Source organism: Aquicella lusitana, from assembly GCF_902459475.1.
GTDB classification, from domain to species: domain Bacteria; phylum Pseudomonadota; class Gammaproteobacteria; order DSM-16500; family DSM-16500; genus Aquicella; species Aquicella lusitana.
The window spans coordinates 1-57,671 of sequence record NZ_LR699115.1; the positions used below are offsets into that span (position 1 = coordinate 1).

At 43.7% G+C, this 57,671-nt stretch carries 55 protein-coding genes (1 of these 55 running past the window's edge); 34 read left to right on the top strand and 21 right to left on the bottom strand.

Annotated elements, in window-relative coordinates:
- The 4 genes from AQUSIP_RS10030 to ltrA all read left to right on the top strand — a co-directional run.
- A partial coding sequence (locus AQUSIP_RS10030; protein ID WP_148326095.1) for a ParA family protein occupies window positions 1-687 on the top strand: 687 nt, incomplete at its 5' end.
- Window positions 684-1,697: a ParB/RepB/Spo0J family partition protein gene (locus tag AQUSIP_RS10035; protein WP_114834291.1), complete on the top strand. Its 1,014-nt coding sequence runs from the start codon at window positions 684-686 to the stop codon at window positions 1,695-1,697. The genes AQUSIP_RS10030 and AQUSIP_RS10035, both read left to right, overlap by 4 nt.
- A 17-nt stretch (window positions 1,698-1,714) precedes the next feature.
- Complete coding sequence (locus AQUSIP_RS10040) at window positions 1,715-2,059, top strand: hypothetical protein (RefSeq protein ID WP_147277484.1); 345 nt, start codon at window positions 1,715-1,717, stop codon at window positions 2,057-2,059.
- 766 nt (window positions 2,060-2,825) lie between these two features.
- The gene (ltrA, locus tag AQUSIP_RS10045) at window positions 2,826-4,079 is read left to right on the top strand and encodes a group II intron reverse transcriptase/maturase (protein WP_114835532.1); all 1,254 of its coding nucleotides are present in this window, start codon (window positions 2,826-2,828) and stop codon (window positions 4,077-4,079) included.
- A gap of 190 nt (window positions 4,080-4,269) precedes the next feature.
- Here ltrA and AQUSIP_RS10050 read toward each other — a convergent pair whose 3' ends face one another.
- The 3 genes from AQUSIP_RS10050 to AQUSIP_RS10060 all read right to left on the bottom strand — a co-directional run bounded on the left by AQUSIP_RS10050 (window position 4,270) and on the right by AQUSIP_RS10060 (window position 6,211).
- A complete protein-coding gene (locus AQUSIP_RS10050; RefSeq protein WP_114835522.1) occupies window positions 4,270-5,034 on the bottom strand; it encodes a carboxypeptidase regulatory-like domain-containing protein in 765 nt (254 codons plus the stop codon).
- Window positions 5,035-5,112: 78 nt separating this feature from the next.
- Window positions 5,113-5,313 carry a DUF2905 domain-containing protein gene (locus AQUSIP_RS10055; RefSeq protein ID WP_114835523.1) on the bottom strand — a complete coding sequence of 67 codons (201 nt, stop codon included), beginning with the start codon at window positions 5,311-5,313 and terminating at the stop codon, window positions 5,113-5,115.
- 58 nt (window positions 5,314-5,371) lie between these two features.
- Window positions 5,372-6,211 carry a DUF2799 domain-containing protein gene (locus AQUSIP_RS10060; protein WP_114835524.1) on the bottom strand — a complete coding sequence of 280 codons (840 nt, stop codon included), beginning with the start codon at window positions 6,209-6,211 and terminating at the stop codon, window positions 5,372-5,374.
- Between the two features lie 93 nt (window positions 6,212-6,304).
- Here AQUSIP_RS10060 and AQUSIP_RS10065 point away from each other — a divergent pair, with 93 nt between their 5' ends.
- Window positions 6,305-7,504: a Bcr/CflA family efflux MFS transporter gene (locus tag AQUSIP_RS10065; RefSeq protein ID WP_114835525.1), complete on the top strand. Its 1,200-nt coding sequence runs from the start codon at window positions 6,305-6,307 to the stop codon at window positions 7,502-7,504.
- A 26-nt stretch (window positions 7,505-7,530) separates the two neighbouring features.
- Here the strand turns inward: AQUSIP_RS10065 and AQUSIP_RS10070 are convergent, their stop codons facing one another.
- Window positions 7,531-7,917: a response regulator gene (locus AQUSIP_RS10070; protein WP_114835526.1), complete on the bottom strand. Its 387-nt coding sequence runs from the start codon at window positions 7,915-7,917 to the stop codon at window positions 7,531-7,533.
- Window positions 7,918-8,038: 121 nt separating this feature from the next.
- Here AQUSIP_RS10070 and AQUSIP_RS10075 point away from each other — a divergent pair, with 121 nt between their 5' ends.
- On the top strand, window positions 8,039-9,085 hold the full coding sequence (locus tag AQUSIP_RS10075; RefSeq protein ID WP_114835537.1) for an IS481 family transposase: 1,047 nt from the start codon (window positions 8,039-8,041) through the stop codon (window positions 9,083-9,085).
- A 32-nt stretch (window positions 9,086-9,117) separates the two neighbouring features.
- On the opposite strand, the gene AQUSIP_RS10080 is transcribed toward AQUSIP_RS10075, so the two are convergent.
- Window positions 9,118-9,360: a response regulator gene (locus tag AQUSIP_RS10080; RefSeq protein WP_114835463.1), complete on the bottom strand. Its 243-nt coding sequence runs from the start codon at window positions 9,358-9,360 to the stop codon at window positions 9,118-9,120.
- A gap of 165 nt (window positions 9,361-9,525) precedes the next feature.
- On the opposite strand from AQUSIP_RS10080, the gene cpdA reads away from it, so the two are divergent.
- Entirely contained in the window at window positions 9,526-10,323 is a 798-nt protein-coding gene (gene cpdA, locus AQUSIP_RS10085) for a 3',5'-cyclic-AMP phosphodiesterase (RefSeq protein ID WP_114835464.1), read from the top strand.
- On the opposite strand, the gene AQUSIP_RS10090 is transcribed toward cpdA, so the two are convergent.
- The 4 genes from AQUSIP_RS10090 to AQUSIP_RS10105 form a co-directional block, all read right to left on the bottom strand.
- Entirely contained in the window at window positions 10,320-11,852 is a 1,533-nt protein-coding gene (locus tag AQUSIP_RS10090; protein WP_114835465.1) for a DHA2 family efflux MFS transporter permease subunit, read from the bottom strand. The two genes, cpdA and AQUSIP_RS10090, sit on opposite strands and share 4 nt — an antisense overlap.
- On the bottom strand, window positions 11,849-12,751 hold the full coding sequence (locus AQUSIP_RS10095; RefSeq protein WP_114835466.1) for an HlyD family secretion protein: 903 nt from the start codon (window positions 12,749-12,751) through the stop codon (window positions 11,849-11,851). Before AQUSIP_RS10095 ends, AQUSIP_RS10090 begins: the two co-directional genes overlap by 4 nt.
- 77 nt (window positions 12,752-12,828) lie before the next feature.
- Window positions 12,829-13,194, bottom strand: coding sequence for a DUF1634 domain-containing protein (locus tag AQUSIP_RS10100; RefSeq protein ID WP_114835467.1), 366 nt, complete (start codon window positions 13,192-13,194; stop codon window positions 12,829-12,831).
- Window positions 13,195-14,031 (bottom strand): sulfite exporter TauE/SafE family protein, encoded by an 837-nt coding sequence (locus AQUSIP_RS10105; protein WP_114835468.1) that lies wholly within the window; start codon window positions 14,029-14,031, stop codon window positions 13,195-13,197. It abuts the gene before it with no gap.
- Window positions 14,032-14,184: 153 nt separating this feature from the next.
- Here AQUSIP_RS10105 and AQUSIP_RS10110 point away from each other — a divergent pair, with 153 nt between their 5' ends.
- The 3 genes from AQUSIP_RS10110 (at window position 14,185) to AQUSIP_RS10120 (ending at window position 19,344) form a co-directional block, all read left to right on the top strand.
- Window positions 14,185-14,907: a L,D-transpeptidase gene (locus AQUSIP_RS10110; protein WP_114835469.1), complete on the top strand. Its 723-nt coding sequence runs from the start codon at window positions 14,185-14,187 to the stop codon at window positions 14,905-14,907.
- 217 nt (window positions 14,908-15,124) lie between these two features.
- The gene (locus AQUSIP_RS10115) at window positions 15,125-16,222 is read left to right on the top strand and encodes an efflux RND transporter periplasmic adaptor subunit (RefSeq protein WP_114835470.1); all 1,098 of its coding nucleotides are present in this window, start codon (window positions 15,125-15,127) and stop codon (window positions 16,220-16,222) included.
- 47 nt (window positions 16,223-16,269) lie between these two features.
- The gene (locus tag AQUSIP_RS10120) at window positions 16,270-19,344 is read left to right on the top strand and encodes an efflux RND transporter permease subunit (protein ID WP_114835471.1); all 3,075 of its coding nucleotides are present in this window, start codon (window positions 16,270-16,272) and stop codon (window positions 19,342-19,344) included.
- Window positions 19,345-19,462: 118 nt separating this feature from the next.
- Here AQUSIP_RS10120 and AQUSIP_RS10125 read toward each other — a convergent pair whose 3' ends face one another.
- The 5 genes from AQUSIP_RS10125 to phbB all read right to left on the bottom strand — a co-directional run bounded on the left by AQUSIP_RS10125 (window position 19,463) and on the right by phbB (window position 24,367).
- Window positions 19,463-20,590, bottom strand: a complete 1,128-nt coding sequence (locus tag AQUSIP_RS10125; protein ID WP_232058605.1) for an IS4 family transposase — start codon at window positions 20,588-20,590, stop codon at window positions 19,463-19,465.
- Between the two features lie 222 nt (window positions 20,591-20,812).
- Window positions 20,813-22,573, bottom strand: coding sequence for a PHA/PHB synthase family protein (locus tag AQUSIP_RS10130; RefSeq protein WP_114835306.1), 1,761 nt, complete (start codon window positions 22,571-22,573; stop codon window positions 20,813-20,815).
- 61 nt (window positions 22,574-22,634) lie between these two features.
- The gene (locus AQUSIP_RS10135) at window positions 22,635-23,027 is read right to left on the bottom strand and encodes a phasin family protein (RefSeq protein ID WP_170131878.1); all 393 of its coding nucleotides are present in this window, start codon (window positions 23,025-23,027) and stop codon (window positions 22,635-22,637) included.
- A gap of 126 nt (window positions 23,028-23,153) precedes the next feature.
- Complete coding sequence (phaR, locus tag AQUSIP_RS10140) at window positions 23,154-23,612, bottom strand: polyhydroxyalkanoate synthesis repressor PhaR (protein ID WP_114835304.1); 459 nt, start codon at window positions 23,610-23,612, stop codon at window positions 23,154-23,156.
- Window positions 23,613-23,620: 8 nt separating this feature from the next.
- Window positions 23,621-24,367 carry an acetoacetyl-CoA reductase gene (gene phbB, locus AQUSIP_RS10145; RefSeq protein WP_114835303.1) on the bottom strand — a complete coding sequence of 249 codons (747 nt, stop codon included), beginning with the start codon at window positions 24,365-24,367 and terminating at the stop codon, window positions 23,621-23,623.
- Between the two features lie 117 nt (window positions 24,368-24,484).
- Between phbB and pdhA the strand changes: the two genes are divergently transcribed.
- Genes pdhA through AQUSIP_RS10160 form a run of 3 tightly spaced genes read left to right on the top strand, consistent with a single transcriptional unit; the run spans window position 24,485 to window position 27,664 of the window.
- Window positions 24,485-25,561 carry a pyruvate dehydrogenase (acetyl-transferring) E1 component subunit alpha gene (gene pdhA / locus AQUSIP_RS10150; RefSeq protein WP_114835302.1) on the top strand — a complete coding sequence of 359 codons (1,077 nt, stop codon included), beginning with the start codon at window positions 24,485-24,487 and terminating at the stop codon, window positions 25,559-25,561.
- Window positions 25,554-26,534 carry an alpha-ketoacid dehydrogenase subunit beta gene (locus AQUSIP_RS10155; RefSeq protein ID WP_114835301.1) on the top strand — a complete coding sequence of 327 codons (981 nt, stop codon included), beginning with the start codon at window positions 25,554-25,556 and terminating at the stop codon, window positions 26,532-26,534. Before pdhA ends, AQUSIP_RS10155 begins: the two co-directional genes overlap by 8 nt.
- Window positions 26,531-27,664 carry a dihydrolipoamide acetyltransferase family protein gene (locus AQUSIP_RS10160; RefSeq protein ID WP_114835300.1) on the top strand — a complete coding sequence of 378 codons (1,134 nt, stop codon included), beginning with the start codon at window positions 26,531-26,533 and terminating at the stop codon, window positions 27,662-27,664. The genes AQUSIP_RS10155 and AQUSIP_RS10160 overlap by 4 nt, the downstream gene beginning before the upstream one ends.
- Before the next feature lie 65 nt (window positions 27,665-27,729).
- Here the strand turns inward: AQUSIP_RS10160 and AQUSIP_RS10165 are convergent, their stop codons facing one another.
- Window positions 27,730-28,356, bottom strand: coding sequence for a hypothetical protein (locus AQUSIP_RS10165; protein WP_114835299.1), 627 nt, complete (start codon window positions 28,354-28,356; stop codon window positions 27,730-27,732).
- Between the two features lie 258 nt (window positions 28,357-28,614).
- Here AQUSIP_RS10165 and AQUSIP_RS10170 point away from each other — a divergent pair, with 258 nt between their 5' ends.
- The gene (locus tag AQUSIP_RS10170) at window positions 28,615-30,576 is read left to right on the top strand and encodes a putative bifunctional diguanylate cyclase/phosphodiesterase (RefSeq protein WP_114835298.1); all 1,962 of its coding nucleotides are present in this window, start codon (window positions 28,615-28,617) and stop codon (window positions 30,574-30,576) included.
- 18 nt (window positions 30,577-30,594) lie between these two features.
- Here AQUSIP_RS10170 and AQUSIP_RS10175 read toward each other — a convergent pair whose 3' ends face one another.
- Window positions 30,595-32,631, bottom strand: coding sequence for an AMP-binding protein (locus AQUSIP_RS10175; RefSeq protein ID WP_114835297.1), 2,037 nt, complete (start codon window positions 32,629-32,631; stop codon window positions 30,595-30,597).
- A gap of 78 nt (window positions 32,632-32,709) precedes the next feature.
- On the opposite strand from AQUSIP_RS10175, the gene queC reads away from it, so the two are divergent.
- Entirely contained in the window at window positions 32,710-33,390 is a 681-nt protein-coding gene (queC, locus tag AQUSIP_RS10180) for a 7-cyano-7-deazaguanine synthase QueC (protein WP_114835296.1), read from the top strand.
- A gap of 58 nt (window positions 33,391-33,448) precedes the next feature.
- On the opposite strand, the gene AQUSIP_RS10185 is transcribed toward queC, so the two are convergent.
- Window positions 33,449-33,715 (bottom strand): helix-turn-helix domain-containing protein, encoded by a 267-nt coding sequence (locus AQUSIP_RS10185; RefSeq protein WP_114835295.1) that lies wholly within the window; start codon window positions 33,713-33,715, stop codon window positions 33,449-33,451.
- A gap of 117 nt (window positions 33,716-33,832) precedes the next feature.
- The gene (locus tag AQUSIP_RS10190; RefSeq protein ID WP_114835294.1) at window positions 33,833-34,423 is read right to left on the bottom strand and encodes a hypothetical protein; all 591 of its coding nucleotides are present in this window, start codon (window positions 34,421-34,423) and stop codon (window positions 33,833-33,835) included.
- Between the two features lie 347 nt (window positions 34,424-34,770).
- Here AQUSIP_RS10190 and AQUSIP_RS10195 point away from each other — a divergent pair, with 347 nt between their 5' ends.
- The 6 genes from AQUSIP_RS10195 (at window position 34,771) to AQUSIP_RS10220 (ending at window position 41,024) form a co-directional block, all read left to right on the top strand.
- Window positions 34,771-35,280, top strand: a complete 510-nt coding sequence (locus AQUSIP_RS10195) for a ProQ/FINO family protein (protein ID WP_114835293.1) — start codon at window positions 34,771-34,773, stop codon at window positions 35,278-35,280.
- A 75-nt stretch (window positions 35,281-35,355) separates the two neighbouring features.
- Window positions 35,356-36,954: an APC family permease gene (locus AQUSIP_RS10200; protein WP_114835292.1), complete on the top strand. Its 1,599-nt coding sequence runs from the start codon at window positions 35,356-35,358 to the stop codon at window positions 36,952-36,954.
- Between the two features lie 100 nt (window positions 36,955-37,054).
- Window positions 37,055-38,206, top strand: coding sequence for a hypothetical protein (locus AQUSIP_RS10205; RefSeq protein WP_114835291.1), 1,152 nt, complete (start codon window positions 37,055-37,057; stop codon window positions 38,204-38,206).
- A gap of 194 nt (window positions 38,207-38,400) precedes the next feature.
- Window positions 38,401-39,189, top strand: a complete 789-nt coding sequence (locus AQUSIP_RS10210) for an enoyl-CoA hydratase/isomerase family protein (protein WP_114835290.1) — start codon at window positions 38,401-38,403, stop codon at window positions 39,187-39,189.
- Window positions 39,190-39,191: 2 nt separating this feature from the next.
- Window positions 39,192-40,256 carry an enoyl-CoA hydratase/isomerase family protein gene (locus AQUSIP_RS10215; protein ID WP_114835289.1) on the top strand — a complete coding sequence of 355 codons (1,065 nt, stop codon included), beginning with the start codon at window positions 39,192-39,194 and terminating at the stop codon, window positions 40,254-40,256.
- Between the two features lie 219 nt (window positions 40,257-40,475).
- Window positions 40,476-41,024 (top strand): HPF/RaiA family ribosome-associated protein, encoded by a 549-nt coding sequence (locus AQUSIP_RS10220; protein WP_114835288.1) that lies wholly within the window; start codon window positions 40,476-40,478, stop codon window positions 41,022-41,024.
- Between the two features lie 75 nt (window positions 41,025-41,099).
- On the opposite strand, the gene AQUSIP_RS10225 is transcribed toward AQUSIP_RS10220, so the two are convergent.
- On the bottom strand, window positions 41,100-41,312 hold the full coding sequence (locus AQUSIP_RS10225) for a hypothetical protein (RefSeq protein ID WP_114835287.1): 213 nt from the start codon (window positions 41,310-41,312) through the stop codon (window positions 41,100-41,102).
- A 239-nt stretch (window positions 41,313-41,551) separates the two neighbouring features.
- Between AQUSIP_RS10225 and AQUSIP_RS10230 the strand changes: the two genes are divergently transcribed.
- From AQUSIP_RS10230 to acs, 4 genes are all read left to right on the top strand, one after another.
- A complete protein-coding gene (locus tag AQUSIP_RS10230; RefSeq protein WP_114835286.1) occupies window positions 41,552-42,208 on the top strand; it encodes a CADD family putative folate metabolism protein in 657 nt (218 codons plus the stop codon).
- Window positions 42,209-42,261: 53 nt separating this feature from the next.
- Window positions 42,262-42,486, top strand: a complete 225-nt coding sequence (locus AQUSIP_RS10235) for a hypothetical protein (RefSeq protein ID WP_114835285.1) — start codon at window positions 42,262-42,264, stop codon at window positions 42,484-42,486.
- Window positions 42,476-44,071 (top strand): GGDEF domain-containing response regulator, encoded by a 1,596-nt coding sequence (locus tag AQUSIP_RS10240; RefSeq protein ID WP_170131877.1) that lies wholly within the window; start codon window positions 42,476-42,478, stop codon window positions 44,069-44,071. Before AQUSIP_RS10235 ends, AQUSIP_RS10240 begins: the two co-directional genes overlap by 11 nt.
- A 237-nt stretch (window positions 44,072-44,308) precedes the next feature.
- Window positions 44,309-46,249 carry an acetate--CoA ligase gene (gene acs / locus AQUSIP_RS10245; protein ID WP_114835283.1) on the top strand — a complete coding sequence of 647 codons (1,941 nt, stop codon included), beginning with the start codon at window positions 44,309-44,311 and terminating at the stop codon, window positions 46,247-46,249.
- Between the two features lie 122 nt (window positions 46,250-46,371).
- Here the strand turns inward: acs and AQUSIP_RS10250 are convergent, their stop codons facing one another.
- Window positions 46,372-47,499: an IS4 family transposase gene (locus AQUSIP_RS10250; protein ID WP_232058605.1), complete on the bottom strand. Its 1,128-nt coding sequence runs from the start codon at window positions 47,497-47,499 to the stop codon at window positions 46,372-46,374.
- Between the two features lie 458 nt (window positions 47,500-47,957).
- On the opposite strand from AQUSIP_RS10250, the gene AQUSIP_RS10255 reads away from it, so the two are divergent.
- From AQUSIP_RS10255 to AQUSIP_RS10295, 9 genes are all read left to right on the top strand, one after another.
- Window positions 47,958-48,434, top strand: a complete 477-nt coding sequence (locus tag AQUSIP_RS10255) for a GNAT family N-acetyltransferase (RefSeq protein WP_114834602.1) — start codon at window positions 47,958-47,960, stop codon at window positions 48,432-48,434.
- Window positions 48,435-48,572: 138 nt separating this feature from the next.
- Window positions 48,573-49,244 carry a hypothetical protein gene (locus AQUSIP_RS10260; RefSeq protein ID WP_114834603.1) on the top strand — a complete coding sequence of 224 codons (672 nt, stop codon included), beginning with the start codon at window positions 48,573-48,575 and terminating at the stop codon, window positions 49,242-49,244.
- A 200-nt stretch (window positions 49,245-49,444) separates the two neighbouring features.
- The gene (locus AQUSIP_RS10265) at window positions 49,445-50,791 is read left to right on the top strand and encodes a bifunctional GrpB family protein/GNAT family N-acetyltransferase (protein ID WP_114834604.1); all 1,347 of its coding nucleotides are present in this window, start codon (window positions 49,445-49,447) and stop codon (window positions 50,789-50,791) included.
- Between the two features lie 15 nt (window positions 50,792-50,806).
- Window positions 50,807-51,403 (top strand): GNAT family N-acetyltransferase, encoded by a 597-nt coding sequence (locus AQUSIP_RS10270; protein WP_114834605.1) that lies wholly within the window; start codon window positions 50,807-50,809, stop codon window positions 51,401-51,403.
- Window positions 51,404-51,406: 3 nt separating this feature from the next.
- A complete protein-coding gene (locus AQUSIP_RS10275; RefSeq protein WP_114834606.1) occupies window positions 51,407-52,120 on the top strand; it encodes a glutamine amidotransferase-related protein in 714 nt (237 codons plus the stop codon).
- 30 nt (window positions 52,121-52,150) lie between these two features.
- Window positions 52,151-53,338, top strand: coding sequence for a serine hydrolase (locus tag AQUSIP_RS10280; protein WP_114834607.1), 1,188 nt, complete (start codon window positions 52,151-52,153; stop codon window positions 53,336-53,338).
- Window positions 53,339-53,615: 277 nt separating this feature from the next.
- The gene (locus AQUSIP_RS10285; protein ID WP_114834608.1) at window positions 53,616-55,490 is read left to right on the top strand and encodes an amidase; all 1,875 of its coding nucleotides are present in this window, start codon (window positions 53,616-53,618) and stop codon (window positions 55,488-55,490) included.
- On the top strand, window positions 55,491-56,159 hold the full coding sequence (locus AQUSIP_RS10290; protein ID WP_114834609.1) for a hypothetical protein: 669 nt from the start codon (window positions 55,491-55,493) through the stop codon (window positions 56,157-56,159).
- An 18-nt stretch (window positions 56,160-56,177) separates the two neighbouring features.
- Entirely contained in the window at window positions 56,178-57,467 is a 1,290-nt protein-coding gene (locus AQUSIP_RS10295; RefSeq protein WP_172621982.1) for a M20/M25/M40 family metallo-hydrolase, read from the top strand.
- Window positions 57,468-57,571: 104 nt separating this feature from the next.
- Here the strand turns inward: AQUSIP_RS10295 and AQUSIP_RS10300 are convergent, their stop codons facing one another.
- On the bottom strand, window positions 57,572-57,671 hold the end of the coding sequence (locus AQUSIP_RS10300; protein WP_114834610.1) for an MATE family efflux transporter. The gene runs 1,283 nt beyond the window's last position; only the last 100 of its 1,383 coding nucleotides appear in the window; the start codon falls outside the window, past its right edge; the stop codon is at window positions 57,572-57,574.

A 57,671-nucleotide genomic window follows, 5' to 3' on the forward strand; every position in this document is an offset into this window, starting at 1 on the left:
CTGATGCCGCCTATCCATCCTGATTATGATCCCGGTGATCCTGATGATCATGAATGGGATGGTAGAAGCAGTATTGCTGAAATTTTTTATGGCCAAGGTGTTGTTCCTTACCCAACGTATGTTGAAAAATTAGACATAGCTCCAGGTCATGCTGAAAAATTGCTCGCCGCTGAATCTGTGCGACGTTCCGAAGTGGTGGATAAAGTGCATAAGCAGCTTGCAAGCTTTCTCAATTCGCCGGATGTGCAAGCTGCCTACGATGTTGTAGTTATTGACACTGCGCCTTCCAAAGGGCCGCTCACGATCAGCGTTATCAAAGCAGCTACGCACATCGTTATTCCTTCTGTTATGGAAGAGCAGCCTGTGCAGGGAATTTATGGCATGCTGCAGCTTTGGATGCAGGAATCGCTGACGCGTGAAAAAAGTCGTCCATTACAATTAATCGGGATTTTACCCAACATGTTCAAGCAAACGCGCTTGCATAAGGATATTTTAAAGAGCCTGCAAGACAACCCGGCGATTGGAAAATATGTATTGCCTGTCAAATTTTCCCAGCGCATTGTTTTTGCTGAAGTAGATGCAGCGGATTCTAATCCCCGTTCGATTTTTGATTTTCAAGAGCAGCACGTCGCAAAAGCAGAAGCCATGGAAGTATGTAGTCATATTGCTGAGAGGATATTCGCATGAGCAAAAAAAAACGATTTGGTATTTCAGAAGCACTGACACGGGGTTTGAGCGAAACCATTCACGTTGTAGAAAATAACTCCGGGATTTTCCGTAATGTTGTTTTACCCCTTTCCCGTATTGAGCTCGACCCAGATAACCCCCGCAAGCTTGCCATTGATATATCGGATGTACGGCAAGGAATACGTCCGGACGACCCACTTTATCAGCGCAAGCAGGAAGAATTGGAAAAATTAAAGGAACTTGCTCATACCATTAAAGCAAGCGGTGTTATTAATCCTGTAGTTGTTTACAAGCGAGGTGAATATTATCGCATTGTTGCAGGTGAGCGACGCTGCTTGGCTTCTCTCCTGGCTAGTAAGCAGGAAATTGAAGCCCGCGTTTTTAATGAAAAGCCTCGTGGTTTTGAACTCAAATTACTGCAATGGGTAGAAAACACAGCTCGCGAAGATTTAACACTTGATGAACGTTTGGGGAATGTGAGGGAGATTATTCGAGAGTACCAAAATCAATATGGTCAGACCGAGGTGAATGCAAGTTTATTAAAGAATATCACAGGGCTCTCCCTTTCTCAGACGACTTACTATCTGAGCGCTTTAAATGCTCCCGCCGATGTGCAAGCACATATTCAGAACGGTAATATTCGCAACCTGGATAAAGCGGCGCTCATCGCTAGTGTTGCATCTCCGGATGTGCGTAAGGCTGCTATCGAGGCATGTGTAAATGGTTCAAGTTTGAAAGCGCTTCGTAGTATGATTAACCAGCAAAAAGGGTTTAACAAACATCCTAAAGTTTCTCAGGCATCCAAGCGTGGGCGATCAACCCGTAAAATCAATATGGGTTCGACTTTAAGCACGGATGTGATTAAAACAATTGTGGATAGTGTTATCCATCATAAAAAAATGGATATCTATGCAACACGATTTTCTGAGATTGACTGGATGGATTTACGGCAAGTCACTAAAGCTTTTCGTCAGTTAATTGAAATATTGGAAGTTGAGACGGCGCTATGATAACGCAAAACAAAGTTATGACATCAATCAAATTACAAAAGAACCTTCATCGTCGCTTACAGCAGCGTATTATTGAGGACGGCTATGGGATGCGTGGTAAAAGCAAATGGATTATTGAGTCCATTGAATCACTTTTAACGCTCGCAGATTATCCTACGCTGGTGGATATTGCAGATGACATGGATCAATTAAGTGATATTGTGAGCATACGCATTCCTGATCATCTCATGCGGCGTATTGATCAAGCTGTGATTCGGGTACGCAAACAGTATCCTACTATTGAGGGTGTAAAAAGCAATTTGATCCGGGCCAGCATTATCCAGCGACTGTTGCGGGAATCCACTTCGGTCACCGAAGTTTAACCTATCTTATTGAATAATAGTAATTTAATTTAAAATTAAATCTGCCTTTAAGGGACTCCCACAAGCGTCACACATAGGTGACGCTTGTGGGATAGAATCCCTCTTCTGAATACGTTGCCAAACTGATTAATCAGAAACTGAAGTAAGTCATATCACAAAAACAGGCTTTTTCAAGAAGATCCATATTAATTAATTGATTTGTATAATAAAAAAATGTTCTATGTGAAAGTGCGCCGCAGCTGCATAGGAGTGAATAACTTCGAACTTAAAAGCTGCATTTGAGATGGAGGAAGGCCCTCCGAAGCCGACTTGCAGGAGTAGGCTTTAAACAACCCTAAGCGGCATGGATCAAAAGTCCTTGTCGTGAGCGTTAGGGAAAAGGCTGCATTTAGCAGTCATGTGCGAAACAGCAAGGCGAACGGAAGTGAACCACTGCTGACGTATCGAAATAGAACTCGGATGGCATCAAAACTAAGGTGTTTTCACAACCTTAGGATAAGTTCATCGGAAACCTGTCTACTGGGTGAACGGTGTCCGGTATGGAGGTGGCGCGAGGCTGTTTCAGGCTTAAATGCGGAACTGCGGGAACCTGCGGTTTGATGATAAGGGAGAAGTCCAAGGAATAAAACCCTAGGATGAGAGTACCAATGCAAATCACAGGGGCGGATTAGTCTGTAGTAGTGCAGATACAACTGTAATGGTTGTGGAACGAAGAGACTAAGTTATTCCGCTTTATTGATCAGTCAACCAGAAATGGGAGGAGCTTTTGGATAAAGCAAAATCATTTGATATTCCTAAACAACTTGTTTTTGGTGCCTATCAACAGGTGGCTAAAAATGCTGGGTCAGCTGGGGTAGATGAAATTTCGATCAAAATGTTCCATGAGGAACATAAGCAGCATTTATACAAACTGTGGAATCGGATGTCATCAGGAAGTTACTTTCCACCGCCAGTTAAAACCGTTCTAATTCCTAAGAAATCAGGAGGAGAACGGCCACTTGGTATTCCGACTGTTGCTGACCGTATTGCACAAACTGTGGTAAAAAGAATACTTGAACCCCAGTTAGAACCGCATTTCGATGAAGATTCTTACGGGTACCGTCCCAAGAAATCAGCACTGGATGCGGTTGCTACAGCAAGGCAGCGATGCTGGAAGTATCAGTGGGTCATTGACCTTGATATAAAAGGGTTCTTTGACAGTATTGACCATGGGCTTTTGATGCGCGCCGTTGAGAAACACACGTCGTGCCGATGGGCATTGCTGTACATTAAGCGGTGGCTAACCGCAGATAGTCAGCAGCCAGATGGTACGCGGGTTATGCGAATACAAGGTACGCCTCAAGGGGGAGTAATTAGCCCGTTGCTGGCAAATTTGTTTCTACATTATGCATTCGATAAATGGATGAGAAAAGCTTATCCAAATATATGCTTTGAGCGGTATGCGGATGACATTCTTGTGCATTGCCGAACAAAAGCAGAAGCGGAAACAATACTCAAGGCCATTTCAGAACGATTAGCTGAATGTAAATTATCAACTAATCGTGAGAAAACAAAGATTGTTTACTGTGGCTTGTCAGAGGCTTATGACGATTATCCTCATAGAAAATTTGATTTCTTGGGGTACACCTTTCGACATAGGTTAACACGGTCAAAAATTGGCAAGCAATTTGTAGGCTTTGTTCCAGCAATTAGCAATAGTGCTAAGAAGAGCCTTCGTCAAGTGATAAAACGCTGGCGAATACATCGACGCACCTATGAAACGATAGAGAGTCTTGCAAAATGGATCAATCCCTACCTTCGTGGATGGGTCAATTATTATGGAAAATTCTATCGATCAGAGATGCAATCGCCCCTTTTGCAGGTAGAGCACTATTTAAAGCGCTGGTGTAAAAACAAGTTTAGAGGCAAGTGTCACAAAGCCTCAATGGATCAAGCGCTCAAATATCTCGGACAGGTAAGGAAATATAAACCACACTTATTCGAGCATTGGCGCTATGGTTGGGGATCACCTTTGGTTTGAATAACAAGAGCCGTATGAATCGAGAGGTTCACGTACGGTTCTGTGAGGGACTGCGGGTGCAATTCCCGCGGTCTACTCGACCACTCTGGTGATGGTCGCTAAGGCAGGCGATAGAATGAAGGATATAGCGAAGTCGAAAAAATCCCATGCAGCATCGCTTAAAGAAAAGTGATGCTGCATGCCCATACAATTACTTCAATGCCATGGGGCCCCGTGGCGGGCTGATATTGATAAAGGCGCCTTTGCGGCAGAGGAACTGCGCTTCAGTAAATACCACGCCTGATTTAACCGCTGAAATGGTATAAGGTTCATCACGTGGCGGCAGGTTGAAAAAGGCGACACCGCCGTCTTCGGATGTTTCAGTGAGCCCTTTTGTGAACGGATTGGTTTTATCCTTTAATGGACCAGGAACGTTCTTAAAAATATCGAAATAAAATGGCGTTTCATTTACGTAGGGTGTCAGTGTTACTTTTGCGCCCGCTTCGCCCTGCGGAATGTCATCTAAGGTCTTGTGATAGGCAATGATCGTAGAGGTGACATGGCAACTGTTTTCGTCAATTTTAGCACCGACAATGCCAGCGAGAAGATAATAAGTTTCAATGGAGGGTATCTGAAAAGTAATATTATCATAAGGCCCGGTCAGTCCTGCAGGGGGTACAATCACAGTTCCTGATTGTGTGGTTTTATAGCCGAATTTTTCGAAAACAAGCGTAATAGATTTACCTACAGGATATTGGATAGGGCCAAAATGACCCTGTTTGTCGGTTTTAATTTTCTCACCTGTTTCCAGAATGGTGATAGTGGCATCGGAAAGCGGTGTGCCTAATATAAACGACCTTGCAAAGCCCGAAACGGGTGCAGTGCCGTTATTGGCAGCAAACACATCCAAGCTGGAGGATAAACATGCGGCAGCCAGCAGGGCGTTTGGAATGACCTTTTTTGCATTGATGGGCATCTTGAAATTCCTTTTTAAGTTAGAGTGGTAAAACCGCAAAAACTATAACTGATGATAATGAGCGAGAACAATACGAATTTATTTACGAAGGAACCAAAGTAATATCGACAAGAGGATACTTAGGAGGAGGCAGGTGATGATCGGGAAATAAAAGGTCATGTTTTCCCGTTTTATGACGATGTCGCCTGGTAAATGGCCTAAGCCCAGGCGTTGTATCCACGGTAAAAAAATACCGACCAGAATGAAAATAATCCCAATAAGAATAAGTATTTTTTGCATGACAATCCTTGTTGGCCGCACCCGCATGATAGCGGATGCGGCGTGTTTATCCAAACGTTTATCTCATGACCTGGAGCTTGAATAATTCAGATTCCAAATGCTGTTTTTCCCTGACCATGGCGTTGACATGGTCAAGTGCTTGAGCTGCTTCCGGTGATTTATTGCGCCCCAGTTTATAATAGCCCGCGTGCGTGCTTTCCAACGAATAACGAAACACTTTGGAAGAAATACGATCGTTGAGTTCATTGATCCTGCTTTGCACGCTGCCCTGGCGCTGGCCAATGGCTTGTCCACGGTCGTATTCCGATTTAAAAGCGACATAGAGAGCAGGAACACACATTTCGGGATAGGGTTGATTGGATTTACCTAGGGCAAATGCATTTTCAGGTTGATTGCAGAATTGTTCTTTGCCTGTAGACCAGCCCGCATTGAACTTGGCACGCAAGGTTGGCGGGCAAACGTCTGGAAGCATCTTGCCCTGGCGCGCAAAAAGCATGCCGTTTTCATAGGTGCAAAATGATTGCAAGCCTTTTTGCCGGCCTGAATTGTAAGCGCCCAGATTTAACTTTACCCCTGCCTGGGCACAAATAGGCATACGGCTAAAAATATCATTTTCCGGTTTTCCCGCCAAACCATCGGTATAGCCCAAATTGTAATCCGGCGTGCAATATCGTTTTGCGCCTTGACGCCATCCAGTGAGATAACGGTCATTTTTGACCGGAATACCGTATTGTGAGCAGTCTTGTGCTGCTCGGGATAAATCCCGTGGTGGTTTTCCTGCTATACCATCATTAAATCCTTCATTTTGCCAATTGATGGTTAAACACTGTTCTTGCGATAAATGTGTTGCACAGCCTGACAATGCTGCGATAATCGGAATCAAGAGTAGACGTTTCATGATGATTTACCTAAAAATTAAGAAATGCAATTATGACAAAATAAAAATAAAACGCAATGATATTGATCAAATTTTGATCTTTATGGAAAAATCATGCATCAGCGCCCTGTGACACTTATTTTCCCTTTGTTGCTTGTTTTTTATGAGATAGCGACCTATCTCTCGAACGATATGTATTTGCCTGCTTTGCCTGCCATGATGAAGGATTTGGGTTTAACTGCCCAGCATGCCCAATTTACTCTCACTACCTGGTTTATAGGATCAGCAAGTATGCCAATGCTGGTGGGCGCACTGGCTGACCGCTGGGGACGAAAACCGATACTCCTTGCGGGTGGAGTGATTTACATTCTTTCCACGGTCATTTGCGCCATGACAACCAGTGTTTCCGTGTTGCTGTTTGCACGATTCATTCAGGGCGGGATGGTTCCTTTTATGATGGTGCCAGGCTACGCCGTCATTCACGAGTCCTACGAACAAAAGGATGCGGTACGTCTGCTCGCCCTCATGGGCAGTATTTCTGTACTGGCGCCTGCATTAGGACCACTTTTGGGCAGCATTGTCCTTTATTTTCTGAATTGGGAATGGATCTTTTGGCTGATTGCGCTTTGGGCATTAGTAGCTATTTTGCTTCTCAGCAAATGGATGCCTGAAACACTGCCTGCTGAAAAACGTGAACCGATCCATTTGAGTTTGCTGTTTAAGAAATATGGGCAATTATGCACGAATAAACGATTCATGTTGCTGATGTGCGTATTGGGTTTTATATTCGCCGGATTTATTGCCTGGATTACAGCAGGACCCTTGCTGATAATTGACAGTTTTCATTATAGTGCCGTGACATTTGGTCTGATCCAGGCAGGTGTGTTTGCTGTTTACATCTTTGCTAATCGTTGGGTAAAACACTTACTCGAAAAAATAGGTATGGGTTCGCTTATTTTGGCAGGATTGTTTGTTACCCTAAGCGGTGGCGTATTCATGCTTCTGTTCGCGTTGATTTTTCCATTCTCACTATATGCATTTATCATGAGCATGATGATCTATTCATTTGGCTCCGGGCTTTGTTTTGCGCCGCTTAATCGGCTGGTCATCGAAGCAAGCGAGGTGACCATGGGTGTGCGCGTTTCATTTTTTACCGTAATGTTGACGAGTTTCGCAGCTTTGGGCAGTGGCATGGCCAGCCTATTTTTTGACGGTTCGCTTTTATCATTGGCCTTGCTGATTAGTACAGTGATCGTGCTGGCAGGTTTTTTTCGCTGGTTGACGAGAAGCAAAACAGCGATGTCAATGACATAGCGGATAGGTTGTTCCAAGAGGGGTTTCTATTTTAATTTTTTTTCTGCATCGATTTCTTCCTGATGACTTGGCTTCTGATCAGGGCTTTCTTGTGTATTAGAATTTGAAAATAAGGTTGACCCTGATTGAGCCAGCGGTTGCTTGGTTCTTTTCCTGGTTTCAGTTTCTACTTCGCTGTGTGTTTCCTGTGGTGCCATTTTTAGTAATGAATGCTGAATGAGCAGATTTTTTAACTCATCAGGCTTTAGGGGTTTCTCTACAACTGCGTTGGCACCAGGAAAGGGTATGGTGCGACCGGCTTCGTCTTTAAAAGTATCAGACCAGGTAATGATAAAATTTTTATCGTGGATAGCATGTTCCTTTTCGAACTCGCGGATGGATGCGGTTGCTTCTGATCCGCGCCGTTCAGGCATGATGTCATCCATTAAATGCATTAGTTCCGATCTAATCTGACACTTGCTACTTGAAAAAAGTAAGGTTACCCGTTTTGATAGTTATGTCGAGTAAAAATCAAAACATTAAAGAGGTAACCTTATGTACGAGTGTACGCAAAAAATCATTAAAAACAAGGTCGGTCTGTTAAATTTGGCAGAAGAGCTAGGGAATGTATCAAGAGCCTGCAAGGTAATGGGCTTCTCCAGAGATACGTTTTATCGTTATAAATCAGCAGTTGAGCAAGGAGGCATTGAGACCTTGTTCGACAAGAGCAGACGGCAGCCAAACATCAAGAACCGCACCGATGAAGCTACAGAGAATGCTGTATTGGACTATGCCATTGAGTACCCCGCGCATGGTCAATTAAGAGTCAGTAATGAGCTTAGGAAAAGAGGTGTTTTTGTTTCTCCTAGCGGTGTTCGTTGCATCTGGCTAAGGCATGATTTGGCATCATTTAAACAGCGTCTAACCGCACTGGAAAAGAAATCTGCCGAGGAGAACTTAATTCTAACTGAAGCACAACTGGCCGCGCTAGAACGCAAAAAAGACGATGATATGGCCTGCGGTGAAATTGAAACAGCACATCCTGGCTATCTTGGTTCACAAGATACCTTTTATGTTGGCAATCTCAAGGGTGTTGGGCGCATTTATCAGCAAACATTTGTTGATACCTACTCCAAAGTGGCTCATTGCAAGCTATATACCACAAAAACACCGATTACATCTGCTGACCTGTTAAATGATCGTGTGTTGCCATTCTTTGAAGAACAAGGCTTGGGCTTGCTGCGCGTATTAACGGATCGTGGCACTGAGTTTTGCGGCAAGGTAGAGCAACACGATTACGAGTTGTATTTGGCGCTCAATGATATTGAGCACACCAAAACGAAAGCTCAATCACCCCAGACCAATGGCATCTGTGAACGCTTTCATAGGACGATTCTGAATGAGTTTTATCAGGTTGCTTTCCGAAAGAAAGTTTACACAACTATTGACGAGTTGCAAAAAGATCTGGATGATTGGCTCGGTTATTACAACAATGAACGCACACATCAGGGTAAAATGTGTTGTGGCCGAACTCCGATGGCGACATTGATTGATGGTAAAAGAATCTGGAAGGAAAAAGTTGATAATCTCAACTTGAACTGACAGTAAAACCGTAACTGAAAAACGGGTAACTGTCAGATCAAGTCGGAACTTTTACACATTAAAATAAAATGAAATTTTTTATATTTATTACCTTCTTTTCCATCTGGTATGACTTGTTCGAAAGCTTTAAACCCATTATCCACCACAGTGATCTTTGCGCCGGTTCCAGCAAACAGTTTTTCAATCACAGCCCGAGCAAGCTTCTGGTTAATTAAATTATCTTCTGCAATAAGAATTTCTATTTGATCGTCGGGCGCCATTCTTTTCTTTTGCATTTTCCACTCCTCAGGTCTTTATAGCTATTATAGTTTAAATTTCCTCTCCTAAGCACAGAAATTCCCAACGTATTCAAAAATAATGCTAATCTTTACAAAGAGCGATATCTGATTTGTTTTTATACTGCTAAAAGCTATTATTAATATTAAGAGAAGGGATATTATATGGCCCAGGCTGCGTTTAATATTATTCAGATCAGCGACACACACTTATTTGCTGATAGTGAAGGAATACTTCTGGGTGTTAAAACACAAGCCAGCTTTAAAGCAGTCGTGGATCTTGTGCAGCGCGAAGCCGGCAAAATAGATCTGATTCTTCTTTCGGGCGATTTATCGCAGGATGGTTCTAAAGAGGCTTACATTCGTCTGGCGAATTTTCTCAAATCGGTTAATGTACCTATTTATTGCGTACCGGGAAATCATGATAATGTCAAAGTAATGGCCCATGTTTATCCTTATGAGACCATTTCTAACCATCGTCACATCATACTAAAAAACTGGCATATTATTTTACTCAATTCACAAAAGCCCGGTGCCGTGGAAGGTTATCTTGATCCATCGCAATTAAATTACTTACAACATTGCCTGCAAACCTATCCGGAACATCAAGCTCTTATTGTATTTCACCATCAGCCTGTGCCAGTGGGGAGCAGATGGCTGGATAACTTGGGGCTTACAAATGCAGATGCGTTCTGGCGGATTATTTCATCCTATCCCAATGTGAACACCGTGTTTTTTGGCCATGTGCATCAGGAATTTGAACAAGTGGTCAATAAAGTTCATTGCTATGCTGCTCCCTCTACCTGTATTCAATTCAAGCGAAATAAAGATGATTTCGGGCTTGAAAGGTTGCCGCCAGGCTATCGATGGATAAAATTATTTGAGGACGGCCATCTGGAAACAGGCGTGAAACGTACAGCGGAATATGTGGGTGTGTTTGAAGAGCACGCAAAAGGTTATTAGTGCATCATCTCTGCCAAATTTGTTGGTTTCCTGCCTTTTTTAAACAGCATGACCAGTGGAATCATCAATATAAAACACCACATAATGAACGCAAATACATTTACAAACGAAACCATGGCCGCTTGCCGGTATAATTCCTGACTCAACAGAGCGGCACTTTTTGCTTGGGCTGAGGTGAGGTGCAGGGGATTCAGATAACTCTGCAGAGCGGAATTATAGGGATGAAGAGCGCCACCTAATTGGTTCCAAAAAAGCTGGGTACGGCGAGTAAATAGAGTAATGGCGATGGAAATTCCAATCGATCCGCCAATAGTGCGTAATAAATTGTAGAGTCCCGCTGCCTCGGTTCGTAAATGTGGTGAGAGGGTCGAGTAGGCGATAGTTGAAAGGGGCACAAAAACCATCCCTAGTCCAAATCCTTGTAAGAACATGGGCCACATGATCCAGGCGGTATTGATATACAAAGAATAGTGAGTTGATAACCACATGCCAGCAATACTGACCAGAATGCCTGCCGTAATGAGTAAGCGTGAATCGACTTTGGTAATCAGTTTGCCTACTATCATCATGCTAATCATGCCGCTAATACCACGCGGTGCCAACATCAGGCCGGCTGTTAAAGCCGGATAATTGAGTAAGCCTTCCATCATGAGAGGCTGTATCACAATCATACCGTAAAGCCCAAGACTAAAGATGGCTAACAGGATGCTCGACAAGGTAAAGTTTCGGTCTTTAAAAATACGCACGTCAAAAACAGGGGGTTTATCCGATTTTAAGTTATGGAGCAAAAAGCCCAGAAAAGCGGTAATCATAATATAGGTCACCGCACAAATGCTGGTGGATCCAAACCAGTCATCCTGGTTACCACGATCAAGTACATATTGCAGGCCGCCAATGGCAATCGAAATAAGCGCAAGGCCGGTCCAATCCATGCGGCGCTGCTGTTTGGGTGTGTCAGGGAGGACATTGGACAATAGCAGTGTGAAGATACCGACTGGAATATTGACATAGAACGTCCAGCGCCAACTGGAGATATCAATCAGGTAACCGCCCAGCGTAGGTCCTAAAATGGGTCCCACCATGACGCCTATTCCCCAGATAGCCATGGCCTTGCCTCGTTCTTCTGGCGGAAAAATATCTGCGAGAATGGCCTGAGATAAAGGAATCAAGCCTGCGCCAAAGAGACCTTGCAACAAGCGAAAAGTAACAATTTCACTGAGCGTTACGGAGGCGCCGCATAAGGCGGAGGCGATGGTAAAGGCCGCAATGCAGCAGATAAGATATTTTTTTCTTCCCATTCGATCGGACAAATAACCTGTCAGCGGCATGCAAATAGCTGTTGCCACAATGTAACTGGTGAGGGTCCAGGCAATTTCATCCGATGAAGCGCCGAGCGAACCTTGCATGTGCGGCAAGGCCACATTCACAATGGTGCTATCGATCACTTCCATCAGTGTAGCCATCATAACTACGATTGTGATGAGCCAGCGATCAAGCGCGGTAATAGATTTATACAGGGGCAGTGTCATGTGGATTTTGTTTTATCCTGCCAGTAGCGCTGTAAATTAATTGTCACGGTAGAAGAAGCGCCGATGCGCAGCGGAAAGTGAGCATCAGGATTTAATACGCGCACACGCACAGGAATGCGTTGCGTCACTTTCACCCAGTTACCCGTCGCATTTTGCGGCGGTAATAAAGAAAAAGCAGAGCCTGCGCCATTGCTTATGCTTTCAACGACACCTTCAAAACGATGATGAGGGTACATGTCGGTGATTATAAAAGCAGTTTGACCGGGCTTAATCGCCTCCATTTCTGTTTCTTTAAAATTCGCATCTACCCAGAATTCTTCATTACTTACCAGAGCAAACAAGGGTTGATAGGCAGAGATGATGTCGCCAATGCGCAGGCTAAGGTTGGTGACCCATCCGTTGGTAGCCGCGGTGACGCGGGTATATTGCAAATTCAGATTGGCCTGTGCGAGACGTGTTTTTGCTTGTTCAACCTTTGCAATGGCGGCTTTGTAATTGGCGGTGGCATTGTCACCCTCTTGCGGCGACAAAAATTTCCGATTAACCAGATCTGATACCCGCTTTTCTGTCATAGTTGCTTTATCCAACTCTGCCGTGGCAAGAGCGAGTTCTGCATTGGCTGCATCGACGGCAAGCTGATAGGGTTCAGGGTCAATGGTGAATAAGGGATCGCCTTTCTTCACGTATTGGTTATCTTTGACATAAAGCTCGATGACTTTACCGGCGATGCGCGGCGAAATTTGCACGACATTGGCATTGACATAGGCATTATCCGTACTGATATGGTAATTGCCATAAATTCGCATCCCTAACCAGGCGGCAAGACTTAAGCCAAAAAAGGCAAGAATCACCGTATATTTGAAATTTTTTGACTGGGTCAATCGTTGTAGCAGTGACATGGATTACTCCGGGCTAGTATGGGCTTATATGTTAGTGGCAATTTCGTAATTATCAAGGAATTTAGACGTGGTTGCGATCAGTTGCGCCAGAATAGACTGTATACAAGAATAAATAAAATAAAGATACTGAAAGAAACAAACCAGTAATCGCGTATGAGGGCATAAAACCAGGTGAGGAGGGCGACACGTAACACCTGGGTTGCAACGAGCAGCAATAAACCCAGTTCAATAATACGAAGGGGTGTAAAGGACAGGGTACCTAAAAGAATTTCTTTTACACTTGTTTGATAAGTCACCGATTGCAATAATTCCATCTGCATATTTTCACCGCCGTGGTGCAGCAAGTAGACAAGGCCGCCAATGATGACGAGACTGGCCGAAATAAAAATTCCTGATAGTAGAATAATGCCCAGGATTTCTTGTATTTTTGATGTGGAATCCATTTAAACAGCTCCTGTCAGGGCTTTGTAAAGCATCTGTAGCCCAATAAGGCAGATGACGATGCTGAAAACAATACGTAAGATGCGATTCTGAATTTTTGGTAATATTTTTGCGCCTGAAAATGAACCCACGATAACGCCGATCATTACCGGAAAAGTAATGGCAGGGTCAATATAACCATGTGAAAAATAAATGCCGGCGCTCACGGCGGCAGTGATGCCGATCATAAAGTTACTTGTAGTGGTTGCCACCTTATAAGGTAATCGCAGCGACTGATCCATGGCGAGTACTTTGAGTGCACCTGATCCAATACCGAGCAAACCCGAGATCATGCCAGCAATGCCCATAATAAATAAAGCGAGCGGTACATTCTGTACGTGATAAGGCGTCATCTGATTCTTGAACGGATAGGTGCTGTCCAGTTTTAAAGCGGTGGCCCACGGATGGGAAGTCGTATAGGTCTCATGTTCTTCTCTGCGTTTCATGGTGAGATATGCAGAGAAGAACATGATTAAACTGAATAAAACGGCAAGAAAAGTTTTTGATACAACGGCAATGAGTAATGCGCCTATCAGTGCACCCACAACGGCGGTTGATTCTAGAAAAATGCCTACGCGCAGATTTGTATATCCCTCACGCATATAGGCCGCGGCTGCACCAGAAGAAGTCGCAATGACGGAAATGAGCGATGCGCCCATTGCATAGTGAATGTTGATGTGAAATAGCAACACCATCACGGGAATGACTACTACGCCACCACCCAAGCCGGTTAGCGCCCCCAGCAAACCTGCCAGAAATGAGAAAAACAGCAACAGAACAGAAAAGGTCAAGATCGTCAAAAAATGAACTCCCTATCAGGCATGCCTTTTCCTTTTTTCTTATTATTAAATATATTAAATCGATATTAGCAATAAAAGGAAAGGGTAACAGTAAAAAAAACCCAAGATGGGGTAAAATAATAATTAGCGTAAGAAAAAGCAACGGAGTGCCGTATGCGAATGAAGAGGATCTTGGCCATATTGATCATCACCGCATTAGCATTGCCTTCTTTTTCTGCTTATAGCAAATCGCCGCGTCAATGGTGCAAATCAACAGGGTTTGAATGCCTCCGCATAAAGCGTGGCGAATCCTGGCAGACACTGTTCCCAGACGAGCGAGAACGCGATATTGTTATGCGTATTAATAGAACAAATGTCCGGCTCTATCCTGGTATGGTCATTGCAGTTCCCGAAGACCTTGCTTATTCCGATCTTCTGGATTATGCCCCCTTCCCCCGATTCATTGACCCTCCTGATGAAAAACTGATCGTGGTGGACCCTGCCAAGTTTGCCTGGGGTGCCTATGACAATGATGGAACACTTATTCATTGGGGGCCGGCTACGGGGGGCGCCAGTTGGTGCGACGATATTCAGGATTCATGTCGTACAAAATCTGGCCGTTTTCGCGTTTATTCCTTGGGGAGCAGTAGTTGTGTTTCGTCAAAATTTCCTATCCCCGAGGGCGGCGCACCTATGCCTTACTGTATGTTTTTTAACGGTGGTCAGGCTTTGCACGGCTCACCTGGTGGTGTAATTCCAGGGAACGTAAGTCATGGCTGCGTGCGTCTATTTGTGCAGGATGCCGAATGGCTCCGTTATGATTTTGTTGAGCCACCTGTTGCATCCAACGACTATCGCGGAACAAAAGTCATTGTTCTGCCTTATAGCACATCTTAAAACTCATCAGGTATGCGATGATTTTCATTTCTTAAATTAATCTTAGATAGTTGAGGTGAAATCTCGATTTGCTAGCCAGCGCAGTGCGCATGCACTAAGATATCAGAATGAAATAAGCGGCAAATTTGCTAACGCGAAAATGGGAGAGTGTTTGAATGACTGTGTCGTTCGATTTTGTCATATCAGCCTGTTGGCATGACACAGTTAAATAAAAATTATGAAACAGAAACTTACTTATATTTATATTGCTGCCGGATTGATTTTTTTACTCCTCATTTACTATTTTTTCTTTACAGGACATGAAAAACAGCAGACAGAGGTAAATGTGTCTGTCAGTCCTGTGATACAAAAAGATGTTGAAGTGAATATTCAAACGATTGGTACAGTGCAGGCTTATGCCACTGTAGATATCAAATCGATGGTGACGGGGCCGCTGCTTAAGACGGGATTTAAGGAAGGCGATGTAGTCGAGGAAAATCAGTTATTGTTCCAGATCGATCCCCGCCAATTTGCTGCGTCATTAAATCAGGCGAAGGCGACACTGGCACGGGATCAGGCGACGCTTGCTAACGCTGAGTTACAGGTGAAGCGTAATGCGCCGCTGCTTAAAAGGGGATTCGTTGCAAGGCAGGATTATGACACACTGCTTGCCAATGCGAAGTCGGCGGCTGCGACAGTGAAAGCAGACGAAGCCGCTGTTGAAAATGCACAACTGCAGTTAGACTACACTACGGTTCGGGCTCCTATTCCAGGCAAAACAGGCAATATTCTGCTTAAACCGGGCAGTGTGATTAAAGCAAATGACACAACGCCGCTTGTTACCATTAATCAAATCAATCCTATTTATGTTTCCTTCGCTGTGCCGCAAAATAAATTGCCCGCATTGCAAAAAAGATTGCAAAGCGGCCCGCTCCAGGTTAAGACCATTCTGAATGATGGACATATCGAAAGAGGCGAGGTTACGTTTGTTGATAATACGGTTGATACCACAACCGGTACCATTCAATTGAAAGCAACATTCGCAAACGAAAACCGACGTCTTTGGCCTGGGCAATATGTAACAGTTGATTTGCCCATTGAACATTTGCAAAACGCGTTGCTGGTACCCTCTCTTGCGTTGCTAACAGGACAAAAAGGATTTTATGTGTATGTTATTGACGCGTCATCGATTGCGCATATTCGCGCGGTGACACCCGGATCTACGGTTAATAATCAGACGATCATTGAACACGGATTAAAAAAAGGTGAAAAAGTGGTAACGGCAGGACAATTAAGACTGAAAGAGGGTACGCCCGTTAAATTTACAACGCCATAAAATAATCCTAAAGGGCAACAAAACAGAAGAAGGTTGAAAGCGTCTGCATGAACATTAGCGAAATTTTTATAAAACGGCCTGTTATGACCACGCTATTGATGCTGGCATTGCTTTTTTTCGGGCTTTTTGCTTATCGTGCTCTGCCCGTCAGCGATCTTCCGGATGTGGATTTCCCTACCATTGTCGTGTCTGCTAGCTTGCCGGGTGCAAGTCCTGAAACGATGGCAAGTGCTGTGGCGACACCGCTTGAGCGGAATTTTTCAACGATCGCAGGGCTCGACAACATGAGCTCAGTCAGCAGTCTTGGCCTGACTCAGATTACCTTGCAATTCAATTTGGATCGCAGCATCGATAGCGCAGCGTTGGATGTGCAGTCAGCCATTACCGCAGCCACAGGTCAGCTGCCATCCAATATGCCGGATCCGCCGACCTTTCGTAAAATCAATCCTTCTGCTGCACCTATTTTATATCTTGCATTAAGCTCCGATACACTGCCTTTATCGGATGTTAACCGCTATGCGCAAACAATTCTGGCGCAGCGCATTTCCATGATTAATGGCGTTGCGCAAGTGAGCGTGTACGGTTCACAAAAATATGCAGTGCGGATTCAGGTCAACCCGGACAAACTGTTTTATCATAATCTGGGACTAGACCAGGTAGTCGCAGCAGTACAGCAAAATAATGTTAATTTGCCGACAGGCAATATGAATGGTTCAAAGCAGTCTTATTTTATCAATGTCAATGGTCAGCTCCTGAATGCGGACGCTTACAAATCCATGCCCATCACTTATATCAATGGCGCGCCATTGCGGTTGCAAGAAGTCGCTTCTATTCTGGACAGTGTTGAAAATAATAAAGTCGCGAGCTGGCATAACAACAAGCGCGCTGTCGTTTTAGCCGTGCAGCGGCAACCCGGCTCCAACACGATTGCGGTTATTGATGCGATAAAAAAAATCTTGCCTGAGTTTGAACAGACATTGCCGGCCAGTGTGAAGTTATCCACGGTCTATGACCGTTCAAAATCCATTCGTGCATCCGTTGATGATGTGCAATGGACGCTCATTATTGCTGCCCTCCTGGTAGTATTAATTATTTTCCTTTTCTTGCGTAATGTCTACGCGACGCTGATACCTACATTAGCTTTACCGCTTTCGGTAATTGGTACGTTTGCGTTCATGTATCAGTTCGGATTTAATCTGGATAATCTTTCCCTTCTCGCACTAACGCTCTCTGTTGGTTATGTGGTCGATGATGCGATTGTGATGCTGGAAAATATTTTTCGTTACCGGGAATTAGGCGAAGCGCCGCTAGCTGCAGCGCTTAAGGGCTCAAAGCAGATCAGTTTTACCATTTTGTCGATGACATTATCTCTTGTTGCCGTTTTCATTCCTGTTCTTTTTATGGGTGGTCTGTTGGGGCGTATTTTTCATGAATTCGGCGTCACTATTACGACGGCGATTTTGATGTCCGGTTTTATTTCACTGACATTGACACCCATGATGGCAAGCCGTTTTTTACGAGGGGAGCTCAATGAAGAAAAATTTGCATGGCAGCGCAAAATTGAATCGATTTATCGAGCAATGGTTTCATTGTATGAACGCACATTGCAATGGACGATGGCACATCAGCGATTGATCATGGGGATTTTTCTGATTACCTTTGTGCTTTCATGCTATTTATTTTATGTGATTCCCAAAGGATTTTTGCCCAGTGAAGATACTGGACAGCTATTTGCTTATACTGAAGCAGATCCTTCAGTATCATTTGCAACGATGGTCAAACGTCAGCAGGCAGTGAGCCATATTGTAGAAGCCGATCCTAATATTGAAAGTGTTGTTTCTATTGCTGGTGCAGGTGGCGCAACTTCTTCGTCTAATGCAGGCCGGCTTTTTATGCGGCTAAAGCCTCGTGATGAACGCAAATTGAATGCGGATCAGATCAGCCAAGCATTGCGCGCGAAAGTATCATCCGTACCCGGAATTACAGCTTACATACAAAACGTTCCCAGCATCATGATTGGATCGCTGGCGAAAAGCACTTACCAATACACGCTGCAGTCAGGTAATTTGCAGGAGCTTTACAAATGGGCCACCACATTTACAGAACGTATTGCTAAAATACCTGGATTTCAGGATGTGACAAATGACTTGCAATATACTGGCCCGCAAATTGATATACGTTTGCTGCGTGACAAGATGGCGGCATTAGGCATCACTGCGCAGCAGGTAGAAAATACACTGGCTTATGCTTATGGCGGTGCACAACAGATCTCCACGATTTATAAACCGGAAGATGATTATGAAGTGCTGATCGAGCTGGAACCCAAATATCAAGATAATCCTAGTGTTTTATCGCAGCTGTATGTGCGTTCCAATATGGGAGAGCTAGTACCGTTGCAGGCCATTGCTGATATCGGTCTGGTCAAGGGCTTGTTATCCGTGAATCACATAGGCCAATTTCCTTCTGTCACCATTTCCTTCAATCTAAAGCCGGGTGTCTCACTGAGTCGTGCAGTGACAGAAATCAATCAGATCAAAACGGATTTGCAGGCACCGCCTACACTGATTACAGGTTTTCAGGGAACCGCACAAGTATTTCAATCCTCCATGGTAGGATTAGGTGCCCTCCTCATCATCGCAATACTTACCGTCTATCTGGTATTAGGCATTCTTTATGAAAGTTTTATTCATCCTTTAACTATTTTATCCGGCCTTCCTTCAGCAGGGGTTGGCGCTTTGCTAACACTCATGCTGTTTCACACGGATTTAAATTTATATTCTTTTATAGGCATTATCATGCTGGTGGGTATTGTGAAAAAAAACGCCATTATGATGATTGATTTTGCACTGGATGCGCAACGTAAAGAAAACAAATTACCTGCAGAGGCGATTTATCAAGCCTGTTTACTTCGTTTCAGACCGATCATGATGACGACGTTGGCAGCATTGATGGGCGTGATGCCTATTGTTCTTGCTTTTGGTGAAGGCAGCGAAACACGCAGGCCTTTAGGTCTTGCCGTGGCGGGCGGTTTATTTGTGTCGCAGCTACTGACACTTTACATTACCCCTGTCATTTATCTCTATATGGAAAAATTGACGGGCCGTTTTGCTAGATCAAGATAAGCTCGCAAAAGGAGCATTACCGTTTTTAGCAGCAAGACAAAGTGTGTTTTATTCAGAAGCAAGCGAAACTCAAACTTGTCATCCTGAGCGTAGCGCACTACTGTCCGGTGAACCTGTATCATAAATAAACAGGTCTCCTTGAAATTAAATAAATAGGAGGCTTGTATTGTCTATTGCGATATTCTGCAACATGCAAATTATGTCTGATCCAGACTAAAACGAGATGTAATGAACGTTTCTCATTTGAAACATTTTTAAATATCTGTATCAATATAAAAGCAATCAAGGCTGTTGCTATTTGAATTTTAACCGCATTAGAAGATCGGCCCAGAAATTTTTTAAGTCGAAGATTTTGCTTGATCCATTTAAAAAATAGCTCTATTTCCCATCGGGCTTTATAAAGCTTAGCAATATTTTCTGCTGGTAAATCTTTCAAGTTAGTTACCAAAATAAGAGGAGTTTTTCCTTCCCTTTTTACACTTATATATCTCAGCGTCTCGCTATATTCCATGCGTTTTCCACCACGTGGAACTTTATTTGAAATTCTAAAAAGACAATCTTGTAAGATGGGTTCGCGAGTATTTTTTTGCCGGCTTTCTATAACAATGGCCGCATTCTTCTTTAATCGAGTCACAAAATAAGCCTGCCTTTTGTTGATGCTCCACCACCAATTGTAATCGTAGTAACCTTTATCAAACACATAAAGGGTGTTTTTAAGGATTGGCCATTTTTGTCCCATCGTCGCATCATTACAATTTGGATGACTCAACTTCATCCTTAAGGGCAAATCTAATCCTAAATCATATTCAACATGTAGTTTTAATCCTTGTATATGCCGAGTCGCATATTGCTTTGACCACTCATCGTACCCTTGGCCTCTTAGCTGTATCGGGCTACTATCTAATATCCTGATTACTTTTTTTATTTCTTTATGTTTTTTCCTGGGTAACAAAGACATAAGCTGTTCTAATATCCAAAAGAAACTTTCGGCTGGTCGTTTTCGATTGGCATCACTTAAGGTCGAGCGTTTTACTTGCGTTTTTATACCAATTTTTTGACTGTTTATCGCAACCTCTAACGTGCGTAAGCTTTTAATTTCATTAATATGTGCATAAATCATCGTTTTTAAATGTTCAAATGTATTAAATGATTCATAACGATGATCAGATCGAAAGCGTTCTATACATTCCTTCATTAATTTTTTTGTAACGGGTTTTAATAATCGTTGAAAAACGGTATCTTTCATCAGTTCGTCCTTGGTGCTAAATGTGGTGTTTAGCGCGCTATCATAGCGCTTTACCAAGGACGATCAATTTTTAATCTGGTTCACCGGACAGTAGTGGAGCGTAGCGAAGGATCTCATGATGTGCAAGAAGAGATCCTTCGAGCAAAAAAACGCTCTCAGGATAACGGTCTTATCGAGCACTTGTAAAAAGGTCCAAAGACCAGTTTTCTGAAAGCATGGTTTTTATTTTTGCAAGACATAAGACCCAGGCGCATCCTCAAGAGGAACAAAACCAGCATTTTCATTTCCCACCGGAGGTGGCTCAATCATGACGCTAGATTGTTCTGTCAGCCATTTTTCCCATGCCGGCCACCAGGAACCGCCGGAGGGCTTGGTAATTTTGTACCACGTATCAGCGTCAATGTATCGATCGCCTTCTTTTAACATGGAAATGCGATAATGGCGCTTGGTTTTTTTCACAGGTAGGCTGACAATGCCCACATTATGTCCGCCGCTGGTCAGGGTGAAAGTCACGTTGCCTACCGTCAAGATATTTATTTTAAAGACAGACCGCCAGGGAGACACGTGATCACGCTCGGTTGCCACAGCAAACATCGGAATTTTGATATCCGTGAGCGCAATGGGGCGACCCTGGACAAGGTACTTTCCTTCGGCCAACTGATTGTTCAGGAACAGATTGCGCAAATATTCAGAGTGCATTTTATAAGGCAGACGTGTCGCGTCTGCGTTCCACGCCATCAGATCCGTCAGGGGCTTACGCTTCCCCAGCATGTAATCATGAATCATGCGTGACCAAATAAGATCATTGGATCGCAGCAGTTGAAAAGCCCCGGCCATTTGGTGTGTGTCCAGATAACCTTTTTCCTGCATCAAATTTTCCAGGAAGGTGATTTGACTGGCATCAATAAATAATCCCAGTTCACCAGGCTCAGTGAAATCAATCTGACCTGCGAAAATGGTCATGCTGGCCAGACGATTATCATTATCGCGAGCCATGGTCGCTGCAGCGATTGCCGAGAGTGTGCCGCCAAGACAATAGCCAACCAAGTGGATTTTCTGATGTGGTATGACAGCCGAAATAACATCGAGCGCTGACATAATACCGAGATCCAGATAATCCTCCATGCTGAGATCGCGATCTTTTTTCTTTGGATTTTTCCAGGAAATCATGAAAACGGTGTGGCCTTTTTTTACCAGGTATTTCACTAACGAGTGTTTGGGCGTGAGATCTAAAATATAATATTTCATGATCCAGGCCGGCGTGATTAAAACCGGTTCTGCGTATACCTCCGCGGTGGCGGGGGAATATTGTATGAGTTCAATCAAGCGATTACGATAAATGACTTTGCCTGGCGTCACAGCAATATTTTCACCAATCACATAATTTTCAGCGCCGGCGGGCGGTTCATTCATTTGGTAGCGCCGCATATCATCAAGGAAATTTTCAAATCCGCGAACGAAATTCTCTCCTTTCTCTTCGATAGCTGCTCTTTGAACTTCCGGATTGGTAAAAGGAGAATTAGCGGGAGAAAGCATATCGAGCACCTGCCGTAACGTAAAATCCACGACATCCTCATGATGGCGGCTGACGCCGCGAACATGGGTTGCAGCGCAGTGCCACCAGTGCTGAATCAAAAGAAAAGATTCGAAGATGAAACTGTAAGGAAATTGTTGCCAGCTTTCATCGATAAACCGTTTATCATGAGGCGTGGTGATGGCAATATATTCTCCAGTGGCATTCCCATACAGTTGACCAACATACTGACTAACAAGATGCCAAAAATTCTCTTGCGCGAGATCTAGCAGTTCCATTTGCTTCGATGGATGGATGCTAAGGTGTATATACCAATCAAAGAAAGCGAGTGTTAATGCTGCTGGCGATATGCCATTAGTCAACCGGCCTACGGCGGATTGAAAGGAGCGGTCAATTGCCTCGGAATATTTTTGCTGCTGCTCTTTTATTTCCTTTACTTGCGTGGCCATCCTTAACCCCAACAAGCTTTTCCGCAACAGCACGGACTGCCATTGCGGATGATATCAAAAATTATTTTCCGGATTTTTCCGATCGCTCAGATTTTTCAGAAGACTTGGCTGGCATGGCGGCTTGTTGAAAGCTGCCAAAAGCAGAACCGCATAATTTAGTGAATTCTTCGAAATTTTCCATAGAATTATGGATATATTTCTGCATGTATTCAATGGATGCGGCCATGTCTTCGTTCAAGCATTCTTTTTGCAGGTTGAAGAAGTCTTCCGGCTTTCTGACACTGCTGATTCGTTTTAAACGTTCAGACAGGCGGGAGACATTTTCGCCGATTAACTCCAGGTTTTGCTGAGTCATGCGCCTGCACATTTCAGTGCAAGCCTTGTTCCATTCATTAAGCGGTGTGGTCAAGTTTTTATTGACCTTGAACCATTGTTCAAATCCTTCTGTGTACATGATCATGATCTCCATAAAAAATGATTGAGAGCGATATTGTGCACTGCAACATTTATAATATCACTTTAGGGGATTTGGGATAACATGTCAAATAACTCAGCTAGGTTGGAAAACGATGGGAAGCGCTTATTTCACTGTATTTTTTCGCAATTTTTTATCTGGCTCTGCGCGCGGCGCGGCTGGCCAGATTTTTTGCATTTTAAAAGCTTGCATCAAGGCGGGATCAGAGAAAAGGGTTTGATAGGATTGCCATTGATTTTTAAAAAATTCCTTTTGCTGAATGAAAAAGCGCATGCTCTGCTCAAGGTATTGACTAAAAATGGTTTGCGATTTTTCATGATAAAAACGGATGAAATCCTGCAGAACAGCCGTCGTAAACAGGGGCGCGTTGGTTGCTTCCTGCTCGATAATAATTTGGAGAAGCGTATTTTGCGTAATATCTTTCTTAGTATTCGCATCAATGACCTGAAATTCTGCATGGTCGAATACCAATTTTTTTATATCTTCCAACGTAATATAAGTTCCCTGTGCGGTATCGTACAGCCGGCGATTGGGATATTTTTTAATGACGCGAGGTGATGACATATGTCTTCTCACAACATGTAATGGCCACCATTGATTGCAATATTGGTGCCAGTAATATAACTGCTCTTGTCGTCAACCAGAAATGCGACCACATGTGCGACTTCATCAGGGTTAGCAAAGCGGCCCATGGGAATTTCACCCAGAATTTTGTTACGAATGTCATCCGGTACAGACATGATCATGTCTGTTGCCACATAGCCAGGTGAAATGGTGTTAACTGTGATGCCCTTTTTGGCAACTTCCAAGGCGAGCGCTTTGGTAAAACCATGCATGCCCGCTTTGGCTGCCGAATAATTCACTTGCCCAAATTGACCTTTTTGTCCATTAATAGAAGAAATGTTAATAATTCTTCCATACTTTCTTTCTTTCATGCTATTAATCGTTGCACGCGTAACGTAAAAAACGCTGTTTAGATCGGTATTAATGACAATATCCCAATCTTCTCTATTCATCTTGCAGCATGAGCTGTCTCGCGTGATACCTGCGTTATTGACAAGGATATCGATAGGGCCCGTTTTTTCCTGAACTTGATTAACCATGTTTTGACAGGATTGAAAATCAGTTACGTCAACGTAGGCGATATCGAAATGGTAGCCGGCCTTCTGTTGCTCGTTCTGCCAGGATTGCGCAGCTGCGTGATTTCCGCCGCGATTATAGGTGGCGATAACATGAATATCTTGGTCATGCAATACCCTGCAAATCGCCTGGCCAATGCCCCCCATGCCTCCTGTCACAATAGCAATTCGTTTTGCCATAGTTTCGCTCTCCTAGCTTGACTCTGTTTTCCCTGATAGCTAATCTTGTTGCCAATTAATATTTTGATGCGTGTAGGATGAAACACACTTCATTATAACAAAAAGGGAGTTCCATCTGTGAATATTATTGACCGTTTCGAAGTTCCCTACTATCAATACCTGAATGAAGAAGGACAACTTGCTGACGAAATTCCTCCTCTTGCCGAAGATACACAAGCACTGCTGCATATTTATCGTTTAATGGTGCTGGTCAGGATGATGGATACAAAAGCAATTGCCTTGCAGCGCACAGGTAAATTGGGAACTTATCCTTCTACACGCGGACAGGAAGCTGTCTTTGTAGGCATGGGACACGCCATGGCCAAAACGGATATTTTTGTGCCTTATTATCGTGATATGGGTACGCTCGTTCAGCGCGGTGTCAAGTTATCGCAAATATTATTGTACTGGGGCGGTGATGAGCGAGGGAATGTGTTTGCGGATAGTGAAGATTTTCCTTTTAGTGTCCCGGTCGGAAGCCAGCCGTTGCATGCAGCCGGCGCTGCTTATGCCGTGAAATACCATAAAGAAAAGCGGGCAGTGTTGGCCACGTGCGGTGAGGGTGCAACATCGCAAGGCGATTTTTATGAGGCGATGAATGTGGCAGGTGTGTGGAAACTGCCGGTTGTTTTTGCCGTATGCAATAACCAATGGGCAATTTCGGTGCCCAGGCAGGCACAAACCGCAGCTCATACCATTGCCCAGAAAGCGATCGCAGCGGGTTTTGTTGGCGAACAAGTCGATGGCAATGACGTGATTGCCGTATCCCACCGCATTGCCGAGGCGCTCAAAAATGCACGCGAAAAACATGAACCTCGACTGATTGAATTGGTTTGTTATCGTCAGCATGATCACACCACTGCCGATGATGCAAGCCGTTATGAATCAAAAGATATTCGGCCAAAAGAGTGGAAAAAAGAACCTGTCGCACGTTTGCGGCATTATCTTGAAAAAAAAGGCGAATGGAATGAACAGCAGGAAGAAGCTCTGCAGACAGAGTGCGCGGCAGAAGTAGACAAGGCGGTGGAAGAATATCTGAGTATCTCACCACAGCCGCTCGAATCCATGTTTGATTATCTTTATGCTGAATTACCTGAGACATACCGGCAACAGCGCGATAGTTTAAAGGAAGTGGAGAAGGCAGTGCATGGCTGAGATAACGTTAGTTGAAGCAGTAAATTTAGCGCTTGAATTTGAAATGCAGTCTGATCCTGAAGTTATTGTGATGGGTGAAGACGTAGCCAAAAACGGCGGTGTTTTTCGCGCAACCGTAGGCTTGCTGGATAAATTTGGTCCAGAGCGGGTATTGGATACGCCCCTTGCTGAATCTATGATTGGCGGAGTAGCGGTCGGTATGGCGGTTCAGGGATTGAAACCGGTAGCGGAATTTCAGTTTATGGGTTTTATTTATCCCGCTATAGATCAAATAATTAATCACGCTGCGCGTATTCGCAACCGCACCCGAGGCCGCATGCACTGCCCTGTGGTGTTTCGTACACCTTTTGGAGCAGGCATACACGCGCCCGAGCATCATTCTGAAAGCACAGAAGCACTGTTCGCACATATTCCCGGTTTGCGCGTTGTTATTCCCTCCTCACCGGCACGCGCCTATGGGCTATTGCTTGCTTCCATTCGAAACCCTGACCCTGTGATCTTTCTGGAACCCTCACGCCTTTACCGTTTTGCCAAGCAGGAAGTGAAAAATGATGGCAAGGCATTACCACTTGATGTTTGTTTTACTTTACGTGTAGGAGAGGATGTGACACTGGTAACATGGGGTGCGATGGTCAAGGAAACGCTTGCAGCGGCTGATAAGTTGAAAGAAGAAGGTATCTCGGCGGAAGTGATTGATGTTGCTACTATCAAACCGCTTGATATGGAAACCATCCTGGCTTCAGTAGAAAAAACAGGACGCTGCGCAATTGTGCATGAGGCGCCGCTTACCAATGGCGTAGGTGCGGAAATTGCTGCGCAGATAGCGGAAAAAGCGTTATTTTCACTCAAGGCACCACCTGAGCGCGTGACTGGTTTTGATACGGTAGTACCGTATGCGCGGTTGGAAAAATATTATATTCCAAGCGAAAAAAGAATCATTGATGCTGTTTATCGTCTTATGGAGTACGCATGAAAATTTTTCATTTACCCGATTTGGGCGAAGGTTTAGCGGAAGCGGAAATACGCGAATGGTATATCCAGGTTGGCGACACGGTTAAAGTGGACCAGCCATTGGTTTCAATGGAAACGGCCAAGGCGGTCGTGGATGTTCCTTCACCTTATGCAGGCAAAATAGTGGAACTGCATGGCAAGGTGAACGAGATTATCAAAACAGGGGCCCCCCTCATTACTTTTGAAACAAACGACGTAGTAGCACAGGATAAGCCTAAAGGCACTGTTGTGGGGTCGCTTGAAGAAAGTTCCAAAAAGTGGGAAGAGGGCGATGTGATTGTTGGTGGTGCAAAAACGCGAACACAACAGATAAAAGCCATGCCAGCTGCGAGAGTGTTGGCCAAAGAAATGAATGTGGATTTAAATCTGATTAACCCATCAGGTCCACAGGGATTAATTACTGTGGATGATGTGAAGCAGTTTATGGATCGTAAACCGCATGGTACGTCATTGCCGGAACAAGCTGAAGCGTTGCATGGTGTGCGACGTGTCATGGCCCAGGCTATGTCACAATCGCATAAAGAAGTGGTACCGGTTACGATTATTGAAGATGCGGACATCACGGATTTACCCGCAGGTACAGATATTACCGTTGAAATATTACAGGCGATCATTACTGCGGTGAAAGCAGAACCTTCGCTCAATGCCTGGTTTGATGGTAAAGCGCTGGAACGAAAATTGTTTGATGAAATTAATATCGGTCTGGCTGTGGATACGCCTGAAGGGCTTTTTGTGCCAGTTATTAAACAGGCAGAAAAGCACAGTCCCGCCGAACTGCGCCAAATAGTCGATACCTATAAAAAGACGGTACGTGATCGCTCCATTCCAGCAGCGGATATGCAGGGCGCAACCATCACCTTATCGAATTTTGGCACTATTACGGGTCGTTATGCGACACCTATCATTGTGCCGCCGACGGTGGCGATACTGGGATGCGGCCGTAGCCGTGAGGCAGTGCTGCCACATAAGGGTGAAATTCGTATTGGACGCATTATGCCGTTGTCCCTTACCTTTGATCATCGTGCGGTGACCGGCGGTGAAGCAACACGGTTTTTGGGCACCGTTATTAATTATTTGCAAGGTAATAACTAATTTTATTTCTCCTCCTCTTCCTCACGCTATGAAGAAGAGGAGAGTTTTGATGCCCGCTTGTAAAGTTAAGGCTTTGCTGCAGGAGTGGATAGGGGTTCACTTTTTGATGGCGAGTTTTGCTGTTGCACTGCGGGTGCGGTTTGTGATGGCGCCGGTTTGGTTTGCTGCGGTGTCACTACAACGGGGACAACCACAGGAAAACCACCCATTTCATTGATTACTTCTAGCTGATGCCGATATAGCACATCCATATCCTTTATCATATTCTGAATGGCTTTTTGCACAGATTGTTGCACCGCTTTCTGTTGTGTTTGCATCTTTTGTGCCATTTCTTTTATCTGTTCGGCAGTTAATTTCTGAGGTTGTCCATACTGAATAAACTGATAGGTGTAAGGCGTGTTGCCATCATGAATGACTTTTTGTGTAAAAGTGATGGCAGAGGTATCGGTACCGCTACCAAGATCAGTCGTTTTTACCCAGCCTACATTACCATTGCGCGGGTCTCCTACTTTCATCCAGCCGCCTTCCTTAGGTGTAAAGACAGGGACAATACCTATAGCTAAATCCACTTTACCAATGATCTTAGCGTCCGGTTTGGGCTGGTCGTAAAGGTTTATTTCTTTTGCATAGGCATGCAAAGAAAAAATAGCGAGAGCAAGTGAAAAGATAAGTGTGAAAATACGTGTTCTCATAAATTATCTCCTTCTTGTTTTTTTGCAGAGCCGTATTATACCAAGTCAGTTAAAAAATACCTACTAGCGGGCATTGCGGACCACTAGATGAAATAATCAAATTAAAAATAGAAATCGATAAATTTATTTATGATCGTGCCGTGATTCCCAGCTGTTCTTTAATATTGTATATTAATAGTACGTTTCCAAGTACTGTAACCGTAATTTTTTGGTATAACGCCATGTTTGATCAGGAATTGTTCAGCAAAAGGAAACCGCATGCCAGAAAGGAAAAGGATCTCGCTTATAGTGATGGTATTTATTCTATCAGCACTGATAATCGGTACCCTGTTCCTCATCGTCAATGTGCAAGCTTCCATCCTCACGCATCAGGGTGAATTGAATCTTTTATTAATCAGTTGCATTATTTTATTAACTATTGCGTATGCTTTATTAAAACAACAATTAAATGCGCAAAAACGGGCTTTTTCCGTGTTATCTCAAAAAGACAGCTTGGAAGCAAAGCTTTATGAGCAGCACAATCTGTTTAACACAGTGTTTGATTACACCAATATGGGCATTGCCTTATTAAATATTGACTGCAATGTGGCCCGCGTTAATAAGTTATTGTGTGAACTACTGGGTTATAGCGAGGACGATCTGCTGTCGATGAATTTTTATCAGTTGATCCACCCCAGTGAGCACGATAATTTACAAATTCATATGCAGCAGCTGATCGATAAGAAGATAAAGTTGTATCAATCCGAACAGCAATGTTTCAGAAAAAATGGCGATACACTATGGATTATGTCTACTTTATCGCTGACGCGCGACAAAGATGACAAACCCTCCTATTTTATTATTCAAGTGCAGAATATTACTCTGCAAAAGAAAGCAGAAGAACGCTTGCGCCATATGGCATATCACGATCCGCTAACGGGGCTTGCCAATCGCAATAAATTGGAGCAGTTTATCAGCCATATCCTGGCTGCAGCTCGGCGACATCAACAAGTCTTTGCGTTACTTTTTCTTGATTTGGATCGGTTTAAAAATATCAATGATACGATTGGTCATGAGGCTGGCGATGCGCTACTGCAAATTGTCGCTGAGCGATTGCGTAATACAGTGCGTACCACGGATATGGTGGCACGCCTAGGTGGTGATGAATTTGTATTGCTTATCACGGATGTGAAACAAGCGGAATCGGTTGCAATCATTGCGCAAAAAATTCTTGAGAATGTGTTGAAAGTTATTATTGTCAAAGGGCAGGAAATTTATATTACCACCAGTATTGGTATTAGCTTGTATCCGTATGACGGACAAAACATGCAAACGCTAATGAAGAATGCTGATCTTGCCTTATATCGGGCAAAGGAACATGGCCGAAACAATTATCAATTTTACACAGCAGAAATGACCAGCAGGGCTCAAGAGAAAATGGCCTTGCAAAATGCGTTAGGACACGCTTTGGTCAAACATGAGTTCATGTTGCACTACCAGCCTAAAATGGAAATCAGCACACGTCGCATTACAGGAGTTGAGGCCTTGCTGCGCTGGAAGAATAAAGAATATGGCATGATTACGCCGGATGAAATCGTTTCACTTGCGGAAGAAACAGGGCTTATTATTCCCGTCAGTGAATGGATATTAAAAACAGCCTGCAACCAGTTGAAAGTATGGCATGAGATGGGATTTACGTCATTGACAATGGCGGTGAACTGTTCTGCCAGGCAATTTAAGCATTCAAATTTTCTGGATGATGTTTTGAATACGATTACGGAAGTAGGTATTTCACCGCAGTCACTTGAAATTGAAGTGACGGAAAGTACTATTATGCAGGATCCTGAAAATACTTTGCGTGTTTTGTATGGGCTGAAGGATCTCGGTGTGCGCATTGCCATTGATGATTTTGGCACAGGTTACTGGTCATTGGGCAATCTAAGAAGATTGTCCGTTGACGTAATTAAGATTGATAAAACATTTATTAAGCAAGTCATCGCGGATGAAACTTCAGCTGCGATTACAAGCGCCATCATTGCGATGGTGAACAAATTGGATATTGTAGCGATTGCAGAAGGTGTTGAAACACGCGAACAATATGAATTTCTTGCCAACGAGGGATGCGCTGAAATACAAGGCTATTATTTGACTCGCCCCCTGACAGATGAGGCCATGACGCATTTTTTGCAACATCCTGTGCCCGATGTGGAAGCGGTTTCACAAAACGGGATAACCACATGATTTTTTATTGCCATTTCTTTATTTAGCCAAATAATTTTTCCTGAGCACACGGCGCATGGTTTTATTGGATGCTGTTCTTGGCAGCTCATTAATAAATAGAACGTCATGAATTTTAAATAAAGGGTTTAAATAAGCATTAATTCTTTTTTGCATTTCCATTTTTATGATGTCTTTATCCAACTTCGCTGGCGTTACGGCATATATGATAAGTTGACTGGGGCCATTATCCGGTGGCGAAACGGCGATGGCAGCGACCTCAGTGATTTGTTCAATGCCGGTAATAGTGCGTTCAATTTCTGCAGCGCTTATTTTGATGCCGCCCAGGTTCATCGTGTCATCTACCCGCCCTAGAATGGAATAATAGCCATTAGGGTAACGTCTTAACTGATCACCGTGTCGTCGGAGGATTTTTCCCTGCCATAAAGGCATGTCTGCGTAATAAACCTGATGATGATCGGCGTTTAGCAGACAGGTTGACAAACCAAGCGAGGGAGGAATGATAGCAACTTCGCCTGTGTTAGCAAAATGACCTTCTTCATCGATTAACACAAAATCTAATCCCATCGCGGGTGTTGAAAAAAGAGAAGGGCAATTATTTTCAATGACGGTGCTAGTAATATACGCACCGCCAATTTCCGTTCCTCCACAATATTCAATGACGGGTTTGTAGCCAGCGAGAGACATGAGATAAAGCATGTCTTCCGGATTTGAACATTCCCCTGTAGAGCTAAAAACCTTGATTGCGCGCCAGTCGAGTTTTTCCATACAGCCAGATTGTCGCCAGGCTGCTACCAGAGTAGGCACAACGCCCAGCATGGTAACACGTGCCCGTTCAACAAATAGACCAAAATCGCGGTTTTTGGGAGCGCCCTGATAGAGCGCAATCGCGGCATGGTTCATCAGCGCAGCAAAGATAAGCCAGGGACCCATCATCCAGCCTAAATTGGTTGGCCAGCAAAGTACGTCACCAGGTTGGATATTCTGGTGAAAATAAGCATCACTTGCTGCTTTGATCGCGGTGGTATGGTTCCATGGAATTGCTTTAGGTTCCCCGGTAGTGCCCGAAGAAAAAAGAATATTACAGGCGGACATCGGTTCACACGAAAATGAAGAGAAGCGGGTATCCTCAGTTAAAAAATCATTCCAGGCAATATCGCCTGGACGCAATTGCAAACTGATTTTATCCGCGTGAGGGAGAACCAGAATTTTTGCAGCATTCGCCTTGCAAACTTTTTCATAAAGGGGGAGAGTTTTGCCATCCCAAAGAATCTGGTCTTGAGTGAATACCGCTTTCGTTTTTGCAATGTTAAGTCGTATGGCCATTTCATGGCTGGAAAAACTGTCTGCAATGGAGACAACTATGCCGCCCATTTTGATAATGCCGAGGTAAATTGCGATGGCATAAATATTCATGGGCATGGCGATACCGATTGCGTCACCTGTCACAAAGCCATGCTTGATTAGACTGTTTGCAATGCGATTCGATAAACCATTTAACTCACCATATGTCAGATGACATTTATTTTTTTTCTGATCTTCGTAAATAAGGGCCGTTGCCTCAGACGGTGCACCAAAACAGCTATCTGCAATATTCAGTTTTGCTCCGCTCAACCATTGTGGCGATTCAACACCCCGTTCCAGATGACAAATGCGATCCGGTTTTTTTTTAAAAACAATGTTTAATTGTGTGATGACCCGTTGCCAAAAGTCTTCATAGTGGTTCACTGTCCATTGATGAAAAGCTTTAATATCTTTTATCTTAACTGCGCCCATCAAAGCGGTAATATTCGCGCTCTGGCGGATCTCGGATGTCGGCAGCCATGCGGGAGCGGATTCGGGATGTTCGCGCCATTTGGGGAAGAGAGCGGAATAGAGAAGTAAATGCACACCGAAGGGATACGACGCTTCTGCCAGTATTTGTGAAACAGCCCGCCATGCCTCGGCTGGTGAAGGACTGTTTTTTAAAGGTGATTGAACTTTTTCAAAAAGCTCCTTGGCATTATCCGTGTTTAAACCCGCTTTACTCAGTTGATCGATGGTGATAGTGCTGTTCATCCTTTGTCCTTGCCGCTTTCTATTTTCATCATTGTAGATAATGCTATACTACGCGCCTTCAAAACGGGAGGCCATGGTATGCAAAAAAAAGCGATTATTTTGTTTTCTGGCGGACTTGATTCAACTACCTGCCTTGCTATTGCCCAATCGCAAGGATACGCCTGTTATGCTTTAAGCTTTGCGTACGGACAAAAACATCATGTTGAAATCGAACGGGCCAAACAGATTGCCCACTCTTTTGGTGTTGTTACGCATCAGGTTTTTGTCCTCCCGCTGGAACAGATACGCGGCTCTTCTTTAACAGACGGCGATATGGTGGTGCCGGACTATCAGGATGGAAGCGCCATACCAAATACTTATGTCCCTGCACGGAATACGATTTTTCTTTCTTTTGCGCTGGCGTGGGGTGAGGTGCTGGGTGCGCATGATATTTTTATGGGAGCGAATTATCTGGATTATTCCGGTTACCCTGACTGTCGCCCTGATTATTTGCATGCCTTTGAAACAATGGCGAACCTCGCTACTAAAGCTAGTGTAGAAGGCCAGCAATTTAAGATCCATGCACCCTTACTCAAAATGCATAAGGCAGAAATTATTCGTGAAGGCCTGCGCTTAGGTATTGATTACAGTCATACAGTATCCTGTTACAGAGCTGACAGGATGGGCCGGGCTTGCGGGAAATGTGATAGCTGCACCTATAGGAAAAAAGGATTCGAAGAGGCGAAGGTACCCGATCCGACGATCTATTATGGAGTTTGAGTTATCAGAAACAAAAAAGCCATGCTAAAAGTAGCATGGCTTTTAAACTCCAGAAAGACTAGTCTAACATTCCGTATTGTTTTAATTTTTTCCTCAATGTTCCGCGTGAAATACCGAGGATATGAGCCATTTTTACCTGATTGTAGTGGGTATGATTAATTAATACTTCAAGCAGGGGGCGTTCGATCTCTTCAAGTAAAATCGAATAGAAATCAACAGGTTGTTCATTACCTATATTAGAAAAGTAGTTACGTAAGGTATCTTTTACTACCTGTTTTAATGTAATCGTCTCCAAATCTTCGGTCATAACTGATTTTTTATTCATAAATAAAACTCCATACCTTCCCTAGTTTTAATTATATCTCTCCATGAGTCACAACTGATCAAATGATCTCCATTTTTCAATGGAGATCATACACGCTAGCCGGGTTTACAGCTACACTTAAGAGGCTAATTCAGTTACTTGATTAAAGCTAACTGCATCATCTATTCTATCCAGGATTTCTGGCTTGGGTTCTTGAATGGCTGGTGCGTTTTTAGTCGTAGACTTTTTAGATTTGGTTTTTGTTTTTGCTTTAGTTTTAGCGGCGATAGCTTTCTTGGAATTTTTTGCCCATTCTTTTTCAAACTGGCTTAAATGTTTATCCAGCGCGGACAGCTTGGCTTGAGCTTGTTTTGTGCTTTCAAGTGATTGTGAGATTTCTTGCAGCTGTTTGTTGATCACAGAGAATGCTTTAAAGATTTCTTTGTGCGATTTGTTGGCTGCGTTCAATTGTTTTTTTCCAGCGGGCGTTTTTATTTTTTCTGCTGCCTTAATGCGTTTTTCAGCGTTATTTGCCTGGCTTTTAATCTTGTTCAAGGCCGCTTTTAATTTATTTTCTTTCTGCGCGAGAGACTTGATCTCTTTACCCAATTGCGTGGCTAATTTTGACGGCGTGAGCAAAAAATCCTTTTCTTTTTTTTGTATGGAGGCAACAAAAGCGTTATTTTGTTGTCGTTTAGCAGTGCCCTTTGCAGCTTTTTTTCGTGACATATACGGTTATCCTCATGAGATCAATAGACTAAGAATGTTGAATGTTAAAATTTAACATCGAATCAGTTTAAAAGTCTACAGATTGAAATGATTGCATAAACTTTCCTGCCGCTGCGCCGAGTTTTTATAAAATGAGCGAGGAGGGTTCTAGCTCTATCATCATGTGATGGCTGAACTGCGGCAGAAAGAAGGGGAAATTTGGCTGGCGTAACAAGGCACAATGTATCGATTCGCGAAAGCTGCAACTCAACGTGCATTGGTATTGATTTACCTTTGATAACTATTTAAAGTACCATATTACTCAAAAATTAGCCTGATTATTATTCCGGTTTTAGGAGTTTTAATAGATGAGCCGCGCGAGTTTGAAAGAACAATTACAAGCAGTCGCTTCCCAGTTATCAGATACGTTGGGGAAGGAGCAACCTGCTACCAAAAGACAACTTCGCCAAACCGTCAAACCTAAGAAGCCCAAACCCAAATGGCTGGACTACGTTCAGTATGGTGTTGAATTATTGAAATTATATTTCCCTGCAAGTTTTAAATCCGGCGGTGAAGTGAAGCCTTTAAAAAAGGGAATAAAGCAGGACTTAGTAAAACGTCTTAGCACGCTTGACAGTATTGTGACAGAAGATAAGGCCTGTATGGTTAAAAGCCTTGCGTATTATGTGAATACGGCCGCTTACCACAAGAGTGTCGTGGAAGGGGCAACGCGTATTGATCTGGATGGAAATCCTGCGGGTGCTGTTTCTGCTGAAGAAGCAAAATATTCGATTGAACGCCATCAGGCAAAGTTAAAAGCCAAACAGAATGCTGTCAGTACTGCCTCTGTAGCGGTGATGGAAACAACTGCGGAATAAACGAAGATAACTAAATTAAATAATAAAATTTAACCAGCACCCATTTATTCTTTTTCTAAAAAAAACGAGGCTCGTATGCAGCATCTGTCCCGCCGCATTTCCCCTGCTACCTTATTCATGCTGAGCATGAATGGAATTATTGGTTCGGGGTGGCTGTTTGCGCCTCTGTATGCTGCAAAAATTGCAGGGCCGGCTGCGATTATTTCCTGGATGATCGGCGGCTTTGCTGCCATTTTAATTGCTTTGACTTTTGCCGAGCTATCAACCATGTTGCCGGTAGCAGGTGGCTCAGCCCATATTCCTCAATTGAGCCACGGTGCGTTTGCGAGCTTTATCCTAAGCTGGATTGCATGGATTACTTCATTAATGCTGACACCCATCGAAGTACAGGCGGTGTTGCAATATGCCTCTCTGTTTTTTCCCGCCTTAATGCATGAAACGGCAGGTACAGCCACTTTAACCCTGTGGGGCTACGGTTGGGCGGGTATATTAATGTTGTCGCTTTGTATATTGAATATTGTGAGTTATCAGGGATTAGTGCGTTTTAATTTCATTTTGTTTGTTTTTAAATTTTCTGTGATGATTTTAACGGTTTTCGCTATTCTTCATGTCCGTTTTAATCCTGCCAATTTTTCAGGAATGATGTCATCAACGCTTTCAATCCATGGGTGGCAATCCATTTTAAGCGCCGTTGCAACAGGTGGCGTGGTACTCGCTTTCAACGGTTTCAAAAGCGGCGTGGAAATGGCTGGCGAGGCAAAAAAGCTTGCCATAGCCATCCCGTTAAGTACGGCTGGTTCAGTGCTCGCTTGCCTCCTCTTGTATTTGGGGTTGCAAATTTGCTTTATTGGCGCGCTTGATCCCGCGGCACTTGCAGGGGGATGGCGAAATCTCAATTTTACAGGCGATATTGGGCCTTTTGTGGGTTTGGCTGCTGGGCTTGGACTGGTTTGGTTGCTGAAGTTGCTCTATGTTAATGCAGTGATTTCTCCTTTGGGTGCGGGCCTCATTTATGTAACGGCTACAGCCCGTATTCTCTATGCAATGAGCCGTATCGGCTATGTGCCAAAGTTTCTTTCACGGCTCAATCATCAGCGTTTCCCAATCTGGGCCATTGTTGCCAATTTTCTGTTTGGTATGCTTTCGTTTTTACCGTTACCGGGCTGGCAGGCGATGGTAAATTTTCTGGTTTCTGCAGTTGTCATTACCTATGCAATGGGCCCCATCGCGCTCATGTGCTTGCGATTAACCTTGCCCGATAAGGAGCGCCCTTTCCGACTGCCCGCAGCGAACATACTTTGTTTGGTTGCTTTCTATTGCTGCAATCTTTTTAGCTACTGGACAGGCTGGGAAACTATTTCCAAGTTGGGGATTACGCTCCTCGTCGGCATCTTCCTTTTTGCAATGGCCTATCTGCGCGGCAGTGTGAAAATGGAAAAGCAGGAGCTCAAGTCAGCTTACTGGATGATCCCCTACTTATTGGGTCTAGTGAGTATTTCTTATTTAGGATCTTTCGGCGGCATCAACCTGATCCCGTTTGGCTGGGACTTTCTGGTGATCGCGCTCTTCAGCATCGGCATACTCTATATGGCGATTAAGAGCCGCGTTGTACTCAGTGCTGAAGATATGAAAAAGTTCCTGGTTTCTGAATCGCTAGTCGCGGAACGTGTCTGAAAAGTAATATAAACAGTAGGATAATGGCTTAATATTGCTTTAATCTTATTGATTTATTATGATGGAAAACCTAAAAATAGGGGCCAATAGGATTGAAGGCATGAATTCACGCATCGAACAGGCTATAACAAAAGATATTCCGCTGACAGCTGATATTATTGAAGCCATGTTGGCAACACCCAACTCTCCGCTTAAAGCAGATTTTAATGCCATATGTTCGCAAATTGCTCTCTTGAACGAATCCGAAAAAGAAAGGTTTATTCAGAGCCTTATCCGTACTTCCATTGAATCCAAGCGAGAAATGCTAAATGAGCTAGCCCATGCCAATGCGATGAGAGAAAAAGCATGGCATGCGGAAGAGCGCCATATACAGGACCTCGTGCAGCGTGCTGCACAGCAGCGACTTGCTGAATCAGGCGCTGGCTTTAGCTCCCGAGTCGATATAATGGAGGCCTTAACCAAACTGGCTTTACAGCTTGATCCGCTGCGTCAGACACAAAACGCATTACAAAATGCGATCGCTCATCAACAGCAAGTGGTTCAGCAATGGCAAAACCTGCAACAGCAATTTGCTACTGACATGATTAACCAGCTAACTGCACAGACAATAACATTAAATGATGGCTCAACTGTTTCCTTGGCGTTAACTGATGAAGAAGCCAGTGATTTGCGCGAACGTTTGGAATCCGAACCAGTCGTGACAGAAGTACTGGATAGGCTGCCTCACGTGGCGGAACACTTAAACCAACTAGCGGAAAACAAGTTGAATAAACTACGCGAAGCCAACACTGAGATCGCACCGCAGCATATTATTCAAGCGAAACAGGAAGCTGCGCAGGAAATGCATTTAACAGATGAAAAGCCTCTTCATCATAGATTGATAAAGATTGTTCCTACCATTGCCAACAGTTTGAAACGCAAACTGGGTGAAGACAAGCTCCAGCAAATAAAGTGGGAAAAGCCAAAACGGGGTATTTTTGGCAATATCAATGACATCGTTAATAACATGCAGGATTTTAAAGCGTTGAGGAAAAAAATTCATGATATGACCCTGCAATGTATTGCTGCGGATATCCAGGAAAAGCATCATCGTAACGAATATAATAAATGTCAGGATGCAACTGAAGCCGTACTTGAGCAACTCGCCTCTCTGTTGATGAAGGAACCTCAACACGCAGATCTTTTGAAAGATATCCTCAAGATAGCATTCCCAGCGCCTGTTTCTGATGTTAGACCGCAGCTCAGAATTTAAAAGAATACTGATTAAAAAGCCCGCTCATCGGGCTTTTTCTTTTTAACAGCGGTTTAGAACACCAAGTACAACAGAACATAGGCATTTCATAAAATCAAAGATTGCTTTTCTGGCTGGTTTTATGAAAATAGGTTTTCTACCTTTAGCCCTGGTGACAGGGTCATTCAAATATGTTTTCTTATGGAAGGATGAGTATGGACAGCATAAATGACATAGTAAAAATTATGTCCCTGGAATCAGGTATTTTGCAAATTACCTTAAACCGCCCCGAACAGCTTAATGCGTTAAACCGCGAAGTCTTACAACGTTTATCCCAGATTTTTCATGAAGCCAAACACGATCAATCCGTGAGAGCAATTTTGCTGAGTGGTGAAGGTAAAGCTTTTTGTGCCGGTGCTGATATCAAACAATTGGCTGCGTTAAAAGGCCCGGACGGTGTAGCATTTGCCCGGTTTGGACAGTCCGTTTTTAGAAGCCTGGAAATGCTGGGCAAACCTTCGGTAGCGGCAGTGCATGGATTTGCTTTTGGTGGCGGCTGTGAGCTTGCTATGGCGGCGACCTTGCGCCTTGCAGCTAATAATGCAGTATTTGGTCAGCCTGAAATCAAGTTGGGTGTCATACCTGGTTTTGGTGGCACACAGCGGCTTTCCCGCCTGATCGGCAAAGGACGTGCGCTGGAAGTATGTTTAACCGGGCGGCGCTTTAGCGCAGAAGAAGCTTTTCAGTGGGGGTTGATAAATGAATTAACTACGCCCGAAAATCTGCTCGCTAGGGCAAAAACACTGCTGGTGGAACTGGTGAAGCTGGGTCCTATAGCAATGGAAAGTATTTTGACAGTGATTCATCAGGGATACGATTTGTCACTTGAGGAAGCCTTTGAACTGGAAGCATCCCACTTTGGTATTTGTTGCACCACTGCGGACAAGCGTGAAGGGGTTAATGCCTTTCTGGAAAAACGGACGGCAGTATTTAGTGGGGAATAAGGATGAATACTTACAGTGAGGTTCTATTTGAGGAAACAGCAGGCGCAGGCGGTCATCTTGGGTTGATTACATTAAACCGACCCGAAGTATTGAACTCGCTCAATCATAGCATGATCAATGCTATGTACGGGCAGCTGCAAAAATGGGCGGTCGCAGATCACATTAAGGCCGTTATTATACGCGCTGCGGATGGAAGAGCATTTTGCGCCGGTGGTGATTTACGTTCAACCTATGATCGTTTTAAAAAACATGATCCGTCACTAGCGAATTTTTTTCGTGACGAATATCAGCTAAACCGTACGATATTTCATTATCCTAAACCCTATGTGGCTTTGCTTGACGGGATCACCATGGGTGGCGGCGTCGGTATTTCCATTCACGGCTCCCATCGAGTGGCGACGGACCGCCTGCTGTTTGCCATGCCGGAAACCGGCATTGGTTTTTTCCCGGACGTAGGTGGAACTTATTTTTTGCCGCGTTTGCCGTCAAAGATTGGTTTTTATCTGGGTCTCGTTGGCGCAAGAATAACGAGTGATGACTGTGTTGCACTGGGCATCGCTCAGCATCAAGTCCCCCGTGAGAAACTGGAAGACATTATTCAGGGCATCGCAGAACAGTCTTTTTCTAATGATGCGCGGCAGTCTGTCTCAGAAGTGATTGCGCAATTTGCGACGCCCGCTAAGCCATCGCCTTTGATGGAGCAGCAGGATGCTATTCGCCAATGTTTTTCTGTGAATACGGTGGAAAATTTGATAAAAGCTTTACATGAATGTTCGAATCCCATTTGCCAGGAATCCGTAGCGGCGATTCTTAAAAAATCACCCACTAGTCTTAAAATTACGCTGCGTGCTTTGCAGGAAGGGGCGAAACTGGATTTTGATGCTTGCATGCGCCAGGAATTTCGACTGGTATGTCGCTTTCTGCAAGGAGATGATTTTATTGAAGGGATACGTGCTGTGATTATTGATAAAGACCAGACACCTCATTGGAAACCCAATAAACTTGAAGCGGTTTCTTTAGATGAAGTAGAAAAGTATTTTGCGCCTGTCACTCACGAGCTTGTTTAGTAAAAGGGGCTCGAAATGAGCGTATCCTTGGATATCTAATTGATAATCCTACATAAAAAGCAGACCCATGTATGCAAGCTCAATCTACACTTATACCGGAATTGATTATGGTCTATACTAATCTTATAAGGTAAAAAATGATAAAAGGAGGTAAAAAAAGCTAACTATTAACCCGGCGTAAATTACCTAATAATTAGAGTAAAAACGAGGGAGGTAAGTATGTTATCTGTTCAGATTACGATTCGCGATATTCCCTTTTCTGCTGCTTTAGAAACCCATCTTCGTAAACGAGCTGAAAAATTAAAACAATTCTATGATCGTATTTCCAGTTGTCGTATTGTGCTCGAATTACCCAAAAAGCATTTACATCATGGCAAGCTATATAATGTACGTATCGATGTAGCTGTGCCGGGTAAAAAACTGGTCTCTACGTATAAATACGATAAAGATCCCTACGTGGCGATTCGAGACGCATTTAACGCAATAGCAAGGCAGCTTGAAGAGCATTCACGCAAACGTCATGGACGTATTAAATCGCATGAGGAAGTGCAACATGGTTATGTTGCGCGAATGCTTCCAGAAGAAGGTTTTGGCTTTATCAAAGGTCATGATGGAACAGAATATTATTTTAGTATTACGAACGTGCATTACCCTTCCTTTGAACAGCTAGCGGTAGGCGATGCAGTTGAATACATTGCTGAGCTGATGAACGACGGATGGCAGGCTCACCATGTTATCCGTGAACGCAACCACGCTGAGGTTATATAATAAATACATACATGATGGGCACTGGCACTGCGAAGATTAGCAGTGCCAGCTAAGCTTTTATATATAAGCTATCTTTTATGCGCAGGCTTCATCTTCATTAGATTTAGGTGGTACATAAACCTGTCCTTTAGCTATCATTTCCGCTTGCCCCGTTTTAGAAAATTGGGCTTGCTCAGCCGGTATTGTGTTTGCCGTGGCCGCACTCGCTGCTTTTCCATAAGCACATAATAGTAATAAGATTATTAATGACAGCATGGATGGCGATAATTTTATTGACCTTGTTCGCATAGCGCGCTTCCTCACATGTGTAACTATTAGATTAATTATAGTCAATTATCAATATATAGTTCATTAATTGTGCACCTCTAAATACTGCTATAAATACAGATAGTTAATCATGCCGATTGGATAAAAACTTAAACTGTCTCTTGCAAGACAACTGTATTACCATTGATAATTCTGCTGCAGCTTAAGAGTCATGCGGGATGAAAAAATTTGTAATAGGAAATTAGATAAGGAGCGAACCCATGCAATTGATTAATCGTTTAAATAGCATTATTTCAGAACATCACTTACTAAAGCACATGTTTTATCAGGCATGGTCAAAAGGTGAATTAAGTCGTGAAATTCTGCAGCGCTATGCCGCGCAATATTATAACCAGGTGCAATCCTTTCCGCGTTTCATTTCGCGAGTTCATACAGGTTGTCCCGTAATTGAAGCCCGAAAAGTTTTACTGGACAATTTGGTTGATGAAGAAATCCATGGCACTGACCACCCTGCTTTATGGATGCAGTTTGCAGAAGGCATGGGTGCTAGCCGAGATATGGTCGCAAACGATGCACCCATTGCCGAAACACAAGCAATGGTAGACAAATTTTATGAATTGGCCGAACGTGACTGGCGTGATGGTTTATGTGCGTTATATGCGTATGAATGCCAGGTACCTGAAGTTTCGGCTTCCAAAATCGCCGGTTTGAAACAATTCTATGGCATTCATGAGGAACGTACGCTGGAGTTCTTTACCGCTCACCAGAAATATGATGTTGAACATTCAGAACAAGTAGCAGGCTTGATCGAGCGTTACGTAGAGCCTGAACGCGCAGAACGAGCTACACGTGAAGCGGCTATTGCATTGTGGCAATTTTTGGATGGAATGTGCAGAGTCGGCAATATAGCCTGCTAGCGGAGGCGCTGTTGTTATATAATTAGAATAATCGAAAGCATGGATTTATGCACATGGATGTGGCTAAACCTAAAGATTATTCTGGATTGCGTTTTCTTTATCTTTTTGATGTTCCTCTCACCATCATTCTTTTCGTGTTATCTATTTTCCTTTGGTTGAAACTGTGCCAAACCGAGTTCGGTCAGATTGCTCGCGAAATAAAATCATTCAGTAGGATCATGAAAGGCGAGATCAAGAATGTGTTTGCTAAGTTATGGAAGAAACAGCATGGACAATGAAACGCTGGAAAAAATCAGAAAATTAACGGCAGATTATGCTACGCAACTTCCGGCCAAAGTGCGCAAGATAGAAATGGACTGGTTCGGCGTTAAAGAAACCGGCAGCAAAGTTCTGCTTGAACGACTGATAAAGAATGTGCATTCGCTCTGTGGGACAGCAGGTACATATGGTTACACCCTGGTTAGTGAAGCTGCTCGCACTATCGAGCAGTGCCTGCGTAAAATTGAATCTGAAGGCATAGTCAATCAGCTTGAATTAGATGATCTCATTCAGGATTTAAACCAGTTAATTTTGATACCGCTACAGAAAAGTATTGAACAGGCTCCTGTTATTAATTTGAATAAGGAAGCACGCCTGCTTTATTTCGTAGGAAGAGAGCAGGATAAATTCAATAAACAGATAGAGCCTATACTGCAATTTAATTACGCGCTTAAATTGTTTACGAGCGTGGATGAATTTATAGCTGCCGTTCATGCGGACAAACCTGATTTTATCCTGATTGATATAGAGTTGGCGACTAAAATCCCGATTGAAACGATAAGACAGTTCAGGGATGAATTGGTGTTGGTAGTTTATATGGCGAGTGAAGACGATCTTGCGACGCGTCTTTTTAATGTCAGGCATGGCGGTCATGCGCTTGTCACCAAACCAATCGATGTGGATGCACTTTTAAGAATACTTGATAATTTATTTGAAGCGCGCCGCCCACAAAACGAACGTATTCTGATCGTTGATGATTCCATTTTTCTTGCCAATTATTACGCTATTTTGTTAAAGCAGGCGGGCATGATTACTGCAAAGGTCATTGATGCAAGAAATTTTTTATCATGCTTGCTGGAGTTCCAACCGGATCTTATCCTGATGGATATTAATATGCCATTCTGTACCGGCACAGAGCTTGCGCAAGTGGTCCATCAGCAGGAAAATTTAAGCGGTATTCCTATTATTTTTCTGTCATCAATTGTTGAGAAAGCTGTCCAACTGGACGTTTTAAGTCTTGCTGGCGATGATTTTTTGACTAAGCCGATTGAGCCGGCGCATTTAGTGGCAGCTGTGCGCAATCGTCTGATGCGCTCTCGCATGCTAAGAGCACGTATGATGCGTGATAGCTTAACAAATTTATATAATCACACGATGATTCACCACCACCTGGAGCGCGAAATGCTAATGGCGGAGCGTTATAAAAGAGAAATGTGCGTGGCCTTGTTGGACATCGATTATTTCAAGGCAATCAACGATACCTATGGCCATCAAATAGGCGATAAAATGCTCAAAGAGTTAAGCCTATTTTTACAAAAGAAATTACGCAAAAGTGATTTGATTGGCCGTTATGGCGGAGAAGAATTTTTGGTGATATTACCCAACACCAACATGGAGGCAGGTATAGCTATTATTGATAACTTAAGAGAACGATTTAGCAAAATATCGCATAAGGCGGGTAATAAGGAGCTGTTTATAACGGTGAGCGGCGGAATAGCAAATTACCCTCGTTATGACAAGGTTGCATCCCTGGTAAAAGCGGCTGATGATGCCTTATACCTTGCCAAGGAGCAGGGGCGTAACCGTATTGTCAGCATGGCATAAGTATTAAACCAACGCAGCCAGATGATCCAAGAGCGTTTGATAAACTATGTCATCACCGCGCAGGAAGACTAGCGTAGCGATCATTTTATTTTTCATTTAAAAAGATTTACAGTACAACTAACAAGTTATTACACAAGTTATCCCCAGAAATTGGGGATAAGTAAGTAAATGACATGTCTTGTCAGCGACTAAAATGCGTTGCGACTGCAAGGCAGCTATAAAGCAAAAGGAATAGGTATGACTGATATTTACCCTCTTTTACCCCGTGTTGCAAACACAGCTTATGTTACTACAGCAAAATATCGCGAGTGGTATCAGCGTTCTCTAGATGATCCAGAAGGGTTTTGGGGTGAGCAGGCAAAGCAGTATATCAGTTGGTTTGAACCATGGGATAAAGTATTAAGCGGCGGTTTTGACCGGTTGGATGTACGCTGGTTCCAAGGCGGCAAGCTGAATGCGGCTTATAACTGTCTTGATCGCCATCTTCAAAAGCGTGCCCAGCAGCCGGCGATTATCTGGGAGGGAGACAATCCAAACGAATCGGCTATTTTAACTTATAAGGAACTCTATGACCGGGTGGGAAGGCTTGCCAACGTATTGAAACGATATGGCATTAAAAAAGGCGACCGGGTTTGCATTTATCTACCAATGATTCCCGAGGCGGTAATTGCTATGCTCGCCTGTACGCGTATTGGTGCAATCCATTCTGTGGTGTTTGCTGGGTTTTCGGCTGATAGCCTGAAAAACCGGATTCTGGATGCGGGTTGTACCCTGGTAATAACGGCAAATGAAGGTATAAGGGGAAACAAAGCCATACCTCTTAAAGAAAATGTGGACAAGGCCCTACGGGATTGTCCTGATGTCAGCACCGTTATAGTAGTGAAGCGTACAGAGACATTAGTACCCTGGGAGCATAAGCGGGATATGTGGTATCACAATCTTATTGCGGAGGCGCAGGTAGAATGTTCTGCTGAAATCATGGACGCAGAAGATCCACTCTTCATCCTCTATACCTCCGGCTCAACAGGAAAACCAAAAGGCATTCTGCATGGTACAGGCGGCTATCTTGTCTATGCGGCGATGACCCACAAATTAGTATTTGACTACCATAATCGGGAGATTTTCTGGTGCACAGCGGATGTGGGCTGGATTACGGGTCATACCTATAGCGTCTATGGCCCGCTGGTAAACGGTGCCACCATCGTGCTATTTGAAGGAGTGCCGCATTATCCTACTGCTGCCCGCTACTGGGAAGTCATCGATAAACATAAGGTTAATATTTTTTATACTGCTCCTACGGCAATTCGTGCGCTGCGGCGAGAAGGCGATGAATGGGTGAAGCGTACCAGCCGGAAAAGCCTGCGGATATTGGGTACAGTAGGTGAACCGATTAATCCTGAAGCCTGGGAGTGGTATTACCATATTGTTGGTGAAGATCGCTGTCCGGTTGTGGACACATGGTGGCAAACAGAAACCGGCGGCATCATGATTACACCACTGCCAGGAGCAACGCCCCTTAAACCCGGTGCAGCAAGTTGGCCGTTTTTTGGTGTAGAAGCAAAAATTGTAAATGACGAGGGCGCGCCGGTGCCGGAAGGAGAAATGGGAAATTTGGTTATCACCCAGCCCTGGCCAGGAATGATGCAAACGGTTTATAACGATCATGAGCGTTTTGTAAAGACGTATTTCGAAACGTTTCCAGGTCAATATCTTACTGGCGATCAGGCATCCAGAGATGCAGAAGGGTATTTCTGGATAGCCGGACGAAGCGATGATGTGATTAAAGTTTCTGGTCATCGCATCGGTACAGAGGAAGTCGAAAGTGCGCTAGTGAGCCATGCGATGGTTTCGGAAGCTGCGGTCGTATCACGACCTGACCCAGTAAAAGGGCAGAATATCTATGCATTTGTGACCTTGAAAACAGACGCAAAGCCTTCTGACTCGCTTAAGAGTGAATTAGTGCAGGTGGTTCGTGATGTGATTGGCCCAATTGCAGCGCCGGGTTATATTCAATGGGCAGAGGAATTACCCAAGACGCGTTCAGGAAAAATCATGCGGCGACTGTTACGGAAAATTGCGAATAATGAGGTAAAAGACATGGGTGATTTGTCGACGCTTGCCAATCCCGTTGTTGTAGAGGATTTAATAAAAAAACGGAACAAATCAGAAGTGGAATAAATAATTACTGAACTTTGGCCATTTTGGATAAATGATACTGATTCTACGGAAAATGGCTGTCATCTTCTACGGAAAAATGCTGTCATCCTGAGCGTAGCGCACTACTGTCCGGTGAACCTGTATCATAAATAAACAGGCCTCCTTGAAATTAAATAAATAGGAGGCTTGTATTGTCTATTGCGATATTCTGCAACATGCAAATTATGTCTGATCCAGACTAAAACGAGATGTAATGAACGTTTCTCATTTGAAACATTTTTAAATATCTGTATCAATATAAAAGCAATCAAGGCTGTTGCTATTTGAATTTTAACCGCATTAGAAGATCGGCCCAGAAATTTTTTAAGTCGAAGATTTTGCTTGATCCATTTAAAAAATAGCTCTATTTCCCATCGGGCTTTATAAAGCTTAGCAATATTTTCTGCTGGTAAATCTTTCAAGTTAGTTACCAAAATAAGAGGAGTTTTTCCTTCTCTTTTTACACTTATATATCTCAGCGTCTCGCTATATTCCATGCGTTTTCCACCACGCGGAACTTTATTTGAAATTCTAAAAAGACAATCTTGTAAGATGGGTTCGCGAGTATTTTTTTGCCGGCTTTCTATAACAATGGCCGCATTCTTCTTTAATCGAGTCACAAAATAAGCCTGCCTTTTGTTGATGCTCCACCACCAATTGTAATCGTAGTAACCTTTATCAAACACATAAAGGGTGTTTTTAAGGATTGGCCATTTTTGTCCCATCGTCGCATCATTACAATTTGGATGACTCAACTTCATCCTTAAGGGCAAATCTAATCCTAAATCATATTCAACATGTAGTTTTAATCCTTGTATATGCCGAGTCGCATATTGCTTTGACCACTCATCGTACCCTTGGCCTCTTAGCTGTATCGGGCTACTATCTAATATCCTGATTACTTTTTTTATTTCTTTATGTTTTTTCCTGGGTAACAAAGACATAAGCTGTTCTAATATCCAAAAGAAACTTTCGGCTGGTCGTTTTCGATTGGCATCACTTAAGGTCGAGCGTTTTACTTGCGTTTTTATACCAATTTTTTGACTGTTTATCGCAACCTCTAACGTGCGTAAGCTTTTAATTTCATTAATATGTGCATAAATCATCGTTTTTAAATGTTCAAATGTATTAAATGATTCATAACGATGATCAGATCGAAAGCGTTCTATACATTCCTTCATTAATTTTTTTGTAACGGGTTTTAATAATCGTTGAAAAACGGTATCTTTCATCAGTTCGTCCTTGGTGCTAAATGTGGTGTTTAGCGCGCTATCATAGCGCTTTACCAAGGACGATCAATTTTTAATCTGGTTCACCGGACAGTAGTGGAGCGTAGCGAAGGATCTCTAAATGTACAATAAAAGATCCTTCGCTGCGCTCCATTACTATCCGGTAAATTTCTGTTCTCGTCCCGCGACTTGTTCGAGGGATCCATCAAATATTTAATGAGTTTCTTTATGAATGCTGCTTCTCGCCGCTTCGCGGTGTCTGGATCCCGCTGACAAGCAGCGGGACGACGGCGGGCAAAATTCACCGGACAGTAGTGCGCTTCGCTCAGGATGACAAATTCGTGAACACTGCCAAAAATGGCCAAAGTTCAGATAATGGTGACCCGCCATTATTTTTTCTTTATATTGAAGGTCGTTATAGGGTACTGTATTTTCTATTACATCATTGACGTGAAGCGATTATGCAATCAAACCTGAAAATCAAACTGCTTGCTGACTGCCCTGAATATATTTCACCGCTTGCTTATTTGTGGTTTAACGAACTAGGTAAGGCATGGATTCCAAACGCGAGCGTAGAGCGTGCCAAAGAAACCTATCGTACGCACGCAAACAAGGACATCATGCCGATGACCTTTGTGGCGATTTATGAAAATAAACCGATTGCCATGGCTTCATTACGGGAAGACGATGGGATTGGCAATCATTTCTCGCCTTATCTTGGCAGCCTGATCGTACATCCCGATTACAGACGGCGTGGGATTGGGGAGCTGCTTATTAATCTCGTCAAGCAACAAGCAAAAGTGATGGGACATGACAAACTGTATTTGATCGCACTCGATCCTACTTTACCTAGCTGGTATACGCGGCTAGGCTGGAAATACATTGGCATGGATAAGTTATATCATCATCCCGTGACGGTGATGGAAATTGAACTGTAAAAAGCCTAATCATAAAAGCTATAAAAATCAATTGACTGCGACAATATAACGGATGATTGGATGGCGGAGCATTGTTAAGATTTCCTTTATGTTGGCTCTGTATAATAACTGTTCATTGTTGATACGAGCTACATCATTATGCTGCTTAAAGAATGGAAATCGGCGCATGGACCTATCCGTGTTGTGGATTTTAAACAAGATACTTCACTTAAAGATCCTTATGCCGCTTACGGGTGTATTGTGGTGACCACATGCAATTCTTCTACCATGATTGGTTCCCTGACCCATCTTGGTACGGAAGTGATGGATCAGGCAAATGATTTTGTCTGCTGCCTGGATGAGGTGCTAGGCGAAAATAAAGAAAAAAGCGCCGTGATCTTGGCAGGTGGATCAGGTTTGCCAGACAGCCAAGAATTGCATGATAAAATTTTGCAGGCATTAACAGATCGTCAATATAACATTGCTAAAGATACAGTAAAATCGCAGGGGTCCACGCAGTTTACCGGCGCACGGGGAAAAAAGTCGTTCTTGTCGCAAACAAAGTTAGCACAGCCTGCTACCGTTACTTTATTTTTAAATAAAGTTTCTATTCTTCGAGTAGTCTCGCCTACCCATGAAGAAATTACTGAGATTCAGTTTGATGCACCTGAAGAAGTAATATCGCGCACAGTTGAGCGTCAATTGTCATTGCCTTCTAAACCTCTTAATGCAAGTATTTCTTCTCTTGGGCTGCTTAATTCCAAGAGCAGTCAGCCACCCTGTAATGACGCAGCCCCACTAACTTACTCAATACCAAAATACCGCGACTAAACACCGCTGTTTAAAGAATTGTTACAATACCAAGCGCTGGTCAAAAATCCACAATAGCCTGGCCTCAAGTATTTTGTATTCTAGTAATTCAACTTTAAATGCATTATTCTCCGCAAACTGCGGGAAATATCCTGGCATTGAAGTCATCTGAAAAGTATTGGATGACAAAGTGAGACAAAAAGACGAAAGTGGAGACTTCCATGCAAACACGTCGAGTTGAAATCTTACCTTATGACCCCGAATGGCCCGCACTTTTTAAGGAAGAGGCCAAGCGGATTCAGACGGCGCTGGGTCATCACGTTACAGCAATACACCATATTGGCAGCACATCCATTCCAGAAATGCCAGCCAAACCCGTGATTGATATTTTGATTGAATGTGAAAGCATTGACGTTGTTCCTGTCATTGAACGCCAGCTGCTCACATTGAATTATGAACCATTGCGCCGGAATATCATTCCACATGTTAGCTTTTTTACTGCTCGCCAAGACGGCCTCATGCGTTATCACCTGCACCTTTTTGAAGTAGGTGATCCACAAATTAGGCGCCATATCCATTTTCGCGATTATGTAACGCATCACCCTGACGCTGCCAATGCTTACGCTGAATTAAAGAAAAAACTGGCCAAAGCGTACAGACACGATATTTACCAGTATGTTGCTGGTAAAGCCCAATGGGTGCAGGAAATGGATGCGAAAGCAAAACTGTGGTCAGAAAGACGTAAACACTTCCTGCCAGCGAATCGCGGTCCTGCTGCGCACTCATGGTCACGCGAGAAGATTGTCAAGGCAATGGAGGCTAATCTTAACGTTCATATGACTCACTTTGCTCAATATCTGAATCAGGTTGAGCTGATTCGCGTACCGAATTTTACACTCGTTAATGCAGGTTTGGCGGATGACACTTTCAATTATGCTATTGATGCGCATTTTCCCAGTGAAGAAGCCGAACAAAAAATTGAGGAAGTGACGGCTTATTTCCGCCAACGGCGCGTACCTTTTTCCTGGTGGATCAGTCCACATGATAAACCTGCTGACCTTTGCAGCAAGCTTGAACGAGCGGGCTATCACAATACGGAAAATAATGTCGCCATGTATTTTGAATTGGATTCATGGGATATTGAATCGTTGCAGGTACCTGAGCTGGAAATTGTGCGTGCATTGGATAAACAAACGCTGCGTGATTTTGCTCTGGTGCTCGCCAATGACAAAACGGCATTTGAAACTTATTTTGCCTGGGTTGCCGAAGTAGTGACTGAGGATGATCCCATTGAATATTATGTGGGATACGTAGAGGGTAAGCCGGTAGTGCGTGGTCTTTCCTGTTATTATGCGGGTGTGGCAGGCCTGCACTGGTTATCGACAGTGCCTGATGCGCGTCGTAAAGGATACGGTACCGTCATGCAGCAGTTTCGCTTAAAGCGCGCGAAAGACCTGGGATATCATATTGCTGTACTGCAAGCATCGGATGAAGGATTTCCATTGTATCAGCGTTTAGGGTACAAGGAGTGTGGTTATTTTCGTGAATTTAAAATCAAGACATCATAGTGGAGAGGACCAGCCATGCTGGATCTGAAAGCCATGCGTTTATCAGGCAGTTGGGTGGATTTGGAGCCTCTCGATGAAAAACACCGTGAAGCTTTGCGAGCCGTCTCCGTCGATGAGCGTATCTGGACTTATTTACCAAGCAACGATGCGGGGGCTAAGTTCGACTGTTGGTTCGAGAAGGCTATAAAAGGATGGCAGGAAGGCTTGCAGTTGCCTTTTGCTGTGATAAACAAGGCCGATCAGAAAATAATTGGCACCACCCGCTACTACGAGATTGCCCCCGAACATCATCGGTTAAGCATTGGCTATACCTGGTATGTGCAGGAAGTATGGGGATCAGCTGTTAATCCCGAATGCAAGTTACTGTTATTAGACCATGCCTTCGAGACACTAGGTGCAAATCGAGTAGCATTTTATACCGATTTGCGAAATGCCCGTTCATGTTCGGCAATTAAAAAACTGGGTGCCGTTGAAGAAGGTGTCCTGCGCAAACACATGGTGTTGGAAGACGGTCATGTGCGTGATACAGTCGTTTTTAGTATTATTTCATCGGAGTGGTCTGGCATTAAAACAAAGCTGATAGAACGGCTGGCAACGTTTAAAGTGAGGTGAGGTATGCGAATACATTACATAATTCATGCGTCTTTTGAGAAATTGGGGATGATTGAAAGCTGGATAGAAAAGAATCAATTTCAAGCATCCGGCACCCATACTTACAAAGGCGAAAAGCTCCCGGATGTTTCTGCATTTGATCTGCTTATTCTCATGGGTGGTCCGCAGAGCGTACGGAAATTGGATCAATATCCCTATCTGCGCGATGAGATTGCGCTGGCAAAAAACGCCATTCAACAAGGCAAAGCAGTATTAGGAATTTGTTTGGGCGCGCAACTGGTTGGGGAAGCATTAGGCGCAAGGGCTGAGCAAAGCCCCTGCAGGGAAGTTGGCATTTATCCTGTGCATGCTACACAGGAAGCGGCAGCAGATCCTTTTTTCAAACAATTGCCTAAAGCATTTGATGTTATTCATTGGCATAATGATATGCCGGGTTTGCCGAAAGGAAGCGTTTTATTGGCAAGTAGCGCAGGTTGCCCCCGACAAGCATTTCGATACGGGGATCGTGTATACGGGCTCCAATTTCATCTCGAAATAACCCCTGAGTTGATGCGCGATATGATTGAGCATTGCCGTGATGATTTAAAACCTTCAGACTATGTGCAGACGGCAGAGCAACTCGTTAATCAGGATGTCACTGCCATCAATCAGAAAATGGAGAAAATACTGGATTATTTGGCGAGCTGTATAGCGAAAACAAAGGTCAAGAGCACCTGAAAACCTATTTGTAATTGATAAGAGGATAGTATGAATAAACTGCTTCGTTTTCTGATGACAGGATTATTATTGTTAGTGCCTTTTTATGCGAGTGCTGAAACACTGGATGCTGATGCGGAAACAGTTAAGCAAGAAGTAACGGCATTGATGAAAGAACATGATATTCCTGGCGCGGCGGTTGAAATTTATGTGGATGGCAAGCCACGGTCCTATTATTTTGGATTTGCGAATCAGGAAAAGAAAACGCCTGTTACCAAACTAACCATTTTTGAAGTGGGTTCCATTACAAAAATCATGACCAGCTTGCTACTGGCGCAAGAAGTTGACGCAGCAAAAGTGCAGCTGGATGATCCTGTCACTAAATTCATGTCCAGCTTGCCTGGCGATTTCGACGATATGACGCTGAAGAGTCTCGCCACGCACGTATCGGGGCTGCCTTTTGATGCGCCTTCCATTCAAGATCAGACAGCGTTCGAAAACTATTTAGGTAAATGGAAACCTACCTATTCCGCCGGGGATAAATGGACTTATTCTAATGTAGGCATTGGTATGCTTGGCATGGCATTGGAATCAGTGACACATAAAAACTACAATCAGCTTTATCGTAGCCAGATTTTATCGCCATTAAAAATGCAACCCATTGCCTTAAGTGTCCCACAGCGATTACAGCGTTATTATGCGCAAGGCTATAATAAAGATGGAAAACCGGTCAATCCATTACAGCTAGGCTTGTTCGCTCCCGCTTACGGTTTTAAATTATCAGCAGATGATATGCACCGCTTTCTGGGTGCTGCGATTGGGCTGCCAGGCACACCAGAGCGGATTTTTTATCCTATGCGTATGACGCAGACTGCTTATGTGAAGTTAAATGACATGGACCAGGGGCTGGGATGGCTAATTCATCCTTTTACATCGGCTAATACCGCCCCTCTATTAAGTGATCCAGCAATGGAACTGGGCCCACTCAATGTAGTTGATGTTTATGATAAACCTGTTTTTAACGGGGAAGCATTGATTGATAAAACAGGATCAACGGATGGGTTTAGAACCTATATTGCTGTTTTACCTAACCGAAAATCGGGCATTGCTATCATGATTAATAAAAACGTGCCCGGCAACGCCGTTGTTCACACAGCACGAAAAATCCTGTTTGATTTGGCCAATGCCAGTGGCAAAGTGAATCACGAAACAAACAAACCCGAGTCAGCGCAAGGCTAACTCAATCTACATTCCTAAATCCAGGGTGGGCAAGCCATGCTGCTTACTCTGGAGACTGCTTGCCTAGCTCTCACCAAATCGTGACAGATTAAAAACTTTCCGGCAAGAAGGCAAAGCGTTAAAATACAAATTGCTAATATCAGTGCGTTAAGCAAACCTTTGCGTTATGGCGCACTTAAAGAAGTTACCCACTTTTTTCTGCCTTAGATAAGGATTTCAGGCAGATACTTAGCGCCAGGTTGAATTGCAGGCAGAATGATGAAAGGGATTTACTATTATGAAATTATCTATACTGCTCATGTGGTTTTTATGGATGGTGGGCGTTGCTCATGCACAGGCTTTACCTCAAACTGGGTCCGCGACACCTCAACCACCCACTTCGCCTCAATCTTTAACTTCATCGGTGCCGGTAGCCGTTGTTGCGACAGAGCCTGTGCCTGCTCCGATACCACCACCTGCGCCTCAACCGAATCCGGTGTCTTCGCTGCCCTTGCTGGAAGAAGCGACTATTGCGACCATTCATGAAGCAATCCAGACAGGAAAGCTGACCTGTGAACAGTTGGTTAATGCCTATCTTGACCGTATTAAAAATTACAACCTGAGTACCGCAATGATGGCACCCATCAATGCCATCACTGAAATTAATCCTTTTGTTTTAGAAGATGCAAAGCAGCTAGATAAGCAATATATGAACACGCATCAGCTTGCAGGCAAGTTGCATTGTATTCCAGTGTTGCTGAAAGATAATGTTGATACTTACGATATGACTTCAACGTCCGGATCTTTTGCTTTGCTGGGCAATCAACCCGTTAAAGACGCATTTTTAGTAAGCCAGTTGCGTAAGGCAGGAGCCATTCTTTTAGGCAAGGGCACGATGGATGAATTTGCTTCCGGACTTTCTGGTATTAGCAGCCGTAGCGGAAGGACGGGGAATGCTTATAATCCCTCACAAAATCCTGGCGGTTCGAGCAGTGGTCCTGCAGCTGCCGTCAGTGCAAACTTTGTCATGATCGGCATCGGCACGGATAATAGTGGATCAGTGCGTGTTCCCGCTGCTTTTAATGGCATCGTTGGTTTGCGTCCCACCATGGGATTGATTAGCCGCAGCGGTATATTCCCGCGCGGGAATATAGATGGCATAGCCGGTCCATTGACACGAACGGTCGCTGATCTTGCGACTGTTCTGGATGTGGTTGCACAGCCTGATCCCGGTGATAAAACCACGCTCAATATGCAACGGCCCGCTACTTACACTGCTTTTTTAAATGCGAATGGCCTGCAGGGTAAGCGCATTGGGATCATTCGACGAGCAGGTAAATTTGATCCGTATAAAAGCATGCCCAAGGAAGTTCAGGCGGAGATAGAAAAGGCGGTTGCAAAAATGCAGGAATTAGGCGCGACTGTGGTATTGGAAGTTAATTTGCCCGCCTTTAATAATGATCGCAAATTAAATGAAGCGGGCGAAGTGCAGGATGTGAATGAATACCTGGATACGTATCCTGCTACGAGGCGAAATTTTCGTGATATATGTGAATCGGATCGCACACGCACGTTTGGCAGTGTGAACGACTGCCTGCAGTTTATGAAGAAACTTCCCAAACGAAATAGCGAGCGCCACACTGAAGTACTTGAACTGTTAGCTAATAACAGACAATACGTGGAAAAAATGATGGAAACGGAGCATCTGGACGCACTCATGATGCCAATTGCTTCGACAGGGGTTGCTACTTATGATGATTTTAAAGTGAATACCTGGCAAGCGCCTGTCTCTTCAAACGCCGGACTGCCATCGCTTTCTTTTAACATTGGTTATATTAACCAAATGCCAGTGGGCATTGAGCTCATTGGAAAAGCCTACTCAGAAAATACCCTGATTGAAATGGCTTATGCATACGAGAAACATGCTCCACCACGATTAAAACCCATCCTGCCGGTCTCAAATCCATTTACTGCGTCACTCTCTATTGCAGGGATGAATAATTTATTTACTCTATTAGGTGCCCGCACCTATCAATATGTTTTAAAAAATGGCACAAGAGAAGATTTGACAGCAGAAAATTTTAGACGGATCGCTGCTGATACGTTGAGTAAATTCGCAGAAAAGAATGAAAATGTTCAACAACCAGTCGCAATTCAACAACAGGAAATTTAAATGAAATCACATGAAGCCTATCGCGGTATTTATTCACAGTATCTTAAACAGAATCAGTCGCGTTTTTTTGACGTTAATATAAATGAAATTATGGCTGATTTCGAAGAAAGGATACAGAGTTTCAAATTTGATCGAAAAGGGATAAAAGAAAAACCTGTTGTTCTAGATTTAGGATGCTATGATTTTCCGCATTATTATGCCATGTACGATTATTTCGAGAATTTTACTTATATTGGTGTTGAAACCCATCTTCCAAAAGAAATAAAAGCAATTGTGGAGCTTATTCAGGAAAAATATGGCAATTTTCATTTATTAAAAATGGATATTGCAGATCAGGAAAAACTTAAAAATAAATTGGCGGAACTAACAGGTCATTCAAAAGCGGATGTCATTCTGGTTGAACAGCTGGCTGTTCGTGACGAAGCAAATAGCAAAGAAACAGATCAGTTATTGAAGAATGTTATTCAGCATTTGGCGCCCGCTATTTTATCGGAGTCAGGCGTGCTTCATCTTGAAGCGGCTTCTTCTCATCAAATCGAGACGATAAAAAAATGGCTGGATGATGAACAAACGCGGGGACTCTATGATTATACTAAAAATGGCGACAATTTTCTCTGCTGGCGGGCAGGGATGGGCAAAGTTAAGGTAGCTGATTTTAATCCGTTATAAGCAAGGCGTGCTGATTTCATGAGAATATTTTTCTGGGTTATCCTGTATTTTTTTACACAGACTGCAGTAGCAGCAGGACCGCTTTCCCCTGTTGAGGAAAAGATGAAGAATTATATTGGCGAACATAAACAGTCACAAATTATCCTGCTTAAAAAACTAGTTAATATCAATAGCGGTACCATGAATATCCGTGGAGTGCATAGAGTGGGCGGTGTAGTACGTGCTCAGTTAAGTCAGCTTGGTTTTGAAACTTATTGGGTGGAAGAGCCCGCAAGCATGCATCGTGCGGGGACACTCGTTGCAGAACGACGCGGAAATAAAGGAAAACGTGTGCTGTTAATTGCCCATCTCGATACGGTTTTTCCCCCCACGAGTAAATTCAAGCGATTTGAAATGCACAAGCATAGCGCAAAAGGTCCCGGTGTGATAGACAATAAAGGCGGAGTGGTAGTGATACTTTATGCACTAAAAGCACTGAATGCAGCGCATGTACTCAAGGATACAACGATTACAGTTGTGTTGACCGGGGATGAAGAAGACTCTGGCAAACCGACTTCCATTTCTCGTCAACCACTTATTAAAGTTGCTCGTCGCAGTGACGTGGCGCTTGATTTTGAACCGGCCATTTCGCTTGAGACAGCGACCATTGCCCGTCGAGGCATCAGTGACTGGACGGTGGAAACCGCTGGGAATCAATCCCATTCAGCCACTATTTTTCAAGAGAACGTAGGTGCAGGCGCTATATTTGAGTTAACTCGCATTCTGAATGCCATGCGTGAGCAGTTACAAAATGAAAAATACTTATCTTTTAATCCTGGCATTGTGTTGGGAGGAACGCATATCACCTATAATAAAAAAACATATGATGGTACCGCGTTTGGAAAACAAAATGTCGTAGCGCAAATTGCCCAGGCGGATGGTGATTTTAGATTCATTGATGAGACGCAAAAGAATTTAATCAAGGCAAAAATGGCTGAGATTGTGGAACAGCATTTGCCTTATACTAAGGCTAAGATTTCATTCCAAGATGGCATTCCTGCCATGGCACCTACTGAAAATAATCGAAAATTATTGGAGCAATATAGCGAAGCGAGTCTCGCGTTAGGGCAGGGAGCAATTAAACCCCTGGATCCGGGCATGCGGGGGGCGGGTGATATTTCCCATATTGCTCAAATTGTGCCGGCTAACCTCGCTGGGCTTGGGCCGGCAGGATGGGGAGCGCACTCCAATGCTGAAACGGTGGAGATTGATTCTTTGCCTGTGCAGACGCAACGCGCTGCCATATTAATTTATCGTTTAACACACTAGTCACGCCAATGAAATTGCACTTCATGTCTTTGTGTAACTCATGATAAATACAGGTAAAACTGTATCTTTTGCAGCATGGCGAGTTTTCCTTCTATCTGGCACATTTAATTTTTCATTTCTTTAATTAACGTGAGCTTATTCTCATCGATCTGTTTTAATAATATTCGCAGACGAATAAAAACAATCGCGGCACCAAAAGCGATA

Excerpts from the sequence above, each read along its gene's own strand:
- AQUSIP_RS10035 (WP_114834291.1), top strand. The coding sequence starts at position 684 with ATGAGCAAAAAAAAACGATTTGGTATTTCAGAAGCACTGACACGGGGT.
- AQUSIP_RS10040 (WP_147277484.1), top strand. The coding sequence starts at position 1,715 with ATGACATCAATCAAATTACAAAAGAACCTTCATCGTCGCTTACAGCAG.
- AQUSIP_RS10050 (WP_114835522.1), bottom strand. The coding sequence starts at position 5,034 with ATGCCCATCAATGCAAAAAAGGTCATTCCAAACGCCCTGCTGGCTGCC.
- AQUSIP_RS10055 (WP_114835523.1), bottom strand. The coding sequence starts at position 5,313 with ATGCAAAAAATACTTATTCTTATTGGGATTATTTTCATTCTGGTCGGT.
- AQUSIP_RS10060 (WP_114835524.1), bottom strand. The coding sequence starts at position 6,211 with ATGAAACGTCTACTCTTGATTCCGATTATCGCAGCATTGTCAGGCTGT.
- AQUSIP_RS10065 (WP_114835525.1), top strand. The coding sequence starts at position 6,305 with ATGCATCAGCGCCCTGTGACACTTATTTTCCCTTTGTTGCTTGTTTTT.
- AQUSIP_RS10070 (WP_114835526.1), bottom strand. The coding sequence starts at position 7,917 with ATGCCTGAACGGCGCGGATCAGAAGCAACCGCATCCATCCGCGAGTTC.
- AQUSIP_RS10075 (WP_114835537.1), top strand. The coding sequence starts at position 8,039 with ATGTACGAGTGTACGCAAAAAATCATTAAAAACAAGGTCGGTCTGTTA.
- AQUSIP_RS10080 (WP_114835463.1), bottom strand. The coding sequence starts at position 9,360 with ATGCAAAAGAAAAGAATGGCGCCCGACGATCAAATAGAAATTCTTATT.
- cpdA (WP_114835464.1), top strand. The coding sequence starts at position 9,526 with ATGGCCCAGGCTGCGTTTAATATTATTCAGATCAGCGACACACACTTA.
- AQUSIP_RS10090 (WP_114835465.1), bottom strand. The coding sequence starts at position 11,852 with ATGACACTGCCCCTGTATAAATCTATTACCGCGCTTGATCGCTGGCTC.
- AQUSIP_RS10095 (WP_114835466.1), bottom strand. The coding sequence starts at position 12,751 with ATGTCACTGCTACAACGATTGACCCAGTCAAAAAATTTCAAATATACG.
- AQUSIP_RS10100 (WP_114835467.1), bottom strand. The coding sequence starts at position 13,194 with ATGGATTCCACATCAAAAATACAAGAAATCCTGGGCATTATTCTACTA.
- AQUSIP_RS10110 (WP_114835469.1), top strand. The coding sequence starts at position 14,185 with ATGCGAATGAAGAGGATCTTGGCCATATTGATCATCACCGCATTAGCA.
- AQUSIP_RS10115 (WP_114835470.1), top strand. The coding sequence starts at position 15,125 with ATGAAACAGAAACTTACTTATATTTATATTGCTGCCGGATTGATTTTT.
- AQUSIP_RS10120 (WP_114835471.1), top strand. The coding sequence starts at position 16,270 with ATGAACATTAGCGAAATTTTTATAAAACGGCCTGTTATGACCACGCTA.
- AQUSIP_RS10125 (WP_232058605.1), bottom strand. The coding sequence starts at position 20,590 with ATGAAAGATACCGTTTTTCAACGATTATTAAAACCCGTTACAAAAAAA.
- AQUSIP_RS10130 (WP_114835306.1), bottom strand. The coding sequence starts at position 22,573 with ATGGCCACGCAAGTAAAGGAAATAAAAGAGCAGCAGCAAAAATATTCC.
- AQUSIP_RS10135 (WP_170131878.1), bottom strand. The coding sequence starts at position 23,027 with ATGTACACAGAAGGATTTGAACAATGGTTCAAGGTCAATAAAAACTTG.
- phaR (WP_114835304.1), bottom strand. The coding sequence starts at position 23,612 with ATGTCATCACCTCGCGTCATTAAAAAATATCCCAATCGCCGGCTGTAC.
- phbB (WP_114835303.1), bottom strand. The coding sequence starts at position 24,367 with ATGGCAAAACGAATTGCTATTGTGACAGGAGGCATGGGGGGCATTGGC.
- AQUSIP_RS10155 (WP_114835301.1), top strand. The coding sequence starts at position 25,554 with ATGGCTGAGATAACGTTAGTTGAAGCAGTAAATTTAGCGCTTGAATTT.
- AQUSIP_RS10160 (WP_114835300.1), top strand. The coding sequence starts at position 26,531 with ATGAAAATTTTTCATTTACCCGATTTGGGCGAAGGTTTAGCGGAAGCG.
- AQUSIP_RS10165 (WP_114835299.1), bottom strand. The coding sequence starts at position 28,356 with ATGAGAACACGTATTTTCACACTTATCTTTTCACTTGCTCTCGCTATT.
- AQUSIP_RS10170 (WP_114835298.1), top strand. The coding sequence starts at position 28,615 with ATGCCAGAAAGGAAAAGGATCTCGCTTATAGTGATGGTATTTATTCTA.
- AQUSIP_RS10175 (WP_114835297.1), bottom strand. The coding sequence starts at position 32,631 with ATGAACAGCACTATCACCATCGATCAACTGAGTAAAGCGGGTTTAAAC.
- queC (WP_114835296.1), top strand. The coding sequence starts at position 32,710 with ATGCAAAAAAAAGCGATTATTTTGTTTTCTGGCGGACTTGATTCAACT.
- AQUSIP_RS10185 (WP_114835295.1), bottom strand. The coding sequence starts at position 33,715 with ATGAATAAAAAATCAGTTATGACCGAAGATTTGGAGACGATTACATTA.
- AQUSIP_RS10190 (WP_114835294.1), bottom strand. The coding sequence starts at position 34,423 with ATGTCACGAAAAAAAGCTGCAAAGGGCACTGCTAAACGACAACAAAAT.
- AQUSIP_RS10195 (WP_114835293.1), top strand. The coding sequence starts at position 34,771 with ATGAGCCGCGCGAGTTTGAAAGAACAATTACAAGCAGTCGCTTCCCAG.
- AQUSIP_RS10200 (WP_114835292.1), top strand. The coding sequence starts at position 35,356 with ATGCAGCATCTGTCCCGCCGCATTTCCCCTGCTACCTTATTCATGCTG.
- AQUSIP_RS10205 (WP_114835291.1), top strand. The coding sequence starts at position 37,055 with ATGAATTCACGCATCGAACAGGCTATAACAAAAGATATTCCGCTGACA.
- AQUSIP_RS10210 (WP_114835290.1), top strand. The coding sequence starts at position 38,401 with ATGGACAGCATAAATGACATAGTAAAAATTATGTCCCTGGAATCAGGT.
- AQUSIP_RS10215 (WP_114835289.1), top strand. The coding sequence starts at position 39,192 with ATGAATACTTACAGTGAGGTTCTATTTGAGGAAACAGCAGGCGCAGGC.
- AQUSIP_RS10220 (WP_114835288.1), top strand. The coding sequence starts at position 40,476 with ATGTTATCTGTTCAGATTACGATTCGCGATATTCCCTTTTCTGCTGCT.
- AQUSIP_RS10225 (WP_114835287.1), bottom strand. The coding sequence starts at position 41,312 with ATGCGAACAAGGTCAATAAAATTATCGCCATCCATGCTGTCATTAATA.
- AQUSIP_RS10230 (WP_114835286.1), top strand. The coding sequence starts at position 41,552 with ATGCAATTGATTAATCGTTTAAATAGCATTATTTCAGAACATCACTTA.
- AQUSIP_RS10235 (WP_114835285.1), top strand. The coding sequence starts at position 42,262 with ATGGATGTGGCTAAACCTAAAGATTATTCTGGATTGCGTTTTCTTTAT.
- AQUSIP_RS10240 (WP_170131877.1), top strand. The coding sequence starts at position 42,476 with ATGGACAATGAAACGCTGGAAAAAATCAGAAAATTAACGGCAGATTAT.
- acs (WP_114835283.1), top strand. The coding sequence starts at position 44,309 with ATGACTGATATTTACCCTCTTTTACCCCGTGTTGCAAACACAGCTTAT.
- AQUSIP_RS10250 (WP_232058605.1), bottom strand. The coding sequence starts at position 47,499 with ATGAAAGATACCGTTTTTCAACGATTATTAAAACCCGTTACAAAAAAA.
- AQUSIP_RS10255 (WP_114834602.1), top strand. The coding sequence starts at position 47,958 with ATGCAATCAAACCTGAAAATCAAACTGCTTGCTGACTGCCCTGAATAT.
- AQUSIP_RS10260 (WP_114834603.1), top strand. The coding sequence starts at position 48,573 with ATGCTGCTTAAAGAATGGAAATCGGCGCATGGACCTATCCGTGTTGTG.
- AQUSIP_RS10265 (WP_114834604.1), top strand. The coding sequence starts at position 49,445 with ATGCAAACACGTCGAGTTGAAATCTTACCTTATGACCCCGAATGGCCC.
- AQUSIP_RS10270 (WP_114834605.1), top strand. The coding sequence starts at position 50,807 with ATGCTGGATCTGAAAGCCATGCGTTTATCAGGCAGTTGGGTGGATTTG.
- AQUSIP_RS10275 (WP_114834606.1), top strand. The coding sequence starts at position 51,407 with ATGCGAATACATTACATAATTCATGCGTCTTTTGAGAAATTGGGGATG.
- AQUSIP_RS10280 (WP_114834607.1), top strand. The coding sequence starts at position 52,151 with ATGAATAAACTGCTTCGTTTTCTGATGACAGGATTATTATTGTTAGTG.
- AQUSIP_RS10285 (WP_114834608.1), top strand. The coding sequence starts at position 53,616 with ATGAAATTATCTATACTGCTCATGTGGTTTTTATGGATGGTGGGCGTT.
- AQUSIP_RS10290 (WP_114834609.1), top strand. The coding sequence starts at position 55,491 with ATGAAATCACATGAAGCCTATCGCGGTATTTATTCACAGTATCTTAAA.
- AQUSIP_RS10295 (WP_172621982.1), top strand. The coding sequence starts at position 56,178 with ATGAGAATATTTTTCTGGGTTATCCTGTATTTTTTTACACAGACTGCA.